The organism is Pseudomonas sp. RC10, from assembly GCF_038397775.1.
Taxonomy (GTDB): Bacteria; Pseudomonadota; Gammaproteobacteria; order Pseudomonadales; family Pseudomonadaceae; genus Aquipseudomonas; species Aquipseudomonas bambusae.
Window position 1 is genome coordinate 3583936 of record NZ_CP151650.1, and the last position, 57261, is coordinate 3641196.

51 protein-coding genes (2 of these 51 cut by a window edge) are annotated in these 57261 nt (G+C 59.5%); 29 read left to right on the top strand and 22 right to left on the bottom strand.

What is annotated here, in order from left to right:
- From glgB to AAEO81_RS16510, 5 genes are all read left to right on the top strand, one after another.
- A protein-coding gene (gene glgB / locus AAEO81_RS16490) for a 1,4-alpha-glucan branching protein GlgB (protein WP_341957865.1) crosses the window boundary here: on the top strand, positions 1-311 show its 3' end. Its footprint begins 1924 nt before the window's first position; the window shows 311 of its 2235 coding nt (coding positions 1925-2235); the start codon falls outside the window, past its left edge; the stop codon is at positions 309-311.
- Between the two features lie 738 nt (positions 312-1049).
- Entirely contained in the window at positions 1050-1643 is a 594-nt protein-coding gene (locus AAEO81_RS16495; RefSeq protein WP_341964550.1) for a TIGR04211 family SH3 domain-containing protein, read from the top strand.
- A gap of 347 nt (positions 1644-1990) precedes the next feature.
- Positions 1991-3715 carry a gamma-glutamyltransferase gene (gene ggt / locus AAEO81_RS16500; RefSeq protein WP_341957867.1) on the top strand — a complete coding sequence of 575 codons (1725 nt, stop codon included), beginning with the start codon at positions 1991-1993 and terminating at the stop codon, positions 3713-3715.
- Positions 3716-3897: 182 nt separating this feature from the next.
- Complete coding sequence (folE2, locus tag AAEO81_RS16505) at positions 3898-4824, top strand: GTP cyclohydrolase FolE2 (RefSeq protein ID WP_341957869.1); 927 nt, start codon at positions 3898-3900, stop codon at positions 4822-4824.
- Complete coding sequence (locus tag AAEO81_RS16510) at positions 4821-6023, top strand: DUF1624 domain-containing protein (RefSeq protein WP_341957871.1); 1203 nt, start codon at positions 4821-4823, stop codon at positions 6021-6023. Before folE2 ends, AAEO81_RS16510 begins: the two co-directional genes overlap by 4 nt.
- Before the next feature lie 42 nt (positions 6024-6065).
- Here AAEO81_RS16510 and AAEO81_RS16515 read toward each other — a convergent pair whose 3' ends face one another.
- The 3 genes from AAEO81_RS16515 to AAEO81_RS16525 all read right to left on the bottom strand — a co-directional run bounded on the left by AAEO81_RS16515 (position 6066) and on the right by AAEO81_RS16525 (position 10843).
- Positions 6066-7208: a MalY/PatB family protein gene (locus AAEO81_RS16515; protein WP_341957872.1), complete on the bottom strand. Its 1143-nt coding sequence runs from the start codon at positions 7206-7208 to the stop codon at positions 6066-6068.
- A gap of 162 nt (positions 7209-7370) precedes the next feature.
- The gene (locus AAEO81_RS16520; protein WP_341957874.1) at positions 7371-9008 is read right to left on the bottom strand and encodes a M60 family metallopeptidase; all 1638 of its coding nucleotides are present in this window, start codon (positions 9006-9008) and stop codon (positions 7371-7373) included.
- Positions 9009-9685: 677 nt separating this feature from the next.
- Positions 9686-10843, bottom strand: a complete 1158-nt coding sequence (locus AAEO81_RS16525; protein ID WP_341957876.1) for an aminotransferase class V-fold PLP-dependent enzyme — start codon at positions 10841-10843, stop codon at positions 9686-9688.
- Positions 10844-11050: 207 nt separating this feature from the next.
- Between AAEO81_RS16525 and AAEO81_RS16530 the strand changes: the two genes are divergently transcribed.
- The 8 genes from AAEO81_RS16530 (at position 11051) to AAEO81_RS16565 (ending at position 18325) form a co-directional block, all read left to right on the top strand.
- Positions 11051-11512 carry an Lrp/AsnC family transcriptional regulator gene (locus tag AAEO81_RS16530; RefSeq protein ID WP_341957878.1) on the top strand — a complete coding sequence of 154 codons (462 nt, stop codon included), beginning with the start codon at positions 11051-11053 and terminating at the stop codon, positions 11510-11512.
- Positions 11513-11630: 118 nt separating this feature from the next.
- Positions 11631-13361, top strand: a complete 1731-nt coding sequence (locus AAEO81_RS16535) for a fumarate reductase/succinate dehydrogenase flavoprotein subunit (protein WP_341957880.1) — start codon at positions 11631-11633, stop codon at positions 13359-13361.
- Positions 13362-13420: 59 nt separating this feature from the next.
- Entirely contained in the window at positions 13421-13666 is a 246-nt protein-coding gene (locus tag AAEO81_RS16540; RefSeq protein WP_110950700.1) for a ferredoxin family protein, read from the top strand.
- Positions 13667-13884: 218 nt separating this feature from the next.
- On the top strand, positions 13885-15294 hold the full coding sequence (locus tag AAEO81_RS16545; RefSeq protein ID WP_341957883.1) for an ABC transporter substrate-binding protein: 1410 nt from the start codon (positions 13885-13887) through the stop codon (positions 15292-15294).
- Between the two features lie 127 nt (positions 15295-15421).
- Entirely contained in the window at positions 15422-16216 is a 795-nt protein-coding gene (locus AAEO81_RS16550) for an ABC transporter permease (protein WP_341957885.1), read from the top strand.
- Positions 16216-17064, top strand: a complete 849-nt coding sequence (locus tag AAEO81_RS16555) for an ABC transporter ATP-binding protein (RefSeq protein ID WP_341957888.1) — start codon at positions 16216-16218, stop codon at positions 17062-17064. The genes AAEO81_RS16550 and AAEO81_RS16555 overlap by 1 nt, the downstream gene beginning before the upstream one ends.
- 5 nt (positions 17065-17069) lie before the next feature.
- Entirely contained in the window at positions 17070-18032 is a 963-nt protein-coding gene (locus AAEO81_RS16560; RefSeq protein WP_341964551.1) for a HEAT repeat domain-containing protein, read from the top strand.
- The gene (locus AAEO81_RS16565) at positions 18029-18325 is read left to right on the top strand and encodes a gamma-butyrobetaine hydroxylase-like domain-containing protein (protein ID WP_341957890.1); all 297 of its coding nucleotides are present in this window, start codon (positions 18029-18031) and stop codon (positions 18323-18325) included. Before AAEO81_RS16560 ends, AAEO81_RS16565 begins: the two co-directional genes overlap by 4 nt.
- 180 nt (positions 18326-18505) lie before the next feature.
- Here AAEO81_RS16565 and pcsA read toward each other — a convergent pair whose 3' ends face one another.
- The gene (gene pcsA, locus AAEO81_RS16570; protein ID WP_341957892.1) at positions 18506-19225 is read right to left on the bottom strand and encodes a phosphatidylcholine synthase; all 720 of its coding nucleotides are present in this window, start codon (positions 19223-19225) and stop codon (positions 18506-18508) included.
- A gap of 296 nt (positions 19226-19521) precedes the next feature.
- On the opposite strand from pcsA, the gene AAEO81_RS16575 reads away from it, so the two are divergent.
- Positions 19522-19851 (top strand): hypothetical protein, encoded by a 330-nt coding sequence (locus AAEO81_RS16575; RefSeq protein ID WP_341957894.1) that lies wholly within the window; start codon positions 19522-19524, stop codon positions 19849-19851.
- A 10-nt stretch (positions 19852-19861) separates the two neighbouring features.
- Here AAEO81_RS16575 and AAEO81_RS16580 read toward each other — a convergent pair whose 3' ends face one another.
- From AAEO81_RS16580 to AAEO81_RS16590, 3 genes are all read right to left on the bottom strand, one after another.
- Positions 19862-20431 carry a GNAT family N-acetyltransferase gene (locus AAEO81_RS16580; protein WP_341957896.1) on the bottom strand — a complete coding sequence of 190 codons (570 nt, stop codon included), beginning with the start codon at positions 20429-20431 and terminating at the stop codon, positions 19862-19864.
- Between the two features lie 167 nt (positions 20432-20598).
- On the bottom strand, positions 20599-22593 hold the full coding sequence (locus tag AAEO81_RS16585) for a U32 family peptidase (RefSeq protein WP_341957898.1): 1995 nt from the start codon (positions 22591-22593) through the stop codon (positions 20599-20601).
- A 263-nt stretch (positions 22594-22856) separates the two neighbouring features.
- The gene (locus tag AAEO81_RS16590; RefSeq protein ID WP_166594466.1) at positions 22857-23237 is read right to left on the bottom strand and encodes a RidA family protein; all 381 of its coding nucleotides are present in this window, start codon (positions 23235-23237) and stop codon (positions 22857-22859) included.
- A 142-nt stretch (positions 23238-23379) separates the two neighbouring features.
- On the opposite strand from AAEO81_RS16590, the gene AAEO81_RS16595 reads away from it, so the two are divergent.
- Positions 23380-24150 carry an SDR family oxidoreductase gene (locus AAEO81_RS16595; RefSeq protein ID WP_341957902.1) on the top strand — a complete coding sequence of 257 codons (771 nt, stop codon included), beginning with the start codon at positions 23380-23382 and terminating at the stop codon, positions 24148-24150.
- 247 nt (positions 24151-24397) lie between these two features.
- Here AAEO81_RS16595 and AAEO81_RS16600 read toward each other — a convergent pair whose 3' ends face one another.
- Positions 24398-25267, bottom strand: a complete 870-nt coding sequence (locus AAEO81_RS16600; protein WP_341957903.1) for an oxaloacetate decarboxylase — start codon at positions 25265-25267, stop codon at positions 24398-24400.
- 480 nt (positions 25268-25747) lie between these two features.
- On the opposite strand from AAEO81_RS16600, the gene AAEO81_RS16605 reads away from it, so the two are divergent.
- Positions 25748-26026 (top strand): DUF2790 domain-containing protein, encoded by a 279-nt coding sequence (locus tag AAEO81_RS16605; RefSeq protein WP_166594469.1) that lies wholly within the window; start codon positions 25748-25750, stop codon positions 26024-26026.
- A 111-nt stretch (positions 26027-26137) separates the two neighbouring features.
- On the opposite strand, the gene AAEO81_RS16610 is transcribed toward AAEO81_RS16605, so the two are convergent.
- Both AAEO81_RS16610 and AAEO81_RS16615 read right to left on the bottom strand, forming a co-directional pair.
- The gene (locus AAEO81_RS16610) at positions 26138-27265 is read right to left on the bottom strand and encodes a metallophosphoesterase (protein WP_341957906.1); all 1128 of its coding nucleotides are present in this window, start codon (positions 27263-27265) and stop codon (positions 26138-26140) included.
- Positions 27266-27451: 186 nt separating this feature from the next.
- On the bottom strand, positions 27452-28510 hold the full coding sequence (locus AAEO81_RS16615; RefSeq protein ID WP_341957908.1) for an NAD(P)-dependent alcohol dehydrogenase: 1059 nt from the start codon (positions 28508-28510) through the stop codon (positions 27452-27454).
- Between the two features lie 294 nt (positions 28511-28804).
- Between AAEO81_RS16615 and AAEO81_RS16620 the strand changes: the two genes are divergently transcribed.
- From AAEO81_RS16620 to AAEO81_RS16640, 5 genes are all read left to right on the top strand, one after another.
- Entirely contained in the window at positions 28805-29749 is a 945-nt protein-coding gene (locus AAEO81_RS16620) for an AraC family transcriptional regulator (RefSeq protein ID WP_341957909.1), read from the top strand.
- A 278-nt stretch (positions 29750-30027) separates the two neighbouring features.
- Complete coding sequence (locus tag AAEO81_RS16625; RefSeq protein ID WP_341957911.1) at positions 30028-30492, top strand: (2Fe-2S)-binding protein; 465 nt, start codon at positions 30028-30030, stop codon at positions 30490-30492.
- On the top strand, positions 30492-32741 hold the full coding sequence (locus AAEO81_RS16630; protein WP_341957912.1) for a molybdopterin cofactor-binding domain-containing protein: 2250 nt from the start codon (positions 30492-30494) through the stop codon (positions 32739-32741). Before AAEO81_RS16625 ends, AAEO81_RS16630 begins: the two co-directional genes overlap by 1 nt.
- 17 nt (positions 32742-32758) lie before the next feature.
- On the top strand, positions 32759-34105 hold the full coding sequence (locus AAEO81_RS16635) for a cytochrome c (RefSeq protein ID WP_341957914.1): 1347 nt from the start codon (positions 32759-32761) through the stop codon (positions 34103-34105).
- Positions 34106-34116: 11 nt separating this feature from the next.
- Positions 34117-35154, top strand: coding sequence for an XdhC family protein (locus AAEO81_RS16640; protein ID WP_341957916.1), 1038 nt, complete (start codon positions 34117-34119; stop codon positions 35152-35154).
- A 94-nt stretch (positions 35155-35248) separates the two neighbouring features.
- Here the strand turns inward: AAEO81_RS16640 and AAEO81_RS16645 are convergent, their stop codons facing one another.
- Complete coding sequence (locus tag AAEO81_RS16645) at positions 35249-36175, bottom strand: LysR substrate-binding domain-containing protein (RefSeq protein WP_341957918.1); 927 nt, start codon at positions 36173-36175, stop codon at positions 35249-35251.
- Positions 36176-36301: 126 nt separating this feature from the next.
- On the opposite strand from AAEO81_RS16645, the gene AAEO81_RS16650 reads away from it, so the two are divergent.
- Positions 36302-37522, top strand: coding sequence for an MFS transporter (locus AAEO81_RS16650; protein WP_341957920.1), 1221 nt, complete (start codon positions 36302-36304; stop codon positions 37520-37522).
- A 10-nt stretch (positions 37523-37532) separates the two neighbouring features.
- Here the strand turns inward: AAEO81_RS16650 and AAEO81_RS16655 are convergent, their stop codons facing one another.
- The 9 genes from AAEO81_RS16655 to AAEO81_RS16695 all read right to left on the bottom strand — a co-directional run bounded on the left by AAEO81_RS16655 (position 37533) and on the right by AAEO81_RS16695 (position 47259).
- Complete coding sequence (locus AAEO81_RS16655) at positions 37533-38837, bottom strand: site-specific integrase (protein WP_341957921.1); 1305 nt, start codon at positions 38835-38837, stop codon at positions 37533-37535.
- 204 nt (positions 38838-39041) lie between these two features.
- Positions 39042-39329 (bottom strand): hypothetical protein, encoded by a 288-nt coding sequence (locus AAEO81_RS16660; RefSeq protein WP_341957923.1) that lies wholly within the window; start codon positions 39327-39329, stop codon positions 39042-39044.
- A gap of 343 nt (positions 39330-39672) precedes the next feature.
- The gene (locus AAEO81_RS16665; protein ID WP_341957925.1) at positions 39673-40611 is read right to left on the bottom strand and encodes an AraC family transcriptional regulator; all 939 of its coding nucleotides are present in this window, start codon (positions 40609-40611) and stop codon (positions 39673-39675) included.
- A gap of 72 nt (positions 40612-40683) precedes the next feature.
- Positions 40684-41583, bottom strand: coding sequence for a LysR substrate-binding domain-containing protein (locus tag AAEO81_RS16670; RefSeq protein ID WP_341957927.1), 900 nt, complete (start codon positions 41581-41583; stop codon positions 40684-40686).
- A gap of 36 nt (positions 41584-41619) precedes the next feature.
- Complete coding sequence (locus tag AAEO81_RS16675; protein WP_341957929.1) at positions 41620-42945, bottom strand: MFS transporter; 1326 nt, start codon at positions 42943-42945, stop codon at positions 41620-41622.
- Between the two features lie 54 nt (positions 42946-42999).
- Positions 43000-43791, bottom strand: coding sequence for an enoyl-CoA hydratase-related protein (locus AAEO81_RS16680; RefSeq protein WP_341957931.1), 792 nt, complete (start codon positions 43789-43791; stop codon positions 43000-43002).
- 30 nt (positions 43792-43821) lie between these two features.
- Entirely contained in the window at positions 43822-44598 is a 777-nt protein-coding gene (locus AAEO81_RS16685; protein ID WP_341957933.1) for an enoyl-CoA hydratase-related protein, read from the bottom strand.
- Positions 44595-45806 carry a CoA transferase gene (locus AAEO81_RS16690; protein WP_341957935.1) on the bottom strand — a complete coding sequence of 404 codons (1212 nt, stop codon included), beginning with the start codon at positions 45804-45806 and terminating at the stop codon, positions 44595-44597. Before AAEO81_RS16690 ends, AAEO81_RS16685 begins: the two co-directional genes overlap by 4 nt.
- Before the next feature lie 199 nt (positions 45807-46005).
- A complete protein-coding gene (locus AAEO81_RS16695; RefSeq protein WP_341957937.1) occupies positions 46006-47259 on the bottom strand; it encodes an OprD family porin in 1254 nt (417 codons plus the stop codon).
- A 484-nt stretch (positions 47260-47743) separates the two neighbouring features.
- Here AAEO81_RS16695 and AAEO81_RS16700 point away from each other — a divergent pair, with 484 nt between their 5' ends.
- A complete protein-coding gene (locus AAEO81_RS16700) occupies positions 47744-49123 on the top strand; it encodes an NAD-dependent succinate-semialdehyde dehydrogenase (RefSeq protein WP_341957939.1) in 1380 nt (459 codons plus the stop codon).
- A 153-nt stretch (positions 49124-49276) separates the two neighbouring features.
- On the opposite strand, the gene AAEO81_RS16705 is transcribed toward AAEO81_RS16700, so the two are convergent.
- Complete coding sequence (locus AAEO81_RS16705; protein ID WP_341957941.1) at positions 49277-50761, bottom strand: PLP-dependent aminotransferase family protein; 1485 nt, start codon at positions 50759-50761, stop codon at positions 49277-49279.
- 203 nt (positions 50762-50964) lie between these two features.
- Between AAEO81_RS16705 and AAEO81_RS16710 the strand changes: the two genes are divergently transcribed.
- The 5 genes from AAEO81_RS16710 to AAEO81_RS16730 all read left to right on the top strand — a co-directional run bounded on the left by AAEO81_RS16710 (position 50965) and on the right by AAEO81_RS16730 (position 55121).
- Positions 50965-51396 carry a VOC family protein gene (locus AAEO81_RS16710; RefSeq protein WP_166594530.1) on the top strand — a complete coding sequence of 144 codons (432 nt, stop codon included), beginning with the start codon at positions 50965-50967 and terminating at the stop codon, positions 51394-51396.
- Between the two features lie 13 nt (positions 51397-51409).
- Complete coding sequence (locus AAEO81_RS16715; RefSeq protein WP_341957945.1) at positions 51410-52453, top strand: homoserine dehydrogenase; 1044 nt, start codon at positions 51410-51412, stop codon at positions 52451-52453.
- Positions 52454-52533: 80 nt separating this feature from the next.
- The gene (locus AAEO81_RS16720) at positions 52534-53262 is read left to right on the top strand and encodes a type 1 glutamine amidotransferase (RefSeq protein ID WP_341957947.1); all 729 of its coding nucleotides are present in this window, start codon (positions 52534-52536) and stop codon (positions 53260-53262) included.
- A gap of 158 nt (positions 53263-53420) precedes the next feature.
- Positions 53421-54203: an aldolase gene (locus AAEO81_RS16725; RefSeq protein WP_341957949.1), complete on the top strand. Its 783-nt coding sequence runs from the start codon at positions 53421-53423 to the stop codon at positions 54201-54203.
- Positions 54204-54233: 30 nt separating this feature from the next.
- On the top strand, positions 54234-55121 hold the full coding sequence (locus AAEO81_RS16730) for a dihydrodipicolinate synthase family protein (RefSeq protein ID WP_341957950.1): 888 nt from the start codon (positions 54234-54236) through the stop codon (positions 55119-55121).
- 271 nt (positions 55122-55392) lie between these two features.
- On the opposite strand, the gene AAEO81_RS16735 is transcribed toward AAEO81_RS16730, so the two are convergent.
- Positions 55393-56337 carry a LysR family transcriptional regulator gene (locus tag AAEO81_RS16735; protein ID WP_341957951.1) on the bottom strand — a complete coding sequence of 315 codons (945 nt, stop codon included), beginning with the start codon at positions 56335-56337 and terminating at the stop codon, positions 55393-55395.
- 274 nt (positions 56338-56611) lie between these two features.
- Here AAEO81_RS16735 and AAEO81_RS16740 point away from each other — a divergent pair, with 274 nt between their 5' ends.
- Positions 56612-57261 carry the 5' portion of an MFS transporter gene (locus tag AAEO81_RS16740; protein WP_341957953.1) on the top strand. Its footprint extends 649 nt past the window's final position, so only the first 650 of its 1299 coding nucleotides appear in the window; it begins with the start codon at positions 56612-56614; the stop codon falls past the right edge of the window.

The window sequence follows — 57261 nt, forward strand, 5'->3', positions numbered from 1 at the left end:
AATGGGTCATCGGTGACGATGCGGGCAACAGCGTGTACGCGTATTTGCGCTGGAGCAAGGACGGCGAGCCGCTGCTGGTGGTGGCGAACCTGACGCCCGTGCCCCGTGAGCATTACCGCGTAGGCGTGCCGTTTGGTGGCAAATGGGCCGAATTGCTCAACACCGACGCCGAGGTGTATGCGGGGTCGAACATCGGCAATGGCGGGGGCGTGATGGCCGAGGAAATCAAAAACCACGGACAGGCGTATTCTGTGGCCTTGAACCTGCCGCCGTTGGCGGTGGTGGTGCTCAAGCCGATGGGGGATCAGTAAACACCTGTTTGGTCTGTAGGAACCGCCGGAGAAACGACGGCAGCGAGGCGGTGATCAGTCACAGCTGGATTGACTGACCCACCGCCGTCGCTGCCGTCGTGCCTCCGGCGTCTCCCACGAGATTTGCGGTGTCCAGAGATTGTGCTGAGACACAAATCCCCTGTGGCAGTCCGGAATGCCGGCCGTGCCGCCCATGGCTCGCAGCCGTCGGCAGCCCGGACGCGATTGTGTTTGAGCAAAGAGCGCGAGCACGGCGCCGAACCTTGTGGGAGCAGCCGAAGGAACGACGGCCGCGAAGCGGTGGGTCAGGCTATTGATTGGCAACTGAACCACCGCTGTCGCTGCCGTCGTCCCTCCGGCGTCTCCCACACGTTTTGGAGCGCTCCCAGAATGCGCGATCGCCGCGATCCCTGCAGCAACGGCTTGCCGAAGGTGGCGATTTCAAGGACGCTGCCGTTGGCAAGCCAGACTGCTACAGATGGTTTGCATGCCGTATTAGCGTCATTGACCCCACGAGAAACGCCTCTCCCCAGACGAACGTCACCCTCCCGCAGTGAACCTGACATCATTTGAATGGTCTGTTGACCACGTTTCGTTCATCGCATGCGGCTTGTCCACCCGGCCATTCTTTTTATTTGTCGAAGATTCCCCATGTCACTATCTCGCCTCGTTTCCATCCCCGATTCCCTGATTTCCCCACTGCCGGGCGCTCGACGCCGTTTGCTCAGCGCCGGTTTGATGGGCACGCTGTTGGTCGTCGGACTCGCCGGTCAGGCTCACGCTGAAGGCAAAGACCGTTGGGTCAGCGACACCCTCAGCACCTATGTCCGCAGCGGCCCCACCGACGGTTATCGCATCGTGGGCACCCTCAAGTCCGGGCAGAAAGTCGAGCTGATCAACACCCAGGGCGATTACAGCCAGGTGCGCGGCAATTCCGGGGATACCGTCTGGATTCCCTCCAACGATCTTCAAGAAGTCCCCGGCCAGACCGAACGGCTGCCGCAACTGACCCAGCAGGTCGCCGACCTCAGCGGTCAACTCAAAACCATCGATGACGACTGGAAGACCAAGGTCCAGGGCATGCAGGAGACCCTCGACTCCCGCAAGAAACTCGTCGACGAGCTCGAAGCCCGCACTAAAGACCTCAACGCCCAGTTGACCGACGCCCAGTCGGAACTGCGCTCGACCCAAGCCAAGCTGGGTGACGAGAACAACCAGGTGTTGATGCGTTACATGGTCTACGGCGGCAGCATTGCCGGGGCGGGCCTGTTACTGGGCCTGATCCTCCCAGCGCTGACCCGTGGCCGCAAACGCAACGATCGCTGGTTCTGACGCCCCCCTGTGGGAGCGAATTCATTCGCGAGACGTTGGCAGGGTTGAAAACTCTGTGTCTGTAACGCCGCCTCGCGAATGAATTCGCTCCCACAGTCATCTTTTTCTGACGGTCTTTTCGATCCCCTGAAATATCTTGTAATTGGCCCTAGGTCGATTGTTCTTTGTGCGCTATTTTGGTGCGGCGAATCGGTCTGTCTTGGGCCGGTACGCAGTCGCAAAAAAAGCTCCAGCCAATGTGCATCTGCAGTCGCAAGGATGCCGGGCGAGTCGTGAGAGGGTATGACCCCATCCGGCTCGACCCGCCAATGCTGTTCCACATTCAAAAGAAGAAAGAGAGTCGACTCATGAAGTTTGAACCCTTGGCCAAGTCGCTCATTGCGACCTCGCTCACCCTCGCGTTTTCCTCCACTTACGCCGCCTCCGTCGCCCCCGTTGCCGCTGAAAACGGCATGGTCGTCACCGCTCAGCATCTGGCCACTCACGTTGGCGTCGATGTGCTGAAGTCCGGCGGTAACGCGGTGGACGCCGCCGTTGCCGTAGGTTATGCGCTGGCAGTGGTTTACCCGGCTGCGGGTAACCTCGGCGGCGGTGGTTTCATGACCATCCAACTGGCGGACGGCCGCAAGACCTTCCTCGATTTCCGCGAAAAAGCCCCGCAGGCCGCCACCGCCAACATGTACCTGGACAAGGACGGCAACGTCGTTCCGGACCTCAGCTCCAAGGGCCATTTGGCCGTGGGGGTACCGGGCACGGTGTCCGGCATGGAAATGGCGCTGAGCAAATACGGCACCAAGAAGCGGGCCGAGGTCATTGCACCGGCGATCAAACTCGCCGAAAACGGCTTCCCGCTGGAGCAGGGCGACATCGATCTGCTGCACACCGCGACAGACGAGTTCAAGGCTGACAAAGACCTGACCCCGATCTTTCTGAACAAAGGCCAGCCGATGCAGGTTGGCGACAAGCTGGTGCAGAAGGACCTGGCAAAAACCCTCAAGGAAATCTCTGCCAAGGGGACCGATGGTTTCTACAAGGGCTGGGTCGCCAAGGCCATCGTCGATTCGAGCAAGGCGGGCAAGGGCATCATCGTTCAGGCCGACCTCGACAAGTACAAAACCCGCGAACTGGCGCCCATCGAGTGCGATTACCGGGGCTACCACGTGGTCTCGGCGCCGCCTCCGAGTTCAGGTGGTGTGGTGATCTGCGAGATCATGAACATCCTCGAAGGCTACCCGATGAAGGAACTGGGCTATCACTCGGCCCAGGGCATGCACTATCAGATCGAGGCCATGCGTCACGCCTACGTGGACCGCAACAGCTACCTCGGCGACCCGGATTTCGTGAAGAACCCGATCGCGCACCTGCTGGACCGTGACTACGCCACCAAACTGCGCGCCGCGATCGAACCGCAAAAAGCCGGCGATTCCCAGGCCATCAAACCGGGCGTTGCGCCTCACGAAGGCAACAACACCACGCACTATTCCATCGTCGATAAGTGGGGCAACGCGGTTTCCGTGACCTACACCCTCAACGACTGGTTCGGCGCGGGCGTGATGGCGAGCAAGACCGGCGTGATCCTCAACGACGAAATGGATGACTTCACCTCCAAGGTCGGCGTGCCGAACATGTACGGTCTGGTGCAGGGCGAAGCCAATGCCATTGCCCCGGGCAAGACGCCGTTGTCGTCGATGAGCCCGACCATCGTCACCAAGGATGGCAAGGCGGTAATGGTCGTCGGTACGCCGGGCGGCAGCCGCATCATCACGGCGACTTTGCTGACCATGCTCAACGTCATCGACTACGGCATGAACATCCAGGAAGCGGTAGATGCGCCGCGTTTCCACCAGCAGTGGATGCCTGAAACCACCAACCTCGAAAACTTCGCCGTCAGCCCTGACACGCAGAAGATTCTCGAAAGCTGGGGCCACAAATTCGGCGCGCCTCAGGACGCCAATCATCTGGCCGCCATTCTGGTCGGCGCGCCTTCGCTGGGTGGCAAGCCGGTGGGCAACAACCGCTTCTACGGTGCCAATGACCCACGTCGCAATACCGGGCTTTCGCTGGGGTATTGAGGTGTAAGGGTCACACAGTAAAAACACAGTAAACACGGGCGAGGCAGCGCAGTTGCCTCGCCCGTTTGTTTGATGCACAGATTTTGGTTGTCATCGGGCATGTCGCGAGTGTTATGTTATAACTCTTTGCGGCGAGCCTTCTCCGGTTCGCGTTGTCCTGATGCTGCGAGAACCTGCCTTACATGAACACTCCGCTTCCCGACGTTGCCTCCTCCGAGTTCTCTCAATCGCTGCTGCCGCTGGACTGGGTCGGCATGCGAGGCATTGATATCCCTTTGATCCTCGATGAACCTGGCGTTGGCGCGCCGATTCATGCCCGTGCGGATTTGCAGGTGGATTTGCCGATGCCACAGATCAAGGGCATTCACATGTCACGGCTGTACACGCTGCTCGACCGCTTTGCCGAGCACCACGCCGTCAGCCCGGCGAGCCTCGCCGCACTCTTGCAATTGATGGTGTCCAGTCACGCCGATTGCCATTCCTCGCAGGCGAGCGTTCGTCTGTCCTTCGACCTGCTGAGCAAACGGCCTGCCTTGATCACGCAGGGGTTGAGCGGCTGGAAGTCCTATCCGGTGGTGGTTGAGGCGCAGTGGAGGGAAGGGCGGCTCGCGCTGACGGTCAGTGTGGACGTCACCTATTCTTCGACCTGCCCGTGCTCGGCGGCGCTGTCGCGGCAATTGCTGGAGCAGGCGTTCACCGGGCATTTCGGTTCAGGGTCAGTGGATGCCGACGCCGTGGCGACCTGGCTTCGCCGGAATGGCTCCCACGCAACACCGCACAGCCAGCGCAGCGTGGCGCGGGTTCAGGTGAATGTCGATGAGGACGCTGAACGCCTGGGGCTGCTTGGGTTGATTGACGTCATCGAAGACGCGTTGGGCACGCCGGTGCAGACCGCCGTGAAGCGCGCCGACGAGCAAGCCTTCGCCCGTCTCAACGGGCAGAACCTGATGTACGTCGAAGATGCCGCGCGAAAGGTTCAGCAGGCGCTGACGGGGCGCTTTGCCGCCAGCAGCGTCTCAGTGCGCCACTTCGAAAGCCTGCACCCTCACGACGCGGTCGCCTCCGCTTCCTACAGCGGGATGAGCCCGGCCCGAGGGCAGTTTGCATGAGCCTTGCCTACGAAAACGAGCGCGCTATCGATGAATCGGCGGCGGCCGTCGAGGCGCCCGTCCGGCACAGCCGCTTGCAGTCGATTGACGCGCTGCGGGGCCTGATCATCGTGTTCATGTTGCTGGATCACGTGCGTGAGACGTTTTTCCTGCATCGTCAGGTGACTGACCCGATGGACGTCGGCAGCACCAGCCTTGAGCTGTTTCTGAGCCGCACGCTGGCCCATTTCTGCGCGCCGCTGTTCGTGTTTCTGACAGGGCTTTCGGCGTTTCTGTACGGCCAGCGTCATGCGGGTACTAAAGGTGTGGCGCACTTCCTGTTCGTCCGCGGGCTGGTGCTCATCGCGCTGGAACTGACACTGGTCAACGTTGCCTGGACTTTCCAGTTCCCGCCGTCGGTGATCTACCTGCAGGTGATCTGGGCCATCGGGCTGAGCATGCTCGCGCTGTCCGTTCTGGTCGCTTTGCCCCGTAGCGTGTTGGCTGTGCTGGGGCTGGCGATCATTGGCGGACACAACCTGCTGGACGGCGTGCATTTCGGCACCGATTCCTGGCTGCACGTTCCGTGGGCCATTTTGCATGACCGGGGTTGGATTGAGGTCAGCGATAGCCTGCGTCTGCGTACGTCGTACCCGGTGCTGCCCTGGATCGGCGTGATCGCTGTGGGGTACGCGGTCGGGCCCTGGTTCGCTCACGGCGCGGATGCGCAAAAACGTGAAATGAACCTCATCGTCTCGGGATTCGGACTGCTGACGCTGTTTCTCGCGTTACGCGGCCTCAACGGCTACGGGGAGAAACCATGGACGCCGGGCGACACAACCACCCAAACCCTTATGAGCCTGCTCAACATCACCAAATACCCGCCTTCACTGCTGTTCATCAGTTTCACGCTGGGCTTCGGACTGCTGATGCTTGCCTGGCTGGAACGTGGCGCACAAAAGGTTTGGTTGAAACCCTTGGTGACGTTCGGCGCTGCCCCGATGTTTTTTTACCTGTTGCACCTGTATGTGCTCAAAGTGCTTTACCTGATCGCGCTGGCGGTGTGGGGCGCGAATCAGGGGACGTATTTCGGGTTCGATTCGGTGTCGGCGCTGTGGGTGTGCGCGGCAGCGATGACGCTCGCGTTATTTCCAGCCGTTCGTTGGTTTGCCGACCTCAAAGCCCGTCGGCGGGACATCACTTGGCTCAAATATTTTTGAAACCGGACACGCCGGTCTGTCCGGCGCGTTCTACGGCTGAGCTCAGGTCCGTTGAAGACTGCGCTCCATGCGCGCCAGCGCGTCTTCCAGCATCGGCCGAGGGCAGCCGAAGTTCAGTCGCACGAACTGGCCGCAGTCGTCGCCGAACTCCAGGCCGCAGCTCAGAGCAACCTTGGCCTCGTTGAGAAAAAACTGCTGCGGGTGCTGAATGTCCAGCGCCGAGCAGTCCAGCCACGCGAGATAGGTGCTTTGCGGCAGGTGCATGCGAATACCGGGGAAGCGGGTTTCCAAGGCGTGGGCCAAGTAGTCGCGGTTGTCCTGCAGGTAGGCATTGACCTGTGCCAGCCACTCAGCGCCGTCGCGATAGGCGGCTTGCGTCGCCTCAAGGCCCAGCGCGTTGACACTGTCCACCAACCCCAGGCGGCCCGCGTTGAAGCGCTCGCGCAATTCGGCGTTCTGCACCACGGCAAAGGCGGTCTTCATGCCGGCGATGTTCCAGGCTTTGCTGGCGGACATCAGGGTCACGCTGCGCGCGGCGATTTCCGGGCTCAGGGAGGCAATCGGGGTGTGACGACGGCCGTCGAACAGAATGTCGGCGTGGATTTCGTCGGAGATGATCAGCACGTCATGCTGCACGCAGGCCTCGCCGATGGCGCGCAGCTCGTCGCGCTCGAAGACCTTGCCCAGCGGGTTATGCGGATTGCTCAGCAATAGGGCGCGTGACTGCAGCAGCGCATTGTTCAGCGCAGCGATATCGGTGGGGTATTGGCCATTGGCGTCGACGTGAAGCGGCAGGTCGACTCGCGGCAGCTTCCAGTTCGCCGGGGCGTGCAGCAGTGGCGAGTAGTTGGGCGTCTGCACCAGTACGCCGCTGCCTGCGGGCACCAGGGTGTTGAGCGCCATGTTCACACCGGGTTCGACGCCGGGCAGGAACACCAGGTCTTCGGGTTGAATCACCCAGTCGTAGTGACGGGCCAGGTGCGCCACCAACGTCTGGCGCAGGCTGTCCTGCGCCACCGAGTAGCCGAGCAGCGGGTGTTCAAGACGGTTTTTCAGCGCTTGCACGATCGGCTCGGCCACCGGGAAATCCATGTCCGCCACCCACATCGGCAACACGTCTTCCGGGTACTGGCTCCACTTCTTGCTGCCGGTGTTCAGGCGCTGATAAACGCTGTTCAGGTCCATGCTCGTGACGGTCTCGACAAAACGATGGGCGATTGTGCCAGAGACGAGCCAAGTGCGGAAATCTGCACCCTATTAGCGGAGTTCCCAGCACGTGCGGAAAAATAAAAAGCCTGCCAGTTGTTTGGGTCGCCAGGCGAGTATCTGCTTGATCTGTCCTATCAATCAGGTATAGGGGATTTGCTTTGTAAGGTCGGCGGGCGGCCGTGAAAGGTTCAGAGCCTGCAAAGCGTTCCAGGTCGGGTCGCTAGGCTTAATGACCCCCCATTCCGCAAAGAAATCAGCCAAATTGCAGTTCGCGACCTTAGATAGCGACGTTGTAAAGGTTATCAGATCCCCTGATTGAACTGGATTTTCTCTCGTATAACGGTCCCATTTGGGGAGAAAATCGTCACCAAAAGCTTTCCTGAGTTGTTCGAATATTGCGTGAGTGTCGGGCGACTCGGAGTATGTCTTTTGGTCGCGAGGCTGGGCGAGCCAAGTTTTCAAGGCTGGCCATCTCCGAGGAAATTCATCACTGTAATCATTCTCATGTACTCTTCCTACTGCCAAAGCATAGATGTTTACTGAGTTTTCATCAAATAGAGGTTGCGGGCTATTTGATCTATTTTGAAAGTGATGCCCGTATTCGTGTAGCGTGACCCATCGGCGATGAGCGACCGCTCCCAGTAATGCAGTCATGTATTCATTTCCTGGCGCGCTCCCATGGGGGAGTGCTATATATCCAGTCGTTGCGCTGGGCATAACTGTTGATGCTGCTTCTACTGCATGTATCCACATGTTGCTTCGGGTATGAAGGGGAGATGAGCCATCCAGTCCTGCGGCCATTGCTTCAATACTCAACACTTTTTCGTGGGATGTTATGATTTCATTAGGGTTCGCGTGGGCATAGTTTCTATAAGTATCAGCATAGCTCGTGATAACCACCCGATCACCCGCCAGTTGTACCTCTGACAATGCATCGCTTTTTTCAAGCATGCGGATGAATTCTTCTGGGTAAGTATTTGAGCAGAACGGAATCGGTCGTGTGCTTCCATCTAAAACAATATGGCAACGGGCTCGCCCATTGTTACGGATATGAACGAGTCCTCCCAAAGGGTCTGATACCGTATTCCGCCCACGTTTCAGCCTTGTCTCGCGCATGTTTTCAGTTTGTGAAGCTCGATCCATTTGATTTGCAAGTCCTTGTACCCCCACCAATACCCATACGGCTTCATCATCACCCTCCAGCCAAATCGAAGTTGCGGAGTTAGCCGACATGCGATATCCGGTAGGCTGATAGTCAGCCCACCTCAGGCGCCATTGGTAATAGTCCTGGTCTGCGGCCATATTTGCGGTCGGGCCGAACCATCGTGCACGTGCATGAACAAAATCAGCGGTGGCTTCGACGGCATGAGAGCTAATATCGCCTGTGGTGACGCGCGCACGAATGGTGTCTGGGTGTAACAAATAATTTTCCGGAACATTAGCGTTGCTAAATCGACCGTTAAGGTCGACTTCTCCAATCGCTCGCCACACTCCTTCAGCATAAAGCTCAACAGTACCTGCTTTTGTTGATGCACTGCCAATAACTTCATTGGTAGCTTTCTTTCTAAAGGAAAGCGTTTCCAGCATGATTGAGTCGGATGAAAATATAGCTGTATTCTGATAGGAAGTGGCTTTTGAGCGGTCTGGCTTGGCCGAGTTTGAGTGACCAGTAGAGGGGGCTGACTCAGGCAAGCTAGTCCCGCAATGCCAGGCCAAATGTGCTGGCGCTAAAGACGGGCTATCCAGTTGAGAATTTGTTTTTTTCCGTTTTTTCATGATAACTCTCCATGTAACACGCTGTGCAAGTATGAGCTAAATAGAATGCGGATTCGCACTGTTTTTTATTGATGTTTAAACGCAATAATAGATGGGTCGGCGATGGCGATGTTGTTTTCGAACTTTTGATATTGTGCCTTAGTGAGATATAGATATCTGGGTTGCAGAATAGCAGGGCGTTCAACCTAAGTGGAATGCGTAATCTATATTGATTAGCGATTACTACAGCGTGCTTATGGCATTAACGCGATAAGCGGCGTCTGAGTGTTGGTTCCAAGTTCGGTGCCGAGAAGTCCCACTAGCGACGGTCTTAGCACTCTCCGGCCAAAAACGGACGGGATGAAAAAGCACATTGCTGATGTCCGCAAGCAGACGCCTAGATTCACCGTACAAGTTGCTCACCGATTTCTTCGCCGAGAATTTTTTTTGGGGGGGGGCGTCGGGGGGGGGGCGTTTGCCGTCGCGTGGGGGATATTGCAGGATGCGGGCGTGAAAACGATGCGAAGCTACGCCCTTGCCTCACGATTCGCATTGCTAATGGACATGGCGGTGGTTCTTACTACGAGCATCGCCATCGGCCTGGCGGTGCTGAAACTGTCCGGAAAGTAACCCCGAAAGATTACTTTCCCAAATGTAACCTCCAGAGGTTACTTTGTTGAACGATCAGCCACGGGCGATCACCAGAAGGTGCTCGCCTGGCTGTTCAAGCGACCCGCAATCACTTCAATCGCCTTATCGACATCTGCCGCCTCGGTGTAACGGCCCAGGCTCAAACGCAAGCTGCTGCCCGCCAGCGCGGGGCTCAGACCCATCGCCAACAACACGTGAGAAGCACCGCTGCTGGCGGAGTTGCAGGCCGACGTCGACGACACGGCGAGATCGCTGGACAGGCTCATGGCATTGAATCCGGCCTTGTCGACGCAGATGTTCAGCGTGTGCGGCACGCGTTGTAGCGGATCGCCGTTGAGGCTCACCCCCGGCAGTTGCAGCAGGCCGTCACGCAGACGGGCCGACAGCACGCCGATGCGTTGCACTTCGTCCTCCATCTCGGCGCTGGCCAACGCGTAGGCCGCGCCCATGCCGACGATTTGGTGGGTGGCCAGCGTCCCGGAGCGGAAACCCTGTTCGTGCCCGCCGCCGTGAATCTGCGCTTCGAGCAACGGACGGGCACGCTCGCCGACGTACAGCGCGCCAATGCCTTTCGGGCCGTAGATTTTGTGAGCGGAGAACGACATCAGGTCCACAGGCAGTGCGTTGAGATCAATGGCCACCTTGCCTGCGCCTTGTGCGGCGTCGACGTGGAAAAGCGCGCCCTGAGCACGGAGCATCTCGCCGATGGTGGCGATGTCGGTCAGCGTGCCGAGTTCGTTGTTCACCAGCATCAGCGACACCAGCAGCGTGTCATCCCGCAGGGCATTGCGAACGGCGTCGGGGCGGATCAAACCGGCGCTGTCGGGTTCAAGCCAGGTCACGGGAAAGCCCGCCTGCTCAAGCTGACGCACGGTGTCGACCACGGCCTTGTGTTCGATGCGACTGGTGATCAGATGGCGACGCTGGGCAGGTGCGCGTTGCGCAATCCCTTTGATCGCGAGGTTGTTGGATTCGGTGGCCCCGGATGTCCAGATGATTGCATCGGCTGAACAGCCGACGAGCTCAGCGACCTGACGGCGTGCGAGTTCGACTGACTGGCGGGCGAGATTGCCATAGGCGTGGGAGTTGGAGGCGGGGTTGCCGAAGGTGCCGTCGCGACCGAGGCAGGTGACCATCGCCTGGATGACACGGTCATCGACAGGGGTGGTGGCGGCGTAATCGAAGTAACAAGGAAGTGTGCTCATGGGGGAGAAATCCGCGCTGTCCGTGATGGGAAAAATGTTACCTGCGTGGACCTGAAAAAAAATTGATTACTCAACGCTGATTGGGCTGCTGGTTAGAATATTTTTCGTATCTGCCCGTGCTTTAGAGAATAAAGTTTCGAGGACTGCGAGATTCGGCTTATCTTTATCGCCATTGGTCATAACCTTCACACGAGTCGACACCTTACGATGGATAAATTCGATCAAGCCATTCTCGGCATTCTTCAGGCCGACTGTACCCGTCCCATTGCAGAAATCGCCGACGCCATTGGCTTGGGCAGCACCGCGTGTTGGCGTCGGGTTCAGAAGCTCGAAGAGCAGGGCATGATCAGGGGGCGCGTTGCATTGCTGGACCCCGGCCAATTGAACGTCAACGTCACCGTATTCGCTGCGATACGTACCAATCAGCACAATGCCGAATGGCTTGGACGCTTTCACGACCTTATCTCCACGCTGCCTGAGGTGGTGGAATGTTACCGCATGGCGGGCGATACGGATTACATGTTACGTATCGTTGTGCCTGATATTACCGGCTATGACGCGGTGTATAAAAAGCTGATTCAACTCTCGGGCATCACCGACATCAGTTCAAGCTTCGCCATGGAGCAAATCAAATCCACGACCCAATTGCCATTGACCTACGCCAGCTGACGCCACGAATAACCTTATAGCCAAACGGTATTTCTACATCCGCGCTTAAGCTCTTTATGCTCACGGCATAACTCGTTATGACAAGTGGTGCGATCCAGCATCACCCGGAGGCTTAGTGATGACGCGCCAAGTGCTGGAACAGGAATACGACATCGTGGTGATCGGCGGCGGCACGGCCGGACCGATGGCGGCGATCAAAGCCAAGGAACGCAATCGCAACCTGCGCGTGCTGCTGATCGACAAGGCCAACGTCAAGCGCAGCGGCGCCATCAGCATGGGCATGGACGGCTTGAACAACGCCGTGATTCCCGGCCACGCCACGCCTGAGCAATACACTAAGGAAATCACAATCGCCAACGACGGCATCGTCAATCAGGCGGCGGTGCACGCTTATGCGACCCACAGTTACGAAACCATCGAGCAACTGGACCGCTGGGGCGTGAAGTTCGAGAAGGACGAGACCGGCGATTACGCCGTCAAAAAAGTCCACCATATGGGCGCCTACGTGTTGCCGATGCCCGAAGGCCACGACATCAAGAAAGTGTTGTACCGCCAGTTGAAGCGGGCGAGGGTGACCATCACCAACCGAGTGGTCTGCACCCGTTTGCTCACCGATGAGGAAGGTGCAGTGAACGGCGTCATGGGGTTCGACTGTCGCACCGCCGATTTCTACGTGATCAAAGCCAAGGCCGTGATCCTCTGCTGCGGCGCTGCCGGGCGACTGGGCCTGCCGTCGTCGGGTTACCTGATGGGCACCTACGAAAACCCGACCAACGCAGGCGACGGTTATGCAATGGCCTATCACGCCGGTGCAGAACTGGCGAATCTGGAGTGCTTCCAGATCAACCCGCTGATCAAGGATTACAACGGCCCCGCGTGCGCGTACGTGACCGGCCCCTTGGGCGGCTACACGGCCAACAACAAGGGCGACCGCTTCATCGAGTGCGACTACTGGAGCGGCCAGATGATGTGGGAGTTCCACCAGGAACTTGAAAGCGGCAACGGTCCGGTGTTTCTCAAGCTCGATCACCTGGCTGAAGAAACCATCCAGAACATCGAGGAAATCCTGCACAGCAACGAGCGCCCGAGTCGTGGGCAGTTTCACGCCAATCGCGGCACCGATTACCGCAGCCAGATGGTGGAGATGCACATCTCGGAAATCGGCTTTTGCAGCGGGCATTCCGCCTCGGGGGTGTGGGTCAACGAGCGTGCGGAAACGTCGGTCAAGGGCCTGTATTCAGCGGGCGACATGGCAGCCGTCCCGCACAATTACATGCTCGGCGCGTTCACGTATGGCTGGTTCGCCGGCAACAACGCGGCGGATTACGTCGCGGTGCGGGATTTCAGCAGCGTTGATGCGCAACAGATCGAACGCGAAAAGGCGCGGGTCTATGCGCCTCTGGATCGCGAACACGGCCTGCCACCGGCGCAGGTCGAATACAAGCTGCGGCGCTTTGTGAACGACTATCTGCAACCGCCAAAAGTGACCAAAAAGATGCAGATCGGCTTGCAGCGCTTTGATGACATCGAGCGCGATCTCGACCAACTGAAAGCCAACAATGCTCACGAACTGATGCGGGCCATGGAAGTCAGCGTGATCCGTGACTGCGCCGAGATGGCCGCCCGCGCTTCGCTGTATCGCACTGAAAGCCGTTGGGGCCTTTACCACCACCGCGTCGATCATCCACTGCGCAACGACCGCGACTGGTTCTGCCACACGCACCTGAAGAAAGACGAAGACGGCCGCATGGTCAGTTTCAAGAAGCCGGTCGAGCCTTACATCGTGGCGTTGGACGCCGACGAAATGCTCGCCTATGACCGCCTGCGCGTGGGGGCTGACGCTGCCTGATCCAGCGTCGCCTGCACCTTTTAGACAGAGAGCGCGATACGCGCCAAGGACACCGTGAAATGGCTTACCAGCCCCAGGAAATCTTCTTCCGCTCCAACGCCCCGGTCACCGTGGACGAGGACAAGTGCATCGCCGACAAGGGCTGCACGGTATGCGTCGACGTCTGCCCGATGGACCTGCTGGCGATCAATCCCGCGACCCAGAAGGCTTACATGGCGTTCGACGAGTGCTGGTATTGCATGCCCTGCGAGAAGGACTGCCCGACCGGGGCCGTGAAGGTCGAGATTCCGTACCTGTTGCGCTGATACGTAAACTTTGTAGGAGTGAGCTTGCTCGCGATTGCGTCAGGTCAGACACCGTTATGCGTCTGATCCATCTCATCGCGAGCAAACTCACTCCTACACGTGAACCTAAAGCCATCCGCCAACCCCGGACGCTGATTCACCCGACACCCCTCGTTTCCCACCGCGCCCGATCGCGGCGGAGACGACACTTCCTATCAATGATGCGAGGGGATACATCCATGTTATTGCGCGCCACGCTGGCCGGTTTCGTACTGGCTTCGTTGAGTCTGTCGGTTCAGGCCGAAACCATCCGGATTGCCATCGGCACTCAAGACACCACCATCAATTGCGCGGCCGGCGGGCTGCTGATTCGCGAGCTCGGGCTGCTCGACAAATACCTGCCCCATGACGGCAAATACAAAGACGCGCAGTACCAGGTCGAGTGGAAAAACTTCACCAGTGGGGCGCCGCTGACCAATGAGATGGTGGCGGGCAAACTGGATTTTGGCGCGATGGCCGATTTCCCCGGCGCCTTCAACGGCGTCGCGTTCGAAACCGCAGGCAAGCACAGCCTGTTCATCAGCGTGCTGTCGGGCAACATCAAGGGCAGCGGCAACGGCATCGTCGTACCGACCGCGTCCACGGCGCAGTCGTTGGCCGACTTGAAGGGCAAAACGATCTCCGTGCCGTTCGCGTCCACTGCCCACGGCATGCTGCTGCGCGCCGTCGCGGCTCAGGGCTGGGACCCGCTGAAAGACGTCAACATCATCGCCCAGGCGCCGGAAGTCGCAGGTTCTGCGCTGCAAGCCGACAAGATCGACGCCCACGCGGACTTCGTGCCGTTCGGTGAACTGTTCCCGAACCGTGGCTTCGCCCGCAAAATCTATGACGGTTCCCAATCCAACACCCCGACATTCCACGGCGCGCTGGTGGACGAGAGCTACGCGAAGAAATACCCGGAAATCGTCGTCGCCTACCTGCGCGCCGGAATCGAGGCCAATCAGTTGCTGGCGGCCGAACCCGAGAAATACAGCGAGCTGATCGAAAAAGTCACCGGCATCGAGGCCGAAGTCAATTACCTGTTCCACGGCCCTTTGGGCTTGCAGACCCGGGATCAGACCTGGAAACCCGAATACCGCCAGGCCGTCGGCACCGCCATCGACACGCTCAAACTGATGAAGAAAGCCGACCGCGGGCTGGACCTGAACACCTTCATCGACGACCAATACGTCCGTGCGGCGTACAAGGCATCGGGCGTGGACTACAACGCGCAATTGGCCAACTACGCCCAGTCGCCGCTCAAGGCCAATGACGCGCTGACGGGCAAGCCGATCACCGATTTCAGCCACGTCGCCGAAATCTGGGTCAAGGGTGAGCCGAAAGTGCGCCATTACGCCTCGGCCGAATCGGCATTCACGGCCCTGCAGGCGCTGAACAAGGAAGGCAAGCCGATCCGCGCTGTGTACGCCCAGGCCGAAGACAGCGGCATCAAGCTCTTGGCCGGTCAGGCGTGGTTTGCCAGTGACAGCAAAGGTCGGTTGAGTGCCTTCCTCCTCAAAGGCCAAGCGCAGCAATTCGCTCAGGCGCAGGGGGGCAAGGTGTTGAACTTCCAGGACGCCAGCACTCAAGTTGCTGTGGCCAGCCGCTGACCCTTTGTGGGAGTGAGCGTGCTCGCGATAAGGGTGGGTGGCATGAAACCGATTCCGCTGACCGGACGCTATCGCGAGCAAGCTCACTCCTACAGTGGGAGCTGCGTCGTTCGAAGATTGCACACACATGGAGAACGCTGTGACTTCACCTTTGCTGCGCTGGTTGCCGAGAAGCGCATCCATTCTGCTCTGCCTGCTGTTCTGGCAACTGGCAGCGAGCAACCACTGGAATCTAGGGCTGGTGACGTTCGCCAACGTCCCGACGCCGCTGTCGGTGATCGAGGCTGCGGCCGGACTGGTGGATTCGGGTCGGCTGACGCAGCACCTGACGGCCAGTCTCAGCCGAGTGTTCGCGGGGTATCTGGCCGCCTTGATCATCGGCGTTGGCCTGGGCGTCATCATCGGCCGTTCGCGCTGGGCGGAAGACGTGCTGCTGCCGCCGTTGGAAGTGCTGCGACCGATTCCGGCCGTGGCGTGGATTCCGCTGGCGATCCTGATGTTTCCGTCTTCCGAACTGTCGATGGTGTTCATCACCTTCACCGGCGCGCTGTTTCCGATCCTGCTCAACACCGTGCACGGTGTCGAAGGCGTCGATCCGCGACTGATCGCGTCGGCAAAAAGCCTGGGGGCAGGGCGGCGGGCGATTCTGTTGGAAGTCGTTCTGCCGGGTGCCGCGCCGAGCATCATCACCGGCCTGGCCATCGGCATGGGCACCTCGTGGTTTTGCCTGGTGACGGCCGAGATGATTTCCGGGCAGTTCGGCATCGGCTATTACACCTGGGAGTCGTACACCATCCAGAATTACGCCGACATCGTCGTCGGCATGTTGCTGATCGGCCTGCTGGGCATGGGCAGCAGCCTGTTGATCAAGCGTGTGGGGCAGTTGTTCACCCCTTGGCACCGACCACGAGGAAAAGCCTGATGACTGTCGCGACCCACCCCGCAGGCCGCGTGGACATCCACGGCCTCACGATTTCCCTGGGCGAAGGGCAGAACGCCTTTCAAGCCGTGCAGGCGCTGGATTGCCAGATCGAGTCGGGGCAGTTCGTCTGCATTCTCGGGCCGTCCGGCTGTGGCAAGTCGACCCTGCTCGGCGCGCTGGCCGGACACCTGCAGCCGATCGCTGGCAACCTCAGTGTCGATGGCGCTTCGGTCAACGGGCCGTCGCCGCAACGGGGCATGGTCTTTCAGCAACACACGCTGTTTCCCTGGCGCACCGTTCGCGAGAATGTCGCCTTTGGCTTGAAGATGAGCGGGGTGGGCAAGGCCGAGCGCCTGTCGGCCGCAGATGAAATGCTCGCCTTGGTGGGCCTCGAAGGGTTTGCCGGGCACTGGCCGAATCAGCTGTCGGGCGGCATGCAGCAGCGGGTGGAAATCGCCCGCGTGCTGATCAATCGCCCGCGTCTGCTGCTGATGGACGAGCCCTTCGGTGCGCTGGACGCCTTGACCCGCATGAAGATGCAGGCGCTGTTGCTGGACATCTGGACGCGGATACGCACCACCGTCGTGTTCGTGACCCATGACATCGACGAGGCGCTATTCCTGGCTGACCGGATTCTGGTCATGAGCCCACGGCCAGGGCGTTTCATCGAAGACCTGCAACTGGATTTTCCGCGCCCGAGAAGCACTGAGCTGGTGACCCGCCCGGAATTTTCGCGCCTGAAACGGCATTGCCTCGAACTGCTGCACCACGAGGACGGTCGGCAGCTGCCACGGCTGAACCCCCTCGGGCTTCCTAACGAACACGACGGACTGCGACTGGCCTTATGACTGACCTGACGAGCTATTTTGAAGACATCGACCACCCGGAGATTCTCGCCCTGCGAAGCCGTCTCGAAAACCCGGACGCTGGCGTGCGGCGCATCGCGTTGATTGAGCTGGCGGACCTTGAAGAGCCGGAGGGGTTGGACTGGTTGGCAAACCGGCTGGCGTCAGACCCGGCAACCGACGTACGTGCGCAAGCTGCAGCACTGCTGGAAGCCTGGGAAGAGCCCGAAGTGGTGCAGGCCCTGTGTGAAGCCTTGACCGACGCCGAGCCTGCGGTGCGTGACGCGGCCGCGCAGAGCCTGAGCGTGTTGAAAACGGTGGAGGCGGGCCGGGTGATTCTGCCGTGGGCGGGCCACGCTGACGTCAGTGTGCGGACCGCGGCGTTTCGGGCGCTGCGTGAATTACGCCTTGAAGACGCCGCGCCTGCCGCGCTTCATGCGTTGGCCGACGAGGATGCTGGCGTGCGTCGCGAGGCCGTTGGGGTGCTGGGCTGGCTGAAGAACACCGATGCGCTGGCTGCCTTGGCCACCCTGGCCAGCCAGGACCCTGACAGTGAAGTGCGCCGCGCAGCCACCGGGGCGCTGGGGCTGGCCAGCAACGCCGACGTGTTGCCTGCTTTGCGTAAAGCCTTGCAGGACGACGCCTGGCAAGTGCGCGAAGAGGCGGCCACGACGTTGGGTAAGGTGGGGCAACAGGACGCCGGACCGGCGTTGATCGACGCGTTGGCGGATGAATACTGGCAGGTGCGGTTGCGTGCCACCCGCAGCCTGGGGCGTTTGCGTCACGTCGAGGCGCTGTGGCCGTTGGTGGAAGTCTTGACCCACGGCATCAGCAACCTGCGCAAAGAAGCGGCCTTGGCCCTTGGTGAACTGCGCGACGGCCGCGCGCGACCGGCGCTGTTGCAGCTGGAACACGACGGCGATCCCGAGGTGCGCAAGGCCGTGCGCATCGCCTTGGCGCAACTGCCATGATCCCGGCCCCGGTCTCCATCGGCAATTCCACGGAGCGGCAGCGCCTGAGGTTGAGCTGGCAGGATGGGCGTGAGCAGTACATTGACCATGTGCTGCTGCGACAGCAATGTCCGTGCTCGCAATGCCGGGCGTTTCGTTTGAGAGGGATGAAGCCGGTGGTTGCGTCTTCGTTATGTCTGATTGAGATCAACCCACAGGGCTACGGGTTGCAACTGGTGTTCAGCGACGGGCATCAGCGCGGGATTTACCCGTGGGCGTATTTGGCGGGGTTGGGTCCGGAAAGCACCGCCTGAAGACTGAAATGCAATTACCCTGTGGGAGCGAATTCATTCGCGAAAGATTTGCCAGACGATGGAGATGTATCGGCCGCACCGGCCTCTCGCGAATGAATTCGCTCCCACAGAAGACCGTGCCAAGCGCCCACAAAAAAACAGCCTCAGGAGGCTGCTTTTTTCATCACGACACTGCGAGCATCAATACCGCGCTTTATCAATCCATTCCAGCGACGTGCGCCAGATACAGATCCCCAGGAAATACGCCGACATCGCCAGCCACACGCTCAGCACCCACGAGCCGTTGTAGGGATGGTTGATCACCATCAAAAAGCTGCACAAGAACCACACGCTGGTCACCGCGATGTTGAGCGGCATGAAGCGCCGTACGCGGAACGGGTGGAGGAACTTCATGCGGGTGACGGTCAGCAGCGCCAGGCAGATCACCGTGATGAACGTCAGCCACGGCGCGGGCGACAGGATGTACACACACAACGCAACCACGTTCCAGGCCGCCGGGAAGCCCACGAAATAATTGTCCTTGCTCTTCATCTCGGTATTGCAGAAGCAGAACAGCGACGACACCAGAATGATCGAAATCGTCAGCAGCAGGGTGTAGTCGGGGAGGGGAATGTAGCGGTAGATAAACAGGGCAGGGATAAAGACGTAGGTCAGGTAATCGATGACCAGGTCCAGTACCGAACCGTCAAAATGCGGCAGGACCGACTGCACGTTGACCTTGCGCGCCAGCGAGCCGTCCAGGCCGTCCACGATCAGCGCGATGCCCAGCCACAGGAGGCACGCCTTGGGCTGGTTATCGAACAGCGCGATGGTCGCGAGGAACGCGAGGACGACGCCGGTGGCCGTAAAACCATGGGCACCCCACGCTTTGAGCCAGGCGATACGTTGAATTGGAATCATGGACGGTCCTTCTGAAAATAAAGCTGGCCCGATCGATTCACCGTGGCGGTGACCGTAGACCTGGCCAGAGGTGCAACTATCGACCGGTTGTCGGTCCATAAGGTTCACCTGTCACCTCTACACGGTAGCAGGCGGCGCGGGGTTTCGTGACGCAATTGTCACATCCCGGCTCGCGATTTACACCCCTTACCGGGTCATTGGTCGGCTGCGGGTGGAAAGAGGCACTATGCTGGCCCCTTTTGCAGAAAATCCTCGGCAGAATCCACGCCTGATCAGTGACTTAGCCAGGGATTTGCATGCGGATTATCAAGTGGTTTGTGACGTTCTGCGTTCTTTCAGCCGCTTCCAGCCACGTATTTGCACGGGATTTGAGCAAAAACGAACGTGATCTCTGCACGTGGGGCGCAGGCATCGCCAGCACGGCACAGCAATACAAACTGGCGGGGCTGACGTTGTACGGAGCCCGGAAAAAGTTTCAGGCCCGGCACTTTCCTCAGCAATGGATGCGCATGAGCGCATTGGGCATCACCGAACAGACGTACGACAGCGATTCGCGCATGCGCCCCGAAGGCGTTCGGCAGGTGTACTACGAAGGGTGCACCCGGCACGAACTGGCGCGCCGGTAATTTAGACCGATCAGCTCAAACGCTGCATCAGATACGCTTCGCCGGTGACCCTGATCATCGGGTGGGGCGTGATCTGACAGGTCTTCACCACACTGAAACCGTGACGTTCGTAAAAGCGTCGAGCGCCGGTGTTCTCGGCGTAATCGATCAGGCTCAATCCCTTCAGGCCCATGGCGGCGGCGCGGGCCTGGGCGCTTTCCAGAAACCGCAGACCGAGCCCCTTGCTCCGCCAGCCTTCGTGCAACGCTAGGCTCGAAATGTACAGCGTGTCAGGGATTTCCATGTCTGCGTAAGGCGCCAGCACCGGATCGGTCGCCGGTGTCGGGTTCGGGTCTTCGCGCATGGCATAGCTGTGCATCATGCCAATGACCTCGCCATGGGCCTCGGCGATCAGGCAGTTCTGAAAGGAAAAGTCCACGCCCTCCCTGGCATAACGCCGAGCCCCTACGTCCAGCAGCGCCTCACCGGGCTCCGCCAACTGACTCCAGATGTAATCCGAAGCCCCCTCCGACGTGATCTGAAACAAACGGGCAATCTCACGGGCATCCGCCGCCGTGGCCGGACGAAACTCGACAGTCATTCACAAGGCTCCACAAGACATTGGGCGCCTGTTATAGCGTGGATATTGAAAGGCTCGCCAATGGCCGACGTGGGCGCGTCGCTGGCAGGCTGACAATTGTCGCAATTGGTGGGCAAGAGGTGGGGGAGAAGCGGTCGGGCGCGCCGTTGCGGCGCACCCGTGCTGACTCAGTGCGGTGCGCGAGGGATGGTTTTCATCAGGTCGGCGGGGCTGATGTGGCCCACGACCGGTGCGCTGCCGGGTTGTGGCAGGTTGAGGATGTGGCCTTTCATCTTGCCGATGATGTGCATTTCGCACGGCTTGCAGTCGAATTTCAGGGTCAGGACTTCGTCGCCGTGGATCAGCTGCATCGGTGCCACTTTAGTCTTGACGCCCGTGACGCCCTTGGCCTGTTTCGGGCACAAGTTGAAGGAGAAACGCAGGCAATGTTTGGTGATCATCACCGGCACTTCGCCTGCTTCTTCGTGGGCTTCGTACGCCGCGTCGATCAGCTTGACGCCGTGGCGGTGGTAAAAGTCGCGCGCCTTCTGGTTGTAGACGTTGGCCAGGAACGACAGGTGTGCTTCCGGGTAGACCGGCGGCGGACTGGTTTCGGCCTTGCGACCGCCTCGTGGGTGGGCAGCGACGCGGGCGACGGTGAGGGCTTCGATGACTTCGCGGCGCAAGGCTTTGAGCTGCGAATTCGGGATGAAGAAGGCCTCGGGCGCGTCGAGTTTGACGTCGACGGCGTGGTACTGGGTGGTGCCGAGCTGGCAGAGGAGGTCGCGCAGTTGATCCAGTGCCTGTTCCGGTTTATTGGCGACGCCGAATGGGCCGTCCAGCGAGACGCTGGCGCTGATGCCTTCCTCACTGGTGGCGGTAACGTCCAGACGCGATTCACGCAGCTGCACCTGCCACGACACACCAATCCGGCGCTCGGCAGAGGTCTTCTGTAGGGCTTGTTGCCAGTTGTGGTCGAGGTTGCGATTCAGCGGATGATTCGGACGGGCTTTATGCAAGTCCGCTGGCATTTCGTTGGGTTCGACGCGATAGCGGTAGCGCTTTTCGCCGTCTTCTTCGAATTCACCTTTCGGCTCGGCGATGTTGGCGCGGAAGCCCACCACTTCGCGCTTGATCAGCACGTTGAGGCCGTCGCCGTTGGTCAACGGGTCATGGGTCACGACTTGAAGGTCGCGCTTGCCGACTTTTTCGACGATGCCCACGGGCAGGCCGGTGAAGGTCGGGGTGTCGAAGGCGCCGATGTCGATCTTGCGGTCGGTGACGAAATAGTCAGTGCTGCCGCGGTGGAAGGTTTTTTCCGGGTCGGGCAGGAAGAAATGCGCGGTGCGGCCACTGGAGGCGCGGGCCAGGTCCGGGCGGTCTTCAAGCACGTCGTCCAGGCGCTGGCGGTAATAGGCCGTGATGTTCTTCACGTAGCCCATGTCCTTGTAGCGGCCTTCGATTTTGAACGAGCGCACGCCGGCTTCGACGAGGGCGCGGATGTTGGCGCTCTGGTTGTTGTCCTTCATCGACAGCAGGTGTTTCTCAAAGGCCACGACGCGGCCCTGATCGTCTTTCAATGTATAGGGCAGGCGGCAGGCCTGGGAGCAGTCGCCACGGTTGGCGCTGCGGCCGGTGTGGGCGTGGGAAATGTTGCACTGGCCGGAAAACGCCACGCACAGGGCGCCATGAATGAAGAACTCGATGGCGGCGTCGGTTTCGTCGGCGATGGCGCGAATCTCTTGAAGATTCAGCTCACGGGCCAGTACCAACTGCGAGAAACCGGCCTGGTCGAGGAACTTGGCTCGCTCCAGCGTACGAATGTCGGTCTGGGTGCTGGCGTGCAGCTCGATGGGCGGAATATCCAGCTCCATGACGCCCAGGTCCTGAACGATCAACGCGTCCACGCCTGCGTCGTACAACTGGTGGATCAGCTTGCGCGCTGGCTCCAGTTCGTTGTCATGCAGGATCGTGTTGATCGTGGTGAAAACCCGCGCGTGGTAGCGACGGGCGAATTCGACCAGCTCGGCGATGTCACTGACTTCGTTGGCAGCGTTATGGCGTGCGCCGAAGCTCGGGCCACCGATATAAATGGCGTCAGCGCCGTGCAGAATGGCCTCGCGGGCAATCGCCACATCGCGGGCCGGGCTGAGCAATTCCAGGTGATGCTTGGGTAGGGACATGTTTTTTTAGTCGGATCGTCACGGTCAAGGCGCGCATTGTAGCGGCGAAATGCCCGAGGGGCATCCATGGACTGCCCGATGGCGGAAAACAGAACGCCCCGGCGGACCCAATTCTCTGTAGGAGCGAATTCATTCGCGAAAAATGGCTCAGGCGACAGAGGTGTATGGACTGTGCCGGCCCTTCGTCGGAATGCCGCCCAGAATGAATTCGCTCCTACAGGGATACCGGTTCGCCCGGGAAGCATGAATCCTGCCTCGAAACGTTAGCCCTTGGCCGCCATCGCCGTCACTTCCACGCGCATGCCTTCCACGGCAAGCGCCGCAACGCCTACCGCTGCACGCACGGGCCAGGGCTTGGCGAAGAAGCGCTTGTACACCTCATTGAACGCAGCCCGGTCGGCCATGTCGGTCAAGTAGATGGTCAGGTGCATCACGCGATCCATCGAACTGCCCGCACGTTCCAGCGCGACTTTCAGCGCCTGAAGGGTGCATTCGCTCTGAGCCGTGATCGTGCCCAGTTCCAGGCTGCCGTCAGCGCGGGTCGGGATCTGCGTGGAGACCATGATGCCGCCGAACGTCGCAACGTCAGAAGAAATGGAATCCGCGTCTGGATCGGGCAGGAAGGTAACGTGTTGGCTGGACATGAGCGCTCTCTGATGAGGAAACGAAACGGCACGCCTGAGGCAGCGCAGCCGTTGTGAAGGGGCCGATGATAAAGCAGTCGCGAAATGGTGTAACGTCGCCCGTTTCGATCAGCACTCAAACGCCCACCCCAGGGAGACAGCAATGAAAGAATTCGAAGGCAAGATCGTTCTCGTCACCGGCGGCTCAAAAGGCATTGGCCTGGCCTGCGCGCAGCAGTTCGCGGCTCAGGGTGCCCGGGTCGTGATCAGTTCACGCGCCCAGGCCAATATCGACGCAGCGCTGAAGACACTGCCGGGGGCGGTCGGTTTCGCGGCCGATGTTTCCGACGAGGCTTTCGCGGCGGCCTTGGTCCAACGCGTGGTGCTGGAGGTGGGGCCTATTGACGTGCTGGTCAATTCGGCCGGCGCGGCAAAACGCTCCCCGCCGCAACAGCTCACACCGACGTTCTGGCGCGAGGCCATGAACGCCAAGTTTTTTTCGACGATCAACGTCGCGGATCCGGTGGTCAAGCTCATGGCTGAACGCGGCCAGGGTGTGATCATCAACATCATTGGCGTCGGCGGGAAAGTCGCCAAGCCGATTCACCTGGCAGGCGGCTCGGCGAATGCCGCGTTGATGCTGGCGACCTCAGGGCTGGGCAATGCCTACGCGGGGACTGGCGTTCGGGTGGTCGGGATCAACCCCGGTTTGACGGAGACGGGTAGGGTGGCCGAAGGGATGGCGGCCGATGCAGCCCACGGGGGCATCTCCATGGAGGCGGCCGTCGCCCGCAGCGTGCAGAAAATCCCCATGGGGCGAATGGCCAGGCCGGAAGAGATCGCCGACCTGGCGCTGTTCCTGGCGTCCGACAAGGCGCGCTACATCACGGGCACCGTGATTGCGATGGATGGCGCCGAGTTCCCGGTCATTTGAGTACAGCGGCATAGCCAAAGGCTTACACGCGGTTCAGCGAATGTGCCGTATACGTTGCCGTGGGAAAGCCGTACATTGGATCCATCGACTGAAGCACAGGAAGCGCTTCAGAGGTCAAGGATGATCTGCCATTTGCCCGGAACGCTACCGACAGGATGTTGGAATGGTCTTGATAGCAAAGAACCCGCCCAGGCGGGTTTTTTATTGCCTGCGATTTACGGCTGGCCGTATCGAATGAAGACGCCGCTCACTCTTTGACGTCCATGAACTCCTCGGCCCACGCCACATAGCTTTCCGGCAGAGTGTAAGTGTGGGTCAGCTCGGTGGCGCTGAGGTTCTCGGTGCTGTGAGTGACCTTGCGCTGTGCACGCAGGCTGTCATAGGTCGCTTTGATCGACGCGAAATACGCCGCGTGACCCGCCACCACGATCCGCACACCCAGTTTGGCGAGGCGCTCGCTGTCGCTGAGCTTCGGATTGCCGTAGGTCACCAGCATCAATGGCACGGTCAGCTTTTCCGAAATCTGCTCCAAGTGATCGAAGTCCTTGATGCCGACCATGCAGATACCGTCCGCACCGGCGTTTTCATACGCCTGCGTGCGCTCGATGATGTCCTGCACGGGCAGCACGCCAGCGTTGGTGCGGGCGATGATCGAAAGTTCCGGATCCACACGGGCTTCCAGTGCCGCTTTGACCTTGCCGATGCCTTCTTCAATAGAGATCAGGTCGGTGGACTTGCGACCGAATTGCGCGGGCAGCAAGGTGTCTTCGATGGTCAGGGCGGCAACGCCTGCGCGTTCCAGCTCCTCGACGGTGCGCATGACGTTCAGCGCGTTGCCGTAGCCATGGTCGGCGTCGGCAATGAAGGGGAGTTGGGCGACGCGGCCAATGCGCGTGGCCTGTTCAACGAACTCGCTCAGGGTGATCAGCGCGAAGTCCGGCGCCGCCAGAACCTGCAACGAAGCGACCGAACCACCGAGAATCCCGACTTCGAACCCGAGGTCAGCGGCGATACGAGCGGACATTGGGTCGAACACGGAGGCGGTTTCGAAGCTGGTGTTGGACGCCAGCAGTTCACGGAAATTACGGCGCAGCGCGGAGTGAGAGATTCTGGACATTGACGTTTCCTGGTGCTGGCCATCATCGATGAAACGATCTACGCCAATTGAAATGAGCGGCGAGACTAACATGCCGAAAAACCGCAGGTTATGTCGTTTGAGCATGGGCCATGCCTAAGATACATACCTCCCACCGCGCCGAGAAGCGCGACCTGGCGCTTTCCACCCCCGTAACCGGGAAGCCAGACGCTTCCTGATGGGCATCACAGGCGTTATTTGCTGCGTTGATTAAGACAAAGTTAACGCAATAGTTAAATTAAACGTTAATAAGTCGATGAACTTACTTTAATGATGACTTCATCCGTAAAAGACCGTTGCAGGATATAAGATAATACACATCATCGATTTCAGTAATGTCGCCTATCGATGCTGAGTATTTATCTTCTCATCGTTATTCGGGAAGAATGATCCCAACAGCAAACGAAACCACCGCTTTGCTAATGACGACTTAATGATCCTTACCTACTTTTGGAGAATCACATGAAATACGTAGCCTTCGCCGCACTCTCGTTGTTCAGTGTCTTCGCCTCGGCCAATGAGCTGTCCAACACCCAGGCCAGCGCACAGCCAGTGTCTCAAACCGAACAGTACAACCGTCACAAAGGCCTCGACGTTGCCAAGGTCACCAGCGTTAAAACCGCTCAAGACCCTGAAAAGTTTGACGGCCTCGTGAAAACTGACCTGACGTATGTTGATAGCAACGGCGTCACCCATAACCTGGAATACACCACCATGGGTTATGGCCGTCAAAACGGCTGATCTCGCTGGGCGATGTTTATATGCTCATAGCAATAAGAAAAACGCTGCGCTAATGACGCAGCGTTTTTGTGTGCGTTATATAAACTTCCTCTGTTATGGCTATCGTCTTGATCATCCCGCCTCGGCTGCCCGCCTGAGCGTGATGCGTGTCAGTTCCGAAGGCACGCCAAGCCGCAAGGCAAAGCCTGGCCATAGCGCGGTGCCGTTATTAACGTAGAGCTGCAGGCCGTTAACGTCATAGAACCCTGACACAAAACCTTCGTTGGCCCGGGCGATGATCAGGTCAAGCGGACGAATCATGCCGCCGTGGGTATGCCCCGACAACTGCAACGCTACGCCTTGACTCGCGGCAAGCCGAGCGTTGCGCGGCTGGTGGTCCAGCAAAATGATCGGCGTGTGGTCGGGTGCGCCTGCCAGCGCCTGTTTCAGGTCCGGAACCGGCAAACCGGCCCGTGGAGCGCTCAGGTCGGTGACGCCAGCGAGGACTAAACGAGCGCCGTTGCGCTGGATGAGTGCATGGCTGTTGTTCAGGCGGATCATGCCCAGAGACGCGAAATAGCGCATCCATGTTTCGTGATCGAAAAAATACTCGTGATTGCCGGGAATCACATACACCCCATCGGGAGCGTGCAGATTGCGCAGCGGTTCGACGTCTTGTCTTCGTGCGCTGAGCGGGCCGTCGATGAGGTCGCCGGTGACCACGATCAGATCAACCCCCAGCGCGTTGGAACGATCAACCACCGCGTGCGCCCACGGCTGATTAAAGAGGCGACTGATGTGCATATCGGTCAATTGCAGAACGGTATAACCGTCGAATTGCGGCGGCAGGTCTTTAATGGCCACATCGATGTCCTTGACCGGCGGGACCCGTACCGCCTGATGCACGCCCACAGCCGCCAGTAACAGCGCCGCAGTCCCTATCCCATAGCGCAGCGTGACGGGAATCTCCAGCCAGCGGCGACGAACCAGCAGGCTGAGCAGGGCGCCCAGATCAACGACGAGCTGCAACACCGCGATCAGCAGAATCGCGCCGAATGCCCAGTTGAAAAGAATAATCACCCCACGGGGAAACTCCGGCGAGAACACGCTGCCGGAGGAAAATTTCGCGTACAGGTGGTACTGCGACGCCAGCAACAGGACCAGCGCGGCCCCGACTCTGACGGGCAAGGGCCATGGCAGGGGCCAGATGAATCGAACGATCACATACAGGCAAGGCGTGCTGAACATAAGATGAAACATCAGGTGGCTCCTGTGTCCGTAATGGCCTGTGCGTCTACCTCGCTAAATGCTGTGAAAGCGCCAGCCCAGAGAGGTTGAGATCAACGGCCAAGGCGATACGTTCAGAAGCCCCTGTTTTATTCATGGCATGTGCTTCCTGCTGTGAGAGGAGGTACGCAACATCATGCGTGTCCTCGCAGTGCAGGATCAGGCCGCGGTCAGTGAGGCCATGTCGATCACGAACCGGTAGCGGACGTCGCCGCGCTCCATGCGTTCGAAGGCGTGATTGATGTCCTGGATCGCGATGGTTTCGCAGTCCGGAACGATGCCTTTACGCGCACAGAAATCGAGCATTTCCTGGGTTTGGGCAATGCCGCCGGAGGGCGATCCGGTGATGCGTCTGCGCCCCATGATCAACGGCAAGGTGCTAAAGCCTTCCATGTCACCCAGATTGCCGACGATGACCAGCGCGCCGGCCACGTCCAGCAGCCCCAGATAAGGCGACAGGTCGTGGGCGACGGGAATCGTGTCGATGATCACATCAAAGGCTGACGCGGCGTTAGCCATGGCCTCGTCCGAGGTGGACAGCAGCACATTGTCAGCGCCCAATGCGTACGCCTCGTCGGCCTTCCCGGACGTGCGGGTGATGACCGTTACGTTGGCGCCCATCGCTGCGGCGAAACGCACGGCCAGATGCCCCAGCCCGCCGATGCCGATGACGCCCACGCGGCTGCCGGGGCCGACGTTCCATGTGCGCAGCGGGGAGTAAACGGTGATCCCGGCACACAGCAGCGGGCCCGCGAGGGCTGGATCGAGCTTTTCGGGAAGCGCGAGCACGAAATGGTCTTTGACGACGATGTGTTTGGCGTAACCGCCCAAAGTGATGTCGTGGGTGATCCGGTCCTGCCCGTTATAGGTCACGGTCGGGTACTCGCGGCACATTTGCTCTTCGCCGAGTCGGCACTGATCGCAGTGCGAGCAGCTGTCGATGATGGTCCCGACCGCCACGTGCTGCCCGACGCTGAACCGGCTGACGTCGCGGCCCGTTTCGACCACTTTGCCAATGATCTCGTGGCCCGGCACGCAGGGGTAGTGCGTCTTTTGGAAGGCGCTCCAATCGCCGCGTGCCTGATGCAGGTCGCTATGGCACACCCCGCAGTAGAGGATTTCAATGGCAACGTCATCCGGCCGCAATTCGCGGCGTTCGAAGGAAAAATGAGTCAGTGGGCTGTTGGCATTGTGTGCAGCGTATCCATAAGTCTTCATCGGTCGAATGTCCTGGTAGGGAGGAGCAATGACCATACGGCTGAATGTCGGCCGCCTGTCAGCCCGATACTCCCGGGTCATTGCCCGATCCGCTTGGATGACGGGGCTGGAAGAAGGACGTGACAGAGTGCGCTGGCGGGAAACAGGGAACGCGCCATTATCTCCTCACAATGGCAAGCCAGAGAATCAGGCAATCCCTCGATAGAAATGGGCTAACTTGAAAACGGCGCATGCCTCTACAGTCGTCATGGACGCAACATCTCCCCATGAACACGGTGATTCAGGTCCCTCATCATGATTGAATTAAACGAGGCGGATGATATCCGGCGTGCCGAAACCGCCGGCATTCGCGAGGAACTGGCAAACCGCATTGAAAGGTTTCTGAAAAACGATGCCGAGCGCATGACCTCGTTGCCCGGTCTCAGCGTTGCCACGGTTCTGAGGCCGACCGTGCCCAGTTCATATATCTACGAGCCGAGCATTTCCCTGATCCTTCGGGGGCGCAAGCGCCTGCACCTCGGAAAAACCACCTACATCTATAACGAGTCCCGATTCCTGCTCACCGCTGTCAACCTGCCAACGGTGACCGAAGTGCTGGACGCGACTCCCGAAGCCCCTTACGTCTCGCTGTTGATGCGACTCGACTTGCAGACGGCGCGCCAGGTCATGGCCGATGTGGGAACCACCGGTTCAGGCGGCGCTGCCACCGGCATCGGCATGGCCCTCGGACCGGCGACGGTCGAGCTGTTCGATGCTGTGGGGCGGCTGATCAAGCTGATCGACAACCCACAGGATTTGCTGCATGTCGGGCCGCTCATACAACGCGAGATCATTTATCGGATTCTGGTGAGTTCGGCAGGGCTTCGCTTTCGAGACACGATCATCGCCGGTACGCAGAGTCAGCGCATCGCCAAGGCCATCGCCTGGCTCCGGGATCACTATATGCAGCCTCTGCGGATCGAAGACCTCGCGACGCTGGCGGGAATGGGCGTGTCGACGTTGCATCACCACTTTCGGGTCATGACCGCCATGAGCCCGTTGCAGTACCAGAAACACCTTCGTCTTCACGAGGCTCGCCGGATTCTGTTGACCGAAGCCGTGGATGCGACGACCGCTGCCGTGCGTGTCGGCTACGAAAGCGCCACCCAGTTCAACCGGGAATACAAACGCAGTTTCGGCGCGCCACCTATGCGCGATATCCAATCGTGTCTGGCGGCGGGGAGCCGCGCGACGGAGTGAATCAGCCCACCCACGCGCCTCTGGAGTGCAATCCTCCTGAATACTTGCCTAATCCTCCGACCTTTCACGGTATGGATAGAAAACGTCAGAACCAAGGGCTAGAGTTGGGCCACCGGGAGCCTGTTTCAAAAAACCTGCCTCCCTGCCAGGCATCGCACCTGGCGCCGGCCTTCGACACGCGTCTACGCAGCCGGGAGCCCCCGCCTGTCATCGCTGCCCGCAGCGCCGCCGTTTAAAAAATCAAAAAGCATAATCAACCGATGATGAGCGGGTGAGCCATGGAATTACGCATTAATCAGAAGACCTATCAAGTCGATGCCGACGCCGATACGCCCTTGCTGTGGGTGATTCGCGACGACCTGGGCATGACGGGCACCAAATACGGTTGCGGCCTCGCACAGTGCGGCGCGTGCTCGGTGCTGGTGGATGGCAACGTCGTGCGTTCCTGCGTGACTCCGGTGGCCGGTGTGGTGGGCCGTGAGGTGACGACCATCGAGGCGATTGAGTCCGATGAAGTCGGTAAGCGTGTGGTCGCCACGTGGGTCGAGCATCAAGTCGCTCAGTGCGGCTATTGCCAGTCCGGTCAAGTGATGGCCGCCACCGCGCTGCTCAAACACACGGCCAAACCCAGCGATGCGCAGATCGAAGCCGCAATGGTCAATCTGTGCCGCTGCGGGACCTATAACGCGATTCATGCCGCTGTCCATGACCTTGCCGGACAAACCGTGAAGGGGGATGCCTGATGAACGTTCGTTTCGATGCCGTCGCCCATCTCATGGGGCAACCCCTGACCGACCCTGTAAACTTTTCTCGCCGACGCTTCCTGACCGGTACCGCCGTCGGCGCGTTGGTGTTGGGGTTTGGCTTGCCACTCGGGTCGTCTCGCGTACAGGCCGCTGCTGGGGGCGCAGCAGAGCGCGGCACCCAAGTGCCTGCGTTTCTGGAAATTCGCCCGGACAACACCGTGCGGCTGCTGTCGCCGTTCATCGAAGGCGGGCAGGGCACGTTCACGGCCATGGCGCAGATCGTCGGCGAAGAGCTCGATGCCGACCCTGCCACCTTTATCGTCGAGTGCGCTCCGCCGGGTGAAGCGTATTACGTGATGGAAAACGGCATCCGCATCACGGGCGGCAGCATGTCGATCCGGATGAGCTACCCGACCATGCGCCGTCTGGGGGCGCTGGCCCGCGCCATGCTGCTTCAGGCAGGGGCTGAGGCGCTCAACGCGCCCGTCAGCGAACTGACCACCGAGCCCGGTAAAGTGGTGCACGCGGCCTCGGGTCGGTCCATTCCTTATGGTGAACTGGCGGGCCGCGCACTGGACTTGCCGGTGCCGGACCCCGCCAGCGTCACGCTGCGCGACCCGAGCCAGTTCCGCTGGATCGGCAAGCCCGTCAAACGCCTCGATGCCTACGACAAATCCACCGGCAAGGCGCTCTACACCATCGATCTCAAAGTCGACGGCATGCTCCACGCTGCGGTGCAACACGCGCCGCGCCTGGGCATGACAGTGGGCGCTCTGCGCAACGAAGACCAGGTCAAGGCCATGAAAGGCGTGCATTCGGTGCACCGTCTGCCCGGCGCCGTGGCGGTGGTCGCCGAGCGTTGGTGGCATGCCAAGCGTGCCGTGGAAGCGATTCAGGTGGACTGGCAGGAAGCACCGGCCGATTCGACAATGCGCGTGATGCCCGCCGATTTCTCGACCGACGCCTATTTCAAACGACTGGCCGCTGAGAAAGGCCCGGCTCGCGATGACGAAAACGAAGGCGATGTGGCCGGTACGCTGGCCAACGCCAAGAGCAAAATCGAAGCGACCTACAACAACCAGTACCTGCACCATGCCCAGTTGGAGCCGCCGTCGGCTCTGGCGCGGTTCAACCCGGACGGGTCGCTGGAGATCTGGCTGCCCAACCAGGCCCCTGAAATGTTCCAGGCCGACATTGCCAAGCGCTTCGGGCTGGACCCGTCGCGTATCACCCTGCATTCGCCGTTGCTGGGCGGCTTTTTCGGTCGGCATTTCCTGTACGACTCGGCCAGTCCGTACCCGCAGGCCATCGAATTGGCGAAAGCGGTCGGGCGTCCGGTAAAAATGATCTGGAGCCGTGAAGAAGAGTTTTTGCGTGACGTCTTGAGACCCGGCGCAGCGGTCAATTTCCGCGGCGCTCTGGACAATGACGGTTGGCCTGTTGCAATCGAAGCGATCAGCGCGACGGAAGGGCCGACCGAGGGACTGGCCGGCAAGCAGGGCGACAAGATCGACCCGACAGCCCTTGAAGGGTTGTCTGGCAAGTCCTACGCGATTCCCAACAAGCGCATTGCCCAGATCTACGTCAAAGGCTCGGTCACGTTGGGCTACTGGCGCTCGGTGGGTAATTCGCTCAACGACTTCTTCTATGAGTCCTTTCTCGACGAGCTGGCGGACAAAGGCGGCAAAGACCCGTTCGAATTGCGCCTGCACCTGCTGCGCGACAACAAACGCCTGACGACCTTGCTCAACGCTGTCGGCGAACTCTCGGGGGGCTGGAAGCGCGGCCCGTTCACCGCTGAGGACGGCAGCAAACGCGCTCGCGGCGTGGCCATGGCGTCGCCGTTCGGCACGCAGACAGCCGTGATCGCCGAGGTGTCCATCGAGCACGGCCAGGTCAAGGTGCACGACATCTGGCAAGCCATCGACCCGGGCAGCATCGTCAACCCGGCGATTGTCGAGGCGCAGGTCAACGGCGCGGTGTCGTTGGGGTTGTCTCAGGTATTGGTGGAGGAGGCGGTGTACGTCGACGGTAAACCCCGTGCGCGCAACTACGACTTGTATCCGATTCTGCCGCCCTCGCGGATGGCACGGGTGCATGTGAAGGTGGTCGAAAGCGGGGAAAAAATGGGCGGCATCGGTGAACCGCCGCTGCCTGCGGTGGCGCCTGCCGTGGCCAACGCGGTCGCGGCATTGACGGGGCAACGGCCTCGCAGCATGCCCCTGAGCCGATACACTTTTACCTGACCTGCGCCGGAGCCTTTATGAATAACAGCCGATTCGCAAGAACCGCTGGCTGGCTGGCGTTGCCGTGCCTGGTCGCGGCGGGCCTGCTGGCCTGGTACGTTAACCGCGAGCCCGCCTCGCATCTGCAAGCTGATCAGACCGCTGACACGGCGCCCGCGTTGGTGACCCGAGGTGAGTACGTCGCCCGGCTCAGTGATTGCGTGGCGTGTCACAGCGTGCCTGGGGGGGCGCCGTTTGCCGGTGGGCTGGAAATGGCCACGCCACTGGGCGCGATTCATACCACCAACATCACCCCGGACCGGGACACCGGCATTGGCGGCTACAGCCTGGCGGACTTTGACAGGGCCGTTCGACATGGCGTCGCCCCCGGCGGACGTCGTCTGTACCCGGCCATGCCGTATCCGTCTTACGCCAAGCTCACGGACGATGACGTCCGCGCGTTGTATGCGTTTTTCATGAAAGGGGTCGCGCCGGTCAAACAGGCCAACATCGCGAGCGCAATTCCGTGGCCGCTGAACATGCGTTGGCCCATCGCGTTGTGGAACGGCGTGTTCACCGACGCGGCGCCGTATGCGGCCAAGGCGGGTAAAGACGAACTCTGGAATCGCGGTGCCTATATCGTTCAAGGCCCGGGCCATTGCGGCAGTTGCCACACGCCGCGCGGACTGGCGTTCAACGAAAAGGCGCTCGACGACTCCGGCACGCCGTTCCTGGCCGGTGCGTTACTCGACGGCTGGTACGCGCCCAGTCTGCGCAACGATCACAACACCGGGCTGGGTCGCTGGGACGAGCCGGAAATCGTGCAGTTCCTCAAGACCGGCCGCAACAAACACGCGGTGGTCTTCGGTTCGATGACCGAGGCCTTCAACAACTCCACTCAGTTCATGAGTGACGGAGACCTGTCGGCGATTGCGCGTTATCTGAAGTCATTGCCCGGCGACGGCCAACGCGACGGCGCACCTTGGCAGTATCAGGCGGTGTCCGCCGCTGCCCGGCTGGACGTTCCCGGCGCCCACACGTATGTGACCCGCTGTGCGTCGTGTCATGGGGACGATGGAAAAGGGCAGTCAGAGTGGATGCCACCTTTGGCCGGGGCGACGTCCGCACTGGCGAAAGAAAACGCTTCGGCCATCAACATCACCCTGAACGGTTCGCAACGGGTGGTCGCGGCTGGCGTCCCGGATGCCTATCGCATGCCGGCGTTCCGCGAACAGCTGTCGGATCAGCAAATCGCCGAAGTCCTGTCTTTCGTGCGCAGCACGTGGGGCAATCAGAGTGAACCCGTGGACGCGCAGGCAGTCAGCAAACTACGTGAACACACAGACCCGGCGAGTAGCAGCCCGATCATTCTGCAAATGCGGTAAGGAGACGCCTGATGGAAAGCATTGACCTTTTGGTGTTGCGCACCGCCCGTGACTGGCTCGCGGCAGGAGAACACGTGCTGCTGGCGACCGTGGCCCGGACCTGGGGCTCCTCGCCGAGGCCCGTCGGCTCGATGATGGCCCTGCGTAACGACGGTCGCGTGGTGGGCAGCGTGTCGGGGGGCTGTATCGAAGACGATCTCATCCACCGCTATACCACCGCCTACGGAGGTGAGGGTTTAAGGGGAGGGCACCCGGAAGTGGTGCGTTACGGCGTCACGGCCGACGAAGCCCATCGTTTCGGATTGCCGTGTGGCGGAACCCTGGAGCTGGTCTTCGAGTTCAACCCTTCCTGGCAATCGCTGGATGAAGTGTTGGGCCAGCTCGACTCGGGGCATTTGGTGCGTCGGCGCCTGGTGTTGGCGAGCAACGAAGTAAGCCTCGAACACAGCCCTGCACCGGAGCAGTTCAGCTTTGACGGCCTACAGATGCTCAACACCTTGGGGCCAGGGTACCGCCTGCTCATGATCGGCGCCGGTGCGCTGGCCGAGTACCTGGCCACGATGGCGTTGTTCAACGGCTTCAAAGTCACGGTCTGTGATCCGCGTCCCGAGTACGTCGAGACTTGGTCGGTCAGCGGTGTCCAGCGCATCGTCGGCATGCCGGATGACGTCGTCCGGGATTTCTCGGTTGACCTCAGAACCTGCATCGTCGCCTTGAGCCACGATCCCAAGCTCGACGACCTGGCCTTGCTGGAGGCCTTGCAGAGTCCGGCATTTTACATCGGCGCCATCGGTTCGCGACGCAACAGCCAACAGCGCCGTGAGCGCTTGATCGAACACTTTGGCGAAACCGAAGCGTCACTTCAGCGACTGCGCGGCCCCATTGGCATTTATATCGGCAGCAAGACCCCGGCGGAAATTGCCGTCAGCGTCATGGCTGAAATCCTCGCCGCCAAAAACGGCGTCGTCCTGCCTCGGGACGTCAGCGTGACCGAGGCCAAGGCGCTGGAAGACCGGGTGACGCTGGAGTTGGAGAAAGAACTGGTGTGAGGGGCTTCACGCGCGGGCGACGACACCCGCCTCTCACGGCGCCTCGAAGCCCGTGCAGACTGCGTCGCTGAACAAGCGTGTGTGTCGCGCTGGGTCAATCTGCCGATGCAGTGTCAGGGTTGTCAGCCTCCCTGCTTTCTGCCTTGAGCCAGTCAAGCACGGCGCGAATCTCAGGCGAGCTCTGTTTGCTTGGGGCACAGAGAAAGTGATAGCCCGTGTCACTTTCCATTTCCTCATCCAGCAATTTGCGAAGCGTACCGGTGCGCAGTTCATCAGAAATGTGCGATGTCCTGGCCATCGCGACGCCCAGTCCTCGAATCGCCGCCGAGACGGCCATGTTGGAGTGAGGCACGACCAGCACGCAATTGAGCGAGGAGGGTGCCAGTGCGTGTTTCTCAAGCCAGTAATCCCAGGAAGGCGTCGATATCTGCTCGCCATTGGCCATGTTCCGGGAACGCAGAATGACCGGGAACTTGATCACGTCTGCGGGGGTTGCGGGAGGGCCGATTCGGTCAATCAGGGCAGGGCTGCACACCGGGAAAATCCGTTCAGGAAGCACGAACTCGGCGTAAAAGCCCGGCCATGTGGCGTCGCGGGTTTCCAGGCGTATGGCGGCTTGTCCGCTGGCATTATCGAATCGCGAGAAATCCTCGGTGTTGAGTTGAATACGGATGTCGGGATGCCTGGCGTAGAAGGCGGGCAGGCGAGGGATCAACCAGGTGTTGGCGAACGAGTCGTGTACGAACAGCTCGATCAGCGATGTGCCCTGAGCATTTCGCTCGAAGCGCGTGGCGAGGGCGGCAAAATCCTTCAGGAACTGGCGCACGACAGGGAGCAGTTCGATGCCAGCCTGCGTCACGACCATCGCACCTGCAGTGCGGTCAAACAGCTCGGCGCCCAGTATTTCCTCCAGTTGCCTGACCTGGTGGCTGATCGCGCTTTGCGTGACGTGCAACTCCAACGCCGCCTGCGAAAAATTCAGGTGTCGAACGCAGGCCTCAAAACCCCTGAGCGCGGCCATCGAGGGGAATTTCCTAGCGGCCATTGCCGAGCCTCAACTGGACATTCATAGGGCATAAAATCCTTTCATTAACGACCGTTTCCCGCGTCGGGACAGAATAGCTTTTCCCTGCCGCGAACACTCACCATGACCTCATCAGCTCCCGCGCCTGACGTCCCGCATACTAAACGAACATCACGTAAAAATGCGCTCACCGCCGCCTGCGCGGCCCATGCCACGCACGATGGTTTGTGCGATCTGGTGTATGTGTTCCTGCCGGTCTGGCAGGACATGTTCATGCTCGGCTATGTGTGGCTGAGTGTGCTCAGAAGCGCTTATGCCTTGACGCTGGCCGTGTTGCAAATACCGGTGACCTCGTTGACAGCGAACGTTCGTCCGGTCCATTTGCTCGTCGGGTCGACCGCTGTCACCGCGCTCGGCTGGTTACTGGCGGGGCTGGCCGGGAGCGCCGTCGGGTTGGGTGCCGCACTGGTGGTCGCCGGGATCGGCGCGAGCGTGCAACACCCCGTGGCGTCCGCCATGGTGTCACGGGCCTACGGCAGCGGGGCCAAGCGGCCGCTGGGGATCTACAACTTCGCGGGGGATGTTGGCAAATCGGTGCTGCCAGCTTCAGCGGCGGTACTGCTCACCTATGGCTCGTATCGTAATGTGATCTTTTTCTACGCGGGCGTGGGCGTGTTCGCGGCGTTATTGATCGGAGCGCTCCTTAAAAGGACTGACACCGTTCACACGTCGCCTGAGCCGAGCCGTCCGGCAAGCGATACCAACGGCGTGACCGAGACACCGGGCGCCTTTCGGGCACTGCTCGCCACCGCGATACTGGACAGTGCTGTGCGCATGGGATTTCTCACCTTTCTTCCGTTCATCATCAAGTCCAGCGGCGGCTCGTTGGCTCAAACGGGCGTGGGCCTGACGCTGGTCTTCATCGGCGGCGCCGTGGGCAAGTTTTGTTGCGGCTGGATGGCAGACTCACTCGGCAGCACCAGAGCAATCATGCTGACGGAGGTCGCGACCGCGCTGCTCATCGTGCTGGTGCTGACGACACCGCTGACGATCGCCATGCTGACACTGCCGTTCCTGGGGGTGGTGTTGAACGGCACATCTTCCGTGTTGTACGGCGCGGTCACCGACGTGGTCGATACACCCGGACACGCCCGAGCTTTTTCAGTGTTTTACACCGGAACCATTGGCGCTGGCGCGCTGGCCCCGGTGCTCTATGGCTATGTGGGTGATCACGCAGGTATCGCGGCGGCTGTCATCGTCATAGCGGTCACGGCGGCCGTGTCGTTTTTGCCGGTCACCATAGCGACCCTCCGGCATCCTGAAGGGGTGGGTGAATCGCGATGAATGTGAGGGCTCAATCACGCTCCCTCATGGGCAGCCGTTTTGCCGAATACGCGCGTTTTTCGTCCTCGGAGTTGTAGTAGACGTTCTGGGTCGTGCTGAGGCTGTTGTGCCGCAAATCGACCTGAAGGTCTTTCATGTCGCGATGGGGCGCATCGAACGTCGCCGAGGTGTGCCTCAACCAATGCAAAGATGCCGCACGCAAGCGTCCAACGTCTTCATCTGCCCAGTTTTCCGCCTGCATCCGCTCCAGTGCCCGGTCGAATACCTCTTGCAGCAACACCCGGATATGTCGATCCGACAACCCGGCGCGCCCTCGTTGCGTCGCGATCAACGGGGTGGTTTCGCGGAAACCGGGCAACGGCGACAGGCCCTGATGCACCCGCCAACGCTTGAGGTAGTTCTCGACGTAGTCGTCCCGCACGCTGATTTTCCCGGCCTTGTTGCCTTTGCCAACCACGTGATACCACCAGTTGCCCGCGCCATCCTTGCGCATGTCGCCCATGCTCGGCGTCCAGTTCTCACGCCCGACCAGATCGGAAACCCGCAAATACATCGCAAAAATCGTCGCCACGATGAACAGCGTGCGTTCATATCTAGCATCCTGGGAGGCCAGCAACTCGGCTGTTTCCAGCACAAAGTCCCACTGCAATGAGGTCAGAATGCGCGTGTCGGCGTCGCCCGTGGTGCGCTGCTTGTACTTGCTCTTCTGTTTAACTGCCTTGAACGGATTGTGCTCACAGAAACCCTCATCGATGGCATGCTGAAAAAAGCTGCCGCAGACCGCAAATATCTGCGCGATCGAGCCTTGCGCAGGCTTGTAATGGTCCTGAAGGAGAGGGCGGTTGTCCTCGTTGGCGCGCTTGCGTTCCTCTTTGGAAGCCGACTGACTGAAAGGCCGCCAATCAGGGTTCAACACCGACGTATCACTCGCCAGCTTCTTGCGACCACCGACCCGCAAGAAGCGAGATTTCACGACTGGGCCGACCCAGGCGGGATCGGGTGCGAGGCAGAACTCCAGAAACGATTCGGCGTGAGTGCGGCGCATGTCCAGCAGGGAAACGCGAGACTTGAGCAGGGTCCATAGCAACAGGCGCTCAACGTGCGTGCGGTAGGAATTGAACGTAGACTCGTTGCCGGCATAGGACTTCAAGAAACCCCGCACGGCGCGATAGCCCTCAAAGGCCTGCAATTCGGCGGGAAACTGTTCAAGATAGGCCGTGACGGCGGGCAGTTCCTCCTTGAGCGAACTGAAATTCAGCTCGACGAAGCGGGCAAAAGTCTCGAATAACGGGTGCGGCGTCGAAGGCGTGGACATTGAAAATCGCTTGCAGAAGGCTCTGGAATGGTCGTGATGATCCTATGCGGAGCAGTATTGTGCAATATCCGGGTCTGACAGTTATCGGATATTGCAAACGCGTCAATCCGGCTACCTGAATGCCGATTCCAGCGAATTTCCGCAATATCTGGCCCAACCCTTATTGGCATGTGTCGTTGCATCCGATAAGCAATCACTGTGTGCTTAAATCCCTTTCACGCATTTCCGGACATCGTCATCAATGACGTTCCCTGGCTTGATGCAGTCCTGAAGCGGCTTGCGGTCTTGAAGCTCATCGAACTCGACCCGTTGTCTGTTTCGGCATTGTTTGTCCAGTGCCAGGCCGAACGGAGAATGATCAACCTTGAGAGATTCGCACAGCGTTGCGTTGGCGAATGTTGACGCCTGACTGGCGACGGTGTGTGCGATGGAAACCACAGAGCCCGCGTTGAAGCTTGCGCAGATGAGCAGCGCGGCGAGTACGCGATTCATTGTGCATCCTTGATCTGGGCGTGAGCGTTAGCGCTGAGTCGATGTTGCTCAGCCTGACGTGAGGTGTGGAGAAATTCGTGATGGAGAATGAGGGGTGGTGCTGAGGATAAACGCCGAGGTAGCGATTTGAGGACTGGACGCCCAAGGATGGAATTTGGGGGTTCTGAGCGTTGCAAAGCGTCACACTCACCACCCAGTGCGGACACAGACTGTTACGTATAATGTATATTATGTTAAATGATGTAACTGGAATGGACCTTGCCGGTCCCTCACACAGGTTCCAGGCAGACACGTTGAGGCTATTACTCGCTTACTACGAAACATCGTCCCCCCGCCGTCACCTCTAATGCGAAGAGACGAAGATCGAGGGTGTACTGGGCTCAGGTAATGCATATGTCGCTTTCATCCACGCGACCTCCGCATGAGGCGTGCGACCGAAGAAGCGTTTGAATTCCCGACTGAATTGCGAGGCGCTTTCGTAGCCGACATCGAACGCCGCGGCTGCCGCCGAAACATCGTTACGCAACATCAGTAAACGTGCCTGGTGCAGCCGCGTCGACTTCAGGTACTGCATGGGGGAAGAGTCAGTAACCGTTCTGAAGTGCAGATGGAAATTGGGGACGCTCATGCTAGCCTCCTGCGCCAGTGCTTCCACGTTCAACTGCTCCTGATAAGAGCTGTGGATTTTGCGGATGGCGCGAGTGACTTTGCCGAAGTGCCCCTGCTTACTGAGTGCAGCGCGCATGGAGCCGCCCTGCTCGCCGGCGATGATCCGATAATAAATCTCGCGAACCAGCGACGGGCCGAGGATCTGCGCATCGACCGGGTGAATCATGGCGGCAAGAAAGCGCAGGGTGGACTCACGCAAACGGTCGTCCATCGGTGAGGAATACATGCCCTTTGGGGGAGCTGCCGTCGGGCCGAATGTCTCATCGATCTCCAGAATCAGCTCGCCCGCCAGCTTGAAATCCAGTCGCATGTATACAGCAAACATGGGTTCTTCTTCGCTGGCGTCGGTTTCCATCGTGAACGGCACCGGCACCGACACCACCAGATAGTGCTGGGCGTCGTAAATGTAGACGTCGTCCCCCAGGTAACCGCGCTTGCGGCCCTGACACAAGATCACAATGCCAGGCTCATAGAGCACGGGTGTGCGGGTCAGCGGCCGGTTTGAACGCAAAAAACGTATGTCATCCAGGGGACTCAGGTTGTAGCCTTCGAGCGGTGCCAGTTGCTCCATCAACTGGACCATGCGCTCAGTCGTTTGTGCATCATTGCTCATGTTCGATCCTCCTGCTCGCCGCGTTCAGTTATCAGTAGAGCGGTCAAGGCTTCCCATTGTGATGGGTGAGCTTCATTCAGCCCGCTGGCTGAGCCATTCACGAAACGTGCTGAGCGCCGTGGATTCGGGTTTGTTCACTGGCCAGGCGAAGTAATACGAAAAGCTTTGCCGATCGATAACCAGGTCGAAGGGCATGCGCAGCAATCCGGCCTCGAGCTCTTTACTCACCAGCGACTTCTGAGCGATGGCCACACCGTGGCCTTCGATAGCGGCCTGGTATGCCAGTAGCGAGGTTTCGTAGCGCATGCCTCGGTACGGGTTGACTTGAGGCACACCCGCTTCACGCAGCCACAACGCCCAGTCGTCCAGCCGGGCGAGGGAATGCAAGAGCACCTGATCGACGAGCTCTTCGGGGGCTCGCAGATCCGACGCAAAACTCGCGCTCACCACAGGCACCAACTCGTTGCGGGTCAGCATCTGGGTGCCGATCCCCGGCCAGTCGCCGCCGCCCAACTGGATGCCGCCGTCGACGTCTTCGTGCTCGAAATCCAGCGCGGCAGGTGACGTGGTCAGCTGCACGTCAATGGCCGGGTGCGCAATATGGAACCCCGCCAAGCGCGGAATCAGCCAGCGCACCGCGAAGGTCGCCGGTGCACGAATCTTCAGCAATTGACGCCGCGTCGAGCCACCGACAATGGCATTGGTGGACTCGCGCAGGGCGTTGAACAACGGCACGATATCCGCCAGATAACGCTCGCCTGCAGCCGTCAACTCCAAGCCCGTAGGCATGCGCCGGAAAAGTTGCACAGACAGATAATCCTCCAGCGCCTTGATCTGTCGGCTTACCGCGGCTGGCGTCACTGACAGTTCATCCGCCGCACGGGTGACGCTGAGCGAACGACCCGTGGCCTCGAACGCCTTGAGCGGGTTGAGCGGCGGCAAGGGGCGAGAATGGGCGCCGTTGATGTTCACTGAGAATCTCCAGGCTGTCAGAGCGGATCGACGGGCCTATTGAGTATCGGAACTGCGCTTGCGGTCAATGCGCACACCCCAGATCGCTGCAACCAGGATGCACGGTAGCAGCGACACGATCGAATAGACGATGCCGGCCAGCGGGTTGCCACTCCAGTTCACCAGCGCCAGGCTGATCATGGGCAGAAAACCGCCGAACAGGATGTTGCCAATCTGCTGCGAAAGCCCGAAGCCAGTGGTTCTGCTCTGCGGCGGAAAACTGTCAGCGATGAACGCAGGCAGCGGCGCCATGACCATCGCCGTCAACGCAGCGAGCAACGTGATGCACGCGATCAACCCTGGCCAGGCCTGAATCTTGGCCGAAGCGACAATCTGCGCAAAACACGGATACGCGGCACCCGCCCACAACACCATGCCGACCAACATGATCCACGCCCGCCCATACCGGTCGCTAAGCGCGCCGAACAGCGGATACAAGGGCGCTGCAATGAGGATGGCGACGCCGACGCACAGGTTCGCTTCGAACACCGGCACGGCCAGCACGTTCTGCAGGAAATACAGCATGTAGATGATCGAGGTATACAGGGTGACGGACGTGCCCCCTTGAGCACCGAATACCGCCACCAGAAGGTTCTTCCATGAGGCACGGCTGGTCAGGGTGTCCGCCAGTGGCGAGCGAGATACACCGCCCTCCTCCTTGAGCGCCTGGAAGACGGGCGTCTCTTCCATCCCCAGGCGAATGTAGGTCGCGACCAGCACGATCGGCGCCGAAACAAGAAAAGGCACCCGCCAGCCCCAGGCAGCAAAGTCGGCGGGTGTGAGGTAAACATTGAGCAAGGAAACCACCAGAAGCGCCAGCAACAAGCCCAGGCTGGCGGTACTCTGCAAGAAACTGGTAAACAGACCGCGCCGCTCTCGGGGCGCATGCTCCATGACATACACCGCCGCCGAACCGTACTCGCCACCCAGGGCAATCCCCTGAATGATGCGCAGCACAAGCAGGCACACCGGCGCGAAGATCCCCGCCGACTGATAGGTCGGCAAACACCCCATCAGCACGGTCGACGTTCCCATCAGCACCAGGGTGATGACGAACGCGCGTTTGCGCCCGATGCGATCAGACATGGGACTGAAGATCAGCGTGCCCAGCGGTCGCGCCAGGTAGGCAACGCCGAACGTTCCCGCCGTGAGAATCGACGAAACGAAGGGGTCGAACTCAGGCAAAAACAAGGCACGCAAGGTGCTGCCCAAGGCGACATAAACGAGGAAGTCATAGTATTCGAGCATGGTGCCGAAGCTGGCCGTGCCAACCACGCGTGACATGCTGGGCCGGTAAGATGCGGCGGTTGCGGCGATGTCCATTGATATGGTCCTTATTGTTATGGGGCTACAGCGAAAGATCGATGAGTACGGTCGTCACTGTGTCGATGCAAGGAACGCTTTAACGGCAGCCTTGTGCTCAGCGCCGCAAAGCAAGATGGCTTGAACGGCGCCTGCTGATTCCAACGCTTGAGGCAGGTCGCTGCTCGCGGCCTGACGCACCAGGCGCTTGGCCAGGCGCAAGGCCTTGGGCGGCGCACTGGCAATGGTCGTTGCCAGTTGCTCGACGGTGCTGTCGAGCTCATCGGCGTCGACCACCCGGTTGATCAGCCCCATCTGCAAGGCTTCTTCAGCGGTGTGGAACTGGCTGGTCAGCGTCATTTCCATCGCTTTGGCCAGCCCGACTGCACGGGTCAGGAACCACGCGCCGCCGATGCCCGAGATCAACCCGAGACGCAAAAAGCTTTCAGCCAGTCGCGCGCCTTTCACGGCAACCCGCAGGTCGCACATCAGGCTCAGGTCGAGCCCCGCACCAATGGCCGAGCCGTTGATGGCAGCGATCACCGGGACGTCCACCGCTTGCATCGCCAGCGTAATGCGGTGCAGGTAACGGCGCAGACTCTCGAGCACGTCCTCGGTGGCGCCCTGCATCAGGTCTTCGCCGCGCTGCATGTCTTTGACGTTGCCGCCGGTGCAGAAATGCCGACCACTGCCGCGCAGCACCACGCAATGAACATCCGGACGGCCATTAATGCCTTCCAGTGCCTCGGCCAGGGCCACGCACATCGGCGTTGTCAGGGCGTTGCCGGTGTCGCTGTCGTTGAGGGTCAGGTACAGGACAGCACCACGTTGTTCGATCAGTACCAGATCGTGTTTTTCAGGATTCATGAAACATGCTCTCTAAGGGTCGTCGGTTTTTTATCGATGGTTGAAATGCGGTACACGTCGCTCCAGAAACGCCTCGCAACCCTCGCGCTGGTCGTCGAGTGCGAAGCAGCCGTGAAAAGCGCTGCGCTCGTAGGCGAGTCCTTCCGCCAGCGACGTCTCGAAGGCTCGGCAGGTGGCAGCCTTTACTGCCATCAGCACCGGCAACGAATGCCGCGCGATTGACTGCCCGATCGCCAGCGCCGCATTAACGACGTCCACGTCCGGCACCACTCGGGATACCAGGCCCGCCGCCAATGCCTGGGCAGCGGTGATGGATTCACCGGTCAGGTTCATTTCCATGGCCAACGACTTGCCGACCGCACGCGGAAGACGCTGAGTTCCTCCTGCGCCGGGCACCAGGCCGAGCTTGATTTCCGGCTGACCGAAGACCGCGGTTTCGCCCGCCACGACGATGTCGCAGATCATCGCGAATTCGCAGCCGCCGCCCAGTGCGTAGCCGCGCACGGCCGCCACCAAGGGTTTGCGCAGCGTGCTGACGCGCTGCCATTCAGCCGCCAGGAAGTTTTCATTGACGGCTCGGGCGTACGTCATCTGCGCCATGGCTTGAATGTCTGCGCCCGCGGCGAAGGCACGGGCCGAGCCCGTCACGACAATCGCCCGCGTCTGGGTGTCTTCATCCAGCGTTTGCAGGGTATCGCCCAGTGCAGTCATCAGCTCATGGGTCAGGGGGTTCAGCCCGTTGGGACTGTTCAGGGTAACCAGGGCGACAGCGCCCCGATGCTCAAGGGTGACAAAGGGCGTGGTCATGCGCAGGACTCCTGACGTGGGCGTACACCGATGGCGCCTGCGGCTTCGAATTCCGCTATCTGGCGTGCGCTGTATCCCAGTGTTTGCAGAATTTCGAGGGTATGTTCGCCCACGGCAGGGGGCGCGTTGAGCGGCGCGTCGGGATGGCTATTGATGGCAAAGCCCGGCATGCGCAGTACGCCCGCATCCGCCTGGGGCAGTTCGACTTCAACGCCGCTCTGGCGATAGTGTTCGGTCGCGGTCAGTTCGTCGTACCCTGCCACCGGCGCGCACAGAATGTCCCGGGCTTCCAGTTGCGGCAGCCAGTGCGCAGAGGCTTCGCCAATGAACCGTTGCTCAAGCAACCGGTGGAGCTGATCTCGATGCTGCACTCGGCCCGGGTTGTCGATGAAACGTTCGTCCTGCATCAATTCAGGCAAGTCCAGCAGATCGCACAGTGCCGTCCAGCGCACCGGGTGATAGGCCGCCACCATGATCCAGCCATCGGCGGTCTTGAACGCTTCGTTCGGTGCAGCGTACGGCGCGGCGCTGCCGGTTTTTTCCGGGACCCGCCCGGTCGCCAGAAAACTGCTTAACGACAGGTGCTGCAGCATCAATGTGCAGTTGTACAAACTTACATCCAGGTGCTCGCCCTGCCCCTGCCGCCGACGGCCATTGAGCGAAGCCAGTATCGAGATGGTGGACAGGTAAGCGGTCACCATGTCGGCGATAGGAATCGGCACCTTGGACGGGTCTGAATCAGGACTGCCGAGCATGCTCATCAAGCCGGTGACGGCCTGAATGATCCCGTCGACACCCGGCCGGTCATGCCAGGTTCCTGTTTGTCCGTAGGCGGACACCGAGCAATAAATGACACCGGGATTGATGGCCTTGACCGAGGCGTAATCCAGGCCCAGCCGGGCCATCACGCCGGGCCTGAAACTTTCGATGACCACATCGGCATCACGCATCAATTCCAGTGCAATCTCGCGACCTGCGTCGCTTTTCAGGTCCAGCGCAATCCCTCGCTTGTTGCGGTTCACACTGAGCGAGGTCACGCTCTGACGCTGTTGCCAGGGCGGGCCAATGGCGCGCCCCAGCTCACCGTCCAACGGTTCGACCTTGATTACGTCGGCGCCCATGTCACCCAGCAACATGCCGCAGACCGGTCCCGCCACCACGTGCGAAAAGTCCACGACTTTTATGTCTTTCAAGCTGTTGGTCAGCATCTTCAACACCCGGTTGCGCACCTGTACGTGCTCGTTTTTGTAATGGGTCGAGGATAGGGAAAGCCGTCCAAAGGCGGCTATCGACTTTATGAGCAGGGGGGATTGAGTTTTTGTTAAGCGCCTCGGCAGCGCCCACCAGCACACGTTTTACCCGGGCGGCAAGCGTCACCGCGTTTGCCGCCCAGGTCGCTGATCAAGGTCAGAAAAGCGCAAGCGTGTAGGTCAGGATCAGGCGGTTTTCATCGACGTCACGCGCGAAGTTGTTGTGCGCCATGCCGTTTCGCCAGCGCACGCCGAAGTGCTTCAACGGGCCGCTTTGGACCAGGTACTGCACCTCGACGTCGCGCTCCCATTCCTTGCCCTCCTCGCCGCTGGCCAAACGGATGTTGTCCCCGCGCACGTACAGCGTCCTGAACGTCAGGCCCGGGACGCCGAAACGGGCGAAGTCAAGGTCATACCGCGCTTGCCAGGAGCGCTCCCGGGGCTCGTCGAAGTCATTGATCAACACGAAATTGGGCAGATAGATGTCAGTGCCGTTCACGTAAGGAACAGCGGTGTCGCCACCGTTGTGGACGGCGCTTAGCGTGACGGCATGGCCTTTGAGGCTGTAGGTGAAAGCACCGCTCAGCGAGTGGCTGTCCACCTTGCCGCCCTTCCCGGCACCCGCTTCGTCGCTGACGAAATAACGCACATCGCTCTTGAACGTGCCCTCGCCCACTGGCGTGGTATGCACCACTCCAAGGTAGTGCTGGCGGTAGATGTCTTCGAGTTCGGCACGCTGGTAGGTCACTGCCAACTGCGGCGAAAAGGTGTAAGTGCCACCGCCCATGGTGAAGTGATCGGATTCAATAATGCCCCGGAAGCGTCCATTTTTGCTGAACAGCGCTAGGTCCTCCGAGGCGGTCTTCGCCCGGTCGGTTTCGCGGTCGAAACGCACCCCCGTCAGTGAAAGGGATTTGATTTCGGTCGAATCCAGGGTGACGCCCTGAAAGGTCTGCGGCAGCATCCGGCCGTTGTTGCCCACCAGCGTCGGTTGCACGGTGGTGAAACCGTTACCTAATTTGAGCTCCGTTTTGGACACCCTGATTTTGCCCATCACACCGCCCTTGGAGAATTCAGCCGGTGCGCGCCCGTCACTGTGAACCGGCAACAGGCCGCTGTTAGTGCGGTCGGGGCTGGAGTCCAGTTTCAACCCCACCATGCCCAGCACATCCAGACCGACGCCTACCACCCCTGAGGTGTAACCCGAGCGGTAATCGATCAGAAAGCTCTGCCCCCACTCGTCGCGCTTGCTTTGCCCGGGGCCGTCGCGAAAGTCTCGGTTGAAGTAAAAGTTTTTCGTGATGAATGTCGCTCGACTGTCTTCGATGAACCCGTCAGCCCGGACCCCCGCCGCCAAGGCTGAAAGCATCAGGACACCGCCAGTGGCACGCATTGTTTTCTTGTTTTTCATGAGGTCTCCAACGCTGTTCCCGGGCACGACAATGAATACCGCGCCCTGAAGCCAGCCGGTTTTTATTGTTTAGAGAGAGCTTGATTCGATGCGCCACAAGACCGCACGGCATCTCGTTCGCTGAGATGAAGCGCGTGAAATGACAGGGTGTGGAACGCGCTTCTGAATGGGCGTCTGATGACCTGTGCAGTAACCTCTGGCGCGCCGAGCTTAGAAACATCATGCCCGTCGTCGCTATCGATTTTCTTTCACGTCGGCCTTGAGTTTTTGTTAATCCGGCGGCGTGGCGTGAGGGTGATGCAGGTATCGAGGATCACCCCAAATGAGCAGGCGTTGGCGGCGGGTTCGCTCCCAAGGCCAATCCCGGCAATAGGATTAGGCAAGCAATGGAGATAAACCGGCATTCGCAGCGCAGCCCCCTCACCGTACCGTGGGCCCTCAGCTTTTTCCGCTGAATCGATATTCAACGATTGGAGATCAGCCCATGTTAATCGTCTACAACCCCGCAGATGGCAGTGAAGTCGGCCGTGTTCCACAGAGCGATGCAGCAGCGGTAAACGCTGCCGTCGACCGTACCTGTGCAGCGTTCCCAGAGTGGTCCGGCAAACTCGCCAAAGAACGTGGCGACATCCTGCGTCGCTGGTTCGAAAGCGTCAGGGCAGACAAGGAAGCGTTCGCCGAATTGATGTCGAAAGAAAACGGCAAGTGCCTGACCGAAGCCCGTGGCGAGATCGATTACGGTCTGGGGTTCATCGAGTGGTATGCCGAGGAAGCCAAGCGCGTCTATGGCGACACCATCCCCACCCACGACAAGAACGCCTCGGTGATGGTGACCAAAGAGCCGGTCGGCCCGGTCGCCGCCATCACCCCGTGGAACTTCCCGTTCATGATGATCACCCGCAAGGTCGCCACGGCATTGGCAGCGGGTTGCACTATGATCATCAAGCCGGCGGAAGACACGCCGCTGACGGCATTCAAACTGCTGGAGCACGCCCGCAAAGCCGGCATACCGGAAGGTGTACTGGAAGTCGTGGTGGGCGATCCCAAACAGATCGGCGAGATCATCACCTCCGACCCGCGGATTCGCAAAGTCTCATTCACAGGTTCTACCAACGTCGGCAAGCTGCTGGCGGCACAATGTGCGCAGACCATCAAAAAAATGACCATGGAGTTGGGCGGCAACGCGCCTTTCATCGTGTTCGACGATGCCAATATCGATGAAGCAGTGAAGGGGCTGGTGGGCGCCAAACTACGTAACTCGGGCCAGGTGTGCATCTCGCCGAACCGAATTTTCGTGCAGGACACGATCATTGACGCTTTCATCGAAAAAGTGAAAGCGGCTGTGATGGCAATCGATGTCGACCAGGGTCTTCGAGAAGACTTCGTGGTCGGTCCGATGATCAACAAAACCGGTTTCGAGAAAGTCGGGGCGTTGGTCGAACAGGCCAAGGCAGCAGGCGCGACGGTTCTGTTGGGCGGCAAACCCCACGCCAAGGGCGGGTTGTTCTACGAGCCGACCATCCTCACCGGCCTGACGGACGATTCACCGCTGGCACAGAATGAAATCTTCGGCCCGGTGTTCGCCGTTTACTCGTTCTCGAGCGAGGAAGAAGTCATCCGGCGCGCCAATCAGACCGAATTCGGCCTCGTTGCCTACGCCTATACCAGTGCACTGGGGCGTTCGCTGCGACTGTCTCGTCAGCTTGAAGCGGGTATGGTCATCCTCAACTCGGGTTCGGTCGGCACCGTGTCGATTCCGTTTGGCGGCATCAAGCAATCCGGCTATGGCCGTGAAGGCAGCTATTACGGCATCGAGGAATACGTTCACGTGAAATACGTGCTGCTCGCCGGCGCACAACTGTAATCGTCCCTCGGCGGCGCGAAGTGCCACGATCCATTTCGCGCTGCCTCTCGCTTCCAGTGCCGACAATGGACGTGCCGCGTCGACATTCAACCATCGATCAAACAACAGAAAACTCGGTATCAGGACGGCAATTGCAATTATCGGCTACAGCCTTCAATGGCGATCTCCCTTCATCGCATCACGCAAACGCTCGATGCCCAGCCGAAATTCCCGCTCATTCAAACTGCCATAACCCAGACGCATTGCTTGAACGTCCGAGGGGTCATCGCAGAACATGCTGCCTGGCAGGATCCTGACGTTTCTCTGCAAAGCCAGCTGCGCCAATAGTTGCATGTTCTGTGGTTGAGAAAATCGAACCCATAGCGCCAAGCCCCCGCTGGGATGGGCGACGTGAACAGTATCCTTCAGGATTTCCTGAACCGCCTGCACCGCTGACTGACAACGTTGTTCGTAGACTTTCAGTGCCCGGCGGATATGCCGCTTCAGCTTACCGTTTTGCAATAGCTGTGCAGCCGCCCGCTCGGTAACCGTATTGCCCTGCCGGTCAATGAGCATGATCTGGTTTGCCAGCCGGTTGATGACCGACGCGGGAGCCACTACATAACCGACTCTCAAACCGGGTGCGAGAATCTTGCTCAAAGAACCGACGTAGATGACACGGCCACTTTGATCCATGCTGGCCATGGGTAGCATCGGATTGTGCGAGAAGTGAAATTCGTGATCGTAGTCATCTTCTATCACCACGAAATCGAATTGCTCGGCCATGGCTAGCAGGCGCATCCGACGATCAATGGGCATCGTCACTGTGGTTGGGAACTGGTGATGGGGGGTAAGGTAAATAGCACGGATACGATGGCTGCGGCACACTCGCTCAAGGTCGTCCGGAATCATCCCGAACTCATCTTGCTTGACGCTGTGCACCAGGCCCCCACAGGCTCGAAAAGCCTCTCTGGCAGGAGGATAGCTCAGTCGCTCCATCGCCACGCCGTCGCCCGCACGTATCAGGATTTTCGCAATCAGATAGATACCCATCTGACTGCCCCGAACGACGCACAAGGTGTCCTCTTCGGCATTGATAGCCCGCTCGGCTCGGAGCATGGTCGCCAACTCAATTCGCAAGGTGCTTAGGCCACGTGGATCACCGTAGCCCATTCGATTACCCCGGGCAGACTCCATAAGCGCGATTCGAAACGCCTTGGACAGGTCTTCAAAGGGGATAAGGCGAGTATCGGGTGCCCCATCGCTAAAATCCGTTGACTCCTCATCAAGTACGCTCACCGGCAGATGTTCATCACCGTAAGGTAGGTAGGCGGGCTCTGCCAGACGGCCCGACAGTCGTTGTGCTACTCCCGCCACTCGCTGCTCTTGCTTGAACACCGGAAGCTCCGGCGAAACGAACGTGCCGCGTTTTTCGTGGCTGACCAGCCAGCCTTGGGCTATCAATTCATCGTAAGCCAGGATCAGGGTCTTCCGATTCACACCGAGCCGGACCGACAGTTCGCGGGTGCTTGGCAAAGCATCTCCTGCCCGTAATAGCCCCGACCTGATACGGTCCGTCAATGCAGCCACGATCTGCATATTGAGCGACGTGCTCGCAGCGCGGTCGATGTCGATACCGATGTCCCAACTGTTTGTCATGAGTGAATCTCTCCAACTTCTGGACCATCCATGTTTTTGAATCTGGATGATTGAAAGGGTCCAGGCAGAAGGTAGCATTTTAGTCATCCCTAGCGCACGGACCGCATCAAGCTGATGCTTTACGTGAACGCCTGGTAGATAAGCAGACTGCGCAAACGGCGCGGATCTCCGTTGACTAAGTGACCTAGAGGCGAGAAACCAGTATGCAGACGACCCCACAGCTTCTCCCGTTCCACATTGCGTTTCCTGTGCACGACATTGCCGTTGCCCGCCAATTTTATGGTGAATTGCTCGGTTGCTCCGAGGGCCGTAGCTCTGCTCAGTGGGTTGATTTCGACTTCTATGGTCATCAGGTTGTCGCTCATCTTGCTCCCGAAGAAACGGGGGTCAGCCCGACCAACAGCGTTGATGGCCATGGTGTGCCTGTCCGCCACTTCGGTGCGTTGCTGACGATGGAGCAATGGACGGCACTGGCCGACAGGCTCAAGGCGGCGCGCACGCAATTCATTATTGAACCGTACATTCGCTTCAAGGGTGAGCCTGGCGAACAGGCCACCATGTTCTTCCTGGACCCAAGCGGCAATGCGCTTGAGTTCAAAGCATTCGCGGATATAAATAGTTTGTTCGCCAAATAACCCGAACGCCTGAATGGCTTATCCGCACCCGCCTACTTCTGAAAACGAGACGCCCACCATGCGAAGATGGAACATTGCCATAACCGGCTTCGGTGCTATCGGCAAAGCCGTGGCCCAGATGATCCACCAGCGTAACCAGCGCTATAAGACACTTTACGATGCCGACGTTCGTATCGTGGCGGTGTGCGGCTCCCGTGCAGGCTTGATCAATCACGAAGGGCTGCCTCTGGATGACTTGGCGACACTGGCATTGCAGCCTGGCCTGACCGGTGACGGCTTCTTGCAGCGCGCCGGGGCTGACGTCGTGATTGAGGCGGGTCCAACGGATTACCAGACGGGTGGCTCGGGATATCGTTATCTGCGGGAAGCATTAATCGCCGGCTCGCATGCCATTTCGATTTCCAAAGGTGCGCTGGTCTTTGACTTTCCAGGCCTCGCAGAGCTGGCTCGGGCCAATGGCGCACAGCTGAAGATCAGCGGCGCGACTTCCGCAGCGTTGCCGACCATTGACCTGCTGCAATACAACCTTGTCGGTTGCCGGATTCTCGAGATCGAAGGAATCGTCACCGCGACCAGCAATTTCGTCCTCAGCAAGTTGATGCACGGGGTCAGCTACGCCGATGCAGTCGTTCAGGCGCAACAACTCGGCATGGCGGAGCCGGACCCACGCTTCGATCTGGAAGGCTGGGACACAGCCTGCAAGATCAATATCTTGGCCAATGCAGGCTTCGGCGCCAGCTTGAAACTCCATGACATCCCTCGCGAAGGCATCGATCAGATCACACCTTCAGATATACAGCGTTGGAAGGTCGCCGGTGTCGTCCCCAAACTTGTCGGTCGGATTGACAACACCGGGCCGAGCGTTACGGCATCGGTAGAGCTGAGAACCTATCCGCTGGACCATCCATTTGCCCAGGTGAGCGCTCGGATGAAGGCAATTCGAGTCAGTACCGACGTCATGGGAGAAATCTCTGCCATCGGTCTGACGAGCCCATCTGCCACTGCGGCTGCGGCATTGAAAGACTTCGAGCACTTGCTGATGGCCGCACAGTATTGAATTGAGTTGCGGTCTTCAAAGTTTTTATCAAATCTTCATCACCACTCCCGCACCGTCAACTGTGCGCAAGAGGAATTCACATGCGCGTCCATGTCTTGCAACACGCCTTCTTTGAAGGCTTGGGAAACATTGAAAACTGGCTCAGACAACAAGGGGCCACCATCAGTTATACCCGCCTCTATGAAGCGGCCAAGTTCCCGGCGGTGGAACAGCTCGATTTAATCATTGCCTTGGGCGGCCCCATGAGTGTCAACGACGAGGCGGAGTTGCCATGGCTTATTCAGGAAAAACAGTTCATTGCTCAGGCGATCAGGGAAGATGTTGCAGTCTTCGGGATTTGTCTGGGTGCCCAACTCATTGCTTCCGCGATGGGGAAGCGCGTGTATCCCGGCCCTGAAAAGGAAATTGGCTGGCACCCTATCCATGCCACTGATAATTCTTCAAGCACCTTCAACTTTCCGAACACGGTCAGCGTTTTACATTGGCATGGCGAAACATTCGACCTGCCTGACGAAGCAGTCAACCTCGCCGAGAGCGTCGTCTGCAAACACCAGGCTTTCCAGTTGGGGCGTCGAGTCATTGGCCTGCAGTTCCATATGGAAATGACCCGTGAAAGCATCGAGAAAATGCTTGTTCATTGCGGTGGCGACCTGACGGAAGGCAACTTCGTGCAATCGGAACAGGTCATTCGCGCCGCGTCCAACGAGCGCTTCAGCGCACTGGAACATCTGATGGCAGAGCTGCTCTCCTATATCACCCAAGGTATCGATAAGCGGTCTGGACACCACCTGCTATCAATGACCCGCTGAGTTTCACTTCACGACTCCAACGCTCTTCAAGCAATGCATCTCGATGGCGCCAGAAGCGTTATTGAGCTAACGCCTGCGCGCGTGTAAAGCCACTCGCACGTCGTTAGAACTCCCCGAACGCAAACTTCGTCAAGTTCCCATGATTCAGAGGATACGGTATGACAACGACACTCGAATTATCCAAGGACCAACTGGTCAGCCAAGCGTTGAGCCAGATGCAAAACAACCTCGCAGACACGACCTGGACCGCTCGCCAAAAACTGGCGCTGACGTGCCGCATCCTGTTCGAGAACGGACACGATTCGGGGCTGGCAGGTCAGATCACTGCTCGAGGCCCTACACCAGGCACGTACTACACACAGCAATTAGGCCTCGGATTCGACGAAATCACTGTCGGCAATCTGCTGTTGGTAGACGAAGATCTCACCGTGCTTGAAGGCAATGGCATGGCTAACCCGGCCAACCGCTTCCACAGCTGGGTGTATCGTGCTCGACCGGATGTGAACTGCATCATTCACACCCACCCCACTCATGTCGCAGCCTTGTCGATGCTTGAAGTGCCGCTGCAAGTTTCACACATGGATCTTTGTCCTCTGTACGAAGATTGTGCGTTTCTTGAAGGATGGCCGGGTATTCCGGTGGGCAACGAAGAAGGCGAACTGATCGCTGGTGCACTGGGCGACAAGCGCGCAGTCCTGCTCTCGCATCATGGTCAGCTGTCAACAGGGACGAGCATCGAAGAAGCCTGCGTCATTGCGCAACTGATAGAGCGCGCCGCCAGGCTTCAACTCATGGCGATGGCCGCAGGCGACATCAAGCCTATCCAACCCGAGCTAGGCCGCGAAGCGCACGACTGGATCGCAAGACCCAAACGGTACGCTGCGACTTTCAACTACTACGTCCGGCAAACCCTGCGTCAGCACGCTGACTGCCTGAGCTGAATTCACCTCGTTTTCATAAGGAGAGACACTGTGTCCACTTCACCCATTCACGGCATCATCGGTTACACAATCACCCCTTTCTCGGTCGACGGCGACAGCATCAACCTAGACGCGCTCGGACAATCCATTGATCGCCTGATCGCCAGCGGCGTTCACGCTATTGCGCCGCTCGGTAGCACCGGCGAAGGCGCATACCTGAGCGATTCAGAATGGGACCAAGTCAGCGAATACAGCATCAAGCGTGTGGCCGGGCGCGTCCCTACGGTCGTCAGCGTGTCAGACTTGACGACCGCCAAAGCAGTGCGTCGCGCACGATTCGCCGAAGCCCATGGGGCCGACGTTGTGATGGTGCTCCCGGCGTCCTACTGGAAACTCAGCGAAGCAGAAATCCTCGCTCATTACCGCGCCATTGGTGAGAGCATCGGCCTGCCCATCATGCTTTACAACAATCCGGCCACCAGCGGCACCGACATGTCGGTTGAGTTGATTCTCCGCATTTTCAATGCCGTTGATAACGTCACTATGGTCAAGGAAAGCACCGGGGATATCCAACGGATGCACAAGCTGCAATTGCTCGGCGACGGCCAGGTGCCGTTTTACAACGGCAGCAATCCTCTGGCGCTGGAAGCATTCGCCGCAGGCGCCAAAGGTTGGTGTACTGCTGCTCCAAACCTTATTCCCCAGCTCAATCTCGATTTGTACGCGGCCGTGCTGGCCAATGATCTGCACAAGGCGCGTGCGTTGTTTTATCGGCAACTGCCGCTGTTGGACTTCATCCTCAAAGGTGGCTTACCGGCGACGATCAAAGCTGGGTTAACCGCCAGTGGCCTCGACGTGGGTAACCCGCGCCTGCCGGTATTTCCGCTGGCTGATGAAGGCCGTCAGGTCTTGCAAAAACTGCTGACCAGCCTGCGCTGACTCAACGGCTTGGAGGGCGCCCCTTCTTATACGCACAGACCGCCTAGAAACCTCAAAGCGGTCGTCACGACAAGTTGGGGTTTTCCAAAATCCGATTGGCTTTAGCCCATCGCCCGTAACAGCGAAGGATGGCTGTCGAGGGAACAGTTTTGCATTTGGCAGCCTGGCCAGTTTCGTGGCCGAGCGTGAGCGACCTTGCGAAAAAGCGGGTAGCCCCTGCTTGAGGAGACTCATTCCCCGTGAGGATAAAAGTGCATGACTCATGTTTCCATCAACCGCTCTTGCCACTCCTCCTGCGCAACAAATCCATGAAGTGCTGCAACGCTCGGCTGACGGGCTCTCCTTTGCGACGCAGCAAACCGAACGGCGCCATCTGCGCGTTGAGTGTGACGGGTAAGGCTGTGACCAGCCCCATCTTGAGGTAATCGCGCATGGCCGATTCGGAAAGCACCATCACCGCGTCCGTCAATTGAACCAGTTGTTGCATCGAGTAGACGGAGCTGCATTCGATGATGTCTGCCGGGGTTGGCAGATTCAGTTGTTGCAGTGCCTGATCGATGGCAATGCGCGCCGGGCTGGTTTCAGGCTGAAGAATCCAGGGCCAATCCTTGACCAGCTCACGCCACTCCAGTTTGCGACGCTTCGCTAAGGGATGTCCGCGGTGAACGACGGCGATCAGCTGTTCGTTGCCTAACGCTTCAAATTCATACTGTTCTCGCTCGGTCACAAGGTTGCGCCGTGTCACTGCGATGTCGATGCGACCTTGTTCCAGTAGCTGGACCACTTGATCGCTGGTGTCTCCCATGATGCGGATGCGCAACTGGGGATTCAGGCCTTTGATCTCTGCCACGGCGTTCATCACAAGATCGGGTGCTGCTCCCATGATGGTGCCGATGGACAGATACCCGTACCCGCCTTGCTTGCGCACCGCGATGTCGGCAGCGCAACGGTCCAGGCCGCTGAGCGCCGCTTCTGCAAAGCGCAACAGTTCGCTTCCCAATGCCGATGGACGCATTCCTCTGGGCAGCCTCTCGAACAGTTCGCAGCCAAACATGTCTTCGATTTCTTGAAGCATTCGCGTTGCCGCGGGTTGCGACATGCTCATGCTGACTGACGCGCGATGCAGATTCAGACTTGAGCCGAGCACCACCAGCATCTGGAGATGCTTGTAGCGCAGTCGGCCAAAAAGATGGTGAGACGACCGTTCGCTGTTCATACCGTTTTCCCGAGCGATAACCTTAAGGTATCGAATATAAGCTTAATTCGATTGGTCATGCATCGTAACGAGGCATACAGTCGTCTCAACAAAAAACAACACCCATTGAGGTGCACACCATGAACGTTATTCCCGCCCCCTGTTCATTCGTTGCCTTGCCGGATCGAAGTTCACCGGCCCTCCTCTTTGCGCCTGAGCCCGTTTGAGGAGCCTCCCCCCTCCTGTCATTCGTTAAACATTACGCAGTCAAATAACTCCAAAAAAGGATACTGACGTGACCACTCTTCCCGCGTCCTTGTTGCGCAAGGTCTCCTGGCGGCTGCTTCCGTTTCTGCTGCTGATGTACATCATGGCTTTCCTTGACCGCGCCAACGTTGGTTTTGCGAAGCAGGCATTTCAGGCCGACACCGGGATCGGTGATGCGGCGTTCGCGTTTGGCGCCGGTGTGTTTTTCGCGGGCTACGCGCTGCTCGAAGTGCCGAGCAACCTGATCATGCACAAGGTGGGCGCGCGCTTGTGGATGTGCCGAATCATGGTCACCTGGGGGCTGATTTCGGCGGCGATGGTCTTCGCTCACACTGAAACCAGCTTCTATGTGCTGCGATTTTTGCTAGGCGTCGCGGAGGCCGGATTCTTTCCCGGCGTGATCCTTTACCTCACCTACTGGTTCCCTGGCGCCGCGCGCGGCAAGGCCATGGGGTTCTTTTATTTCGGCGCGCCGCTGGCGTTCATCTTCGGCAGTCCGCTGTCCGGACTGCTGCTGGAGCTGGACGGCGTCCTGGGCAGCCATGGTTGGCAATGGCTGTTCGCCGTCGAGGGTTTGATGGCGACGGCCGTGGGCATCTGGGCGTATTTCTATCTGGACAACAGGCCTGCCGATGCGAAGTGGCTGACGGCCCAGGAGCGCCATCAGCTTCAGGCCGT

What these genes read in the sequence shown, in the direction of transcription:
- AAEO81_RS16495 (WP_341964550.1), top strand. Translation starts at nt 1,050, where the DNA reads ATGGGCACGCTGTTGGTCGTCGGACTCGCCGGTCAGGCTCACGCTGAA.
- ggt (WP_341957867.1), top strand. Translation starts at nt 1,991, where the DNA reads ATGAAGTTTGAACCCTTGGCCAAGTCGCTCATTGCGACCTCGCTCACC.
- folE2 (WP_341957869.1), top strand. Translation starts at nt 3,898, where the DNA reads ATGAACACTCCGCTTCCCGACGTTGCCTCCTCCGAGTTCTCTCAATCG.
- AAEO81_RS16510 (WP_341957871.1), top strand. Translation starts at nt 4,821, where the DNA reads ATGAGCCTTGCCTACGAAAACGAGCGCGCTATCGATGAATCGGCGGCG.
- AAEO81_RS16515 (WP_341957872.1), bottom strand. Translation starts at nt 7,208, where the DNA reads ATGGACCTGAACAGCGTTTATCAGCGCCTGAACACCGGCAGCAAGAAG.
- AAEO81_RS16520 (WP_341957874.1), bottom strand. Translation starts at nt 9,008, where the DNA reads ATGAAAAAACGGAAAAAAACAAATTCTCAACTGGATAGCCCGTCTTTA.
- AAEO81_RS16525 (WP_341957876.1), bottom strand. Translation starts at nt 10,843, where the DNA reads ATGAGCACACTTCCTTGTTACTTCGATTACGCCGCCACCACCCCTGTC.
- AAEO81_RS16530 (WP_341957878.1), top strand. Translation starts at nt 11,051, where the DNA reads ATGGATAAATTCGATCAAGCCATTCTCGGCATTCTTCAGGCCGACTGT.
- AAEO81_RS16535 (WP_341957880.1), top strand. Translation starts at nt 11,631, where the DNA reads ATGACGCGCCAAGTGCTGGAACAGGAATACGACATCGTGGTGATCGGC.
- AAEO81_RS16540 (WP_110950700.1), top strand. Translation starts at nt 13,421, where the DNA reads ATGGCTTACCAGCCCCAGGAAATCTTCTTCCGCTCCAACGCCCCGGTC.
- AAEO81_RS16545 (WP_341957883.1), top strand. Translation starts at nt 13,885, where the DNA reads ATGTTATTGCGCGCCACGCTGGCCGGTTTCGTACTGGCTTCGTTGAGT.
- AAEO81_RS16550 (WP_341957885.1), top strand. Translation starts at nt 15,422, where the DNA reads ATGGAGAACGCTGTGACTTCACCTTTGCTGCGCTGGTTGCCGAGAAGC.
- AAEO81_RS16555 (WP_341957888.1), top strand. Translation starts at nt 16,216, where the DNA reads ATGACTGTCGCGACCCACCCCGCAGGCCGCGTGGACATCCACGGCCTC.
- AAEO81_RS16565 (WP_341957890.1), top strand. Translation starts at nt 18,029, where the DNA reads ATGATCCCGGCCCCGGTCTCCATCGGCAATTCCACGGAGCGGCAGCGC.
- pcsA (WP_341957892.1), bottom strand. Translation starts at nt 19,225, where the DNA reads ATGATTCCAATTCAACGTATCGCCTGGCTCAAAGCGTGGGGTGCCCAT.
- AAEO81_RS16575 (WP_341957894.1), top strand. Translation starts at nt 19,522, where the DNA reads ATGCGGATTATCAAGTGGTTTGTGACGTTCTGCGTTCTTTCAGCCGCT.
- AAEO81_RS16580 (WP_341957896.1), bottom strand. Translation starts at nt 20,431, where the DNA reads ATGACTGTCGAGTTTCGTCCGGCCACGGCGGCGGATGCCCGTGAGATT.
- AAEO81_RS16585 (WP_341957898.1), bottom strand. Translation starts at nt 22,593, where the DNA reads ATGTCCCTACCCAAGCATCACCTGGAATTGCTCAGCCCGGCCCGCGAT.
- AAEO81_RS16590 (WP_166594466.1), bottom strand. Translation starts at nt 23,237, where the DNA reads ATGTCCAGCCAACACGTTACCTTCCTGCCCGATCCAGACGCGGATTCC.
- AAEO81_RS16595 (WP_341957902.1), top strand. Translation starts at nt 23,380, where the DNA reads ATGAAAGAATTCGAAGGCAAGATCGTTCTCGTCACCGGCGGCTCAAAA.
- AAEO81_RS16600 (WP_341957903.1), bottom strand. Translation starts at nt 25,267, where the DNA reads ATGTCCAGAATCTCTCACTCCGCGCTGCGCCGTAATTTCCGTGAACTG.
- AAEO81_RS16605 (WP_166594469.1), top strand. Translation starts at nt 25,748, where the DNA reads ATGAAATACGTAGCCTTCGCCGCACTCTCGTTGTTCAGTGTCTTCGCC.
- AAEO81_RS16610 (WP_341957906.1), bottom strand. Translation starts at nt 27,265, where the DNA reads ATGTTTCATCTTATGTTCAGCACGCCTTGCCTGTATGTGATCGTTCGA.
- AAEO81_RS16615 (WP_341957908.1), bottom strand. Translation starts at nt 28,510, where the DNA reads ATGAAGACTTATGGATACGCTGCACACAATGCCAACAGCCCACTGACT.
- AAEO81_RS16620 (WP_341957909.1), top strand. Translation starts at nt 28,805, where the DNA reads ATGATTGAATTAAACGAGGCGGATGATATCCGGCGTGCCGAAACCGCC.
- AAEO81_RS16625 (WP_341957911.1), top strand. Translation starts at nt 30,028, where the DNA reads ATGGAATTACGCATTAATCAGAAGACCTATCAAGTCGATGCCGACGCC.
- AAEO81_RS16630 (WP_341957912.1), top strand. Translation starts at nt 30,492, where the DNA reads ATGAACGTTCGTTTCGATGCCGTCGCCCATCTCATGGGGCAACCCCTG.
- AAEO81_RS16635 (WP_341957914.1), top strand. Translation starts at nt 32,759, where the DNA reads ATGAATAACAGCCGATTCGCAAGAACCGCTGGCTGGCTGGCGTTGCCG.
- AAEO81_RS16640 (WP_341957916.1), top strand. Translation starts at nt 34,117, where the DNA reads ATGGAAAGCATTGACCTTTTGGTGTTGCGCACCGCCCGTGACTGGCTC.
- AAEO81_RS16645 (WP_341957918.1), bottom strand. Translation starts at nt 36,175, where the DNA reads ATGGCCGCGCTCAGGGGTTTTGAGGCCTGCGTTCGACACCTGAATTTT.
- AAEO81_RS16650 (WP_341957920.1), top strand. Translation starts at nt 36,302, where the DNA reads ATGACCTCATCAGCTCCCGCGCCTGACGTCCCGCATACTAAACGAACA.
- AAEO81_RS16655 (WP_341957921.1), bottom strand. Translation starts at nt 38,837, where the DNA reads ATGTCCACGCCTTCGACGCCGCACCCGTTATTCGAGACTTTTGCCCGC.
- AAEO81_RS16660 (WP_341957923.1), bottom strand. Translation starts at nt 39,329, where the DNA reads ATGAATCGCGTACTCGCCGCGCTGCTCATCTGCGCAAGCTTCAACGCG.
- AAEO81_RS16665 (WP_341957925.1), bottom strand. Translation starts at nt 40,611, where the DNA reads ATGAGCAATGATGCACAAACGACTGAGCGCATGGTCCAGTTGATGGAG.
- AAEO81_RS16675 (WP_341957929.1), bottom strand. Translation starts at nt 42,945, where the DNA reads ATGGACATCGCCGCAACCGCCGCATCTTACCGGCCCAGCATGTCACGC.
- AAEO81_RS16680 (WP_341957931.1), bottom strand. Translation starts at nt 43,791, where the DNA reads ATGAATCCTGAAAAACACGATCTGGTACTGATCGAACAACGTGGTGCT.
- AAEO81_RS16685 (WP_341957933.1), bottom strand. Translation starts at nt 44,598, where the DNA reads ATGACCACGCCCTTTGTCACCCTTGAGCATCGGGGCGCTGTCGCCCTG.
- AAEO81_RS16690 (WP_341957935.1), bottom strand. Translation starts at nt 45,806, where the DNA reads ATGCTGACCAACAGCTTGAAAGACATAAAAGTCGTGGACTTTTCGCAC.
- AAEO81_RS16695 (WP_341957937.1), bottom strand. Translation starts at nt 47,259, where the DNA reads ATGAAAAACAAGAAAACAATGCGTGCCACTGGCGGTGTCCTGATGCTT.
- AAEO81_RS16700 (WP_341957939.1), top strand. Translation starts at nt 47,744, where the DNA reads ATGTTAATCGTCTACAACCCCGCAGATGGCAGTGAAGTCGGCCGTGTT.
- AAEO81_RS16705 (WP_341957941.1), bottom strand. Translation starts at nt 50,761, where the DNA reads ATGACAAACAGTTGGGACATCGGTATCGACATCGACCGCGCTGCGAGC.
- AAEO81_RS16710 (WP_166594530.1), top strand. Translation starts at nt 50,965, where the DNA reads ATGCAGACGACCCCACAGCTTCTCCCGTTCCACATTGCGTTTCCTGTG.
- AAEO81_RS16715 (WP_341957945.1), top strand. Translation starts at nt 51,410, where the DNA reads ATGGCTTATCCGCACCCGCCTACTTCTGAAAACGAGACGCCCACCATG.
- AAEO81_RS16720 (WP_341957947.1), top strand. Translation starts at nt 52,534, where the DNA reads ATGCGCGTCCATGTCTTGCAACACGCCTTCTTTGAAGGCTTGGGAAAC.
- AAEO81_RS16725 (WP_341957949.1), top strand. Translation starts at nt 53,421, where the DNA reads ATGACAACGACACTCGAATTATCCAAGGACCAACTGGTCAGCCAAGCG.
- AAEO81_RS16735 (WP_341957951.1), bottom strand. Translation starts at nt 56,337, where the DNA reads ATGAACAGCGAACGGTCGTCTCACCATCTTTTTGGCCGACTGCGCTAC.